This is a genomic window from Brevundimonas bacteroides DSM 4726 (assembly GCF_000701445.1).
Taxonomy (GTDB): Bacteria; Pseudomonadota; Alphaproteobacteria; order Caulobacterales; family Caulobacteraceae; genus Brevundimonas; species Brevundimonas bacteroides.
The window spans coordinates 1-55343 of the sequence record NZ_JNIX01000009.1; the positions used below are offsets into that span (position 1 = coordinate 1).

Annotated in this window: 55 protein-coding genes and 1 tRNA gene (1 of these 56 running past the window's edge); 32 read left to right on the forward strand and 24 right to left on the reverse strand. The window is 68.5% G+C overall.

Going from position 1 to position 55343, the window contains the following annotated elements:
• Window positions 1–392: 392 nt before the first annotated feature.
• Entirely contained in the window at window positions 393–2300 is a 1908-nt protein-coding gene (locus Q333_RS0107215; RefSeq protein WP_029416078.1) for an ABC-F family ATP-binding cassette domain-containing protein, read from the reverse strand.
• A 148-nt stretch (window positions 2301–2448) separates the two neighbouring features.
• On the opposite strand from Q333_RS0107215, the gene ndk reads away from it, so the two are divergent.
• On the forward strand, window positions 2449–2868 hold the full coding sequence (ndk, locus tag Q333_RS0107220; RefSeq protein ID WP_029416079.1) for a nucleoside-diphosphate kinase: 420 nt from the start codon (window positions 2449–2451) through the stop codon (window positions 2866–2868).
• Between the two features lie 101 nt (window positions 2869–2969).
• Here ndk and Q333_RS0107225 read toward each other — a convergent pair whose 3' ends face one another.
• The 4 genes from Q333_RS0107225 to alr all read right to left on the reverse strand — a co-directional run bounded on the left by Q333_RS0107225 (window position 2970) and on the right by alr (window position 8178).
• Window positions 2970–5030, reverse strand: a complete 2061-nt coding sequence (locus Q333_RS0107225) for a M13 family metallopeptidase (RefSeq protein ID WP_029416080.1) — start codon at window positions 5028–5030, stop codon at window positions 2970–2972.
• Between the two features lie 72 nt (window positions 5031–5102).
• Window positions 5103–5702, reverse strand: a complete 600-nt coding sequence (gene purN, locus Q333_RS0107230) for a phosphoribosylglycinamide formyltransferase (RefSeq protein WP_029416081.1) — start codon at window positions 5700–5702, stop codon at window positions 5103–5105.
• 3 nt (window positions 5703–5705) lie between these two features.
• Entirely contained in the window at window positions 5706–7079 is a 1374-nt protein-coding gene (locus Q333_RS0107235) for a M28 family peptidase (RefSeq protein WP_029416082.1), read from the reverse strand.
• A gap of 64 nt (window positions 7080–7143) precedes the next feature.
• Window positions 7144–8178, reverse strand: a complete 1035-nt coding sequence (gene alr, locus Q333_RS0107240; RefSeq protein ID WP_029416083.1) for an alanine racemase — start codon at window positions 8176–8178, stop codon at window positions 7144–7146.
• 130 nt (window positions 8179–8308) lie between these two features.
• Between alr and gltX the strand changes: the two genes are divergently transcribed.
• Window positions 8309–9658 carry a glutamate--tRNA ligase gene (gene gltX / locus Q333_RS0107245; protein WP_029416084.1) on the forward strand — a complete coding sequence of 450 codons (1350 nt, stop codon included), beginning with the start codon at window positions 8309–8311 and terminating at the stop codon, window positions 9656–9658.
• Between the two features lie 34 nt (window positions 9659–9692).
• Here the strand turns inward: gltX and Q333_RS0107250 are convergent, their stop codons facing one another.
• Both Q333_RS0107250 and Q333_RS0107255 read right to left on the reverse strand, forming a co-directional pair.
• A complete protein-coding gene (locus tag Q333_RS0107250; RefSeq protein WP_029416085.1) occupies window positions 9693–9992 on the reverse strand; it encodes a CC_3452 family protein in 300 nt (99 codons plus the stop codon).
• 124 nt (window positions 9993–10116) lie between these two features.
• Entirely contained in the window at window positions 10117–10722 is a 606-nt protein-coding gene (locus Q333_RS0107255) for an LOG family protein (RefSeq protein ID WP_029416086.1), read from the reverse strand.
• A 79-nt stretch (window positions 10723–10801) separates the two neighbouring features.
• Between Q333_RS0107255 and Q333_RS16930 the strand changes: the two genes are divergently transcribed.
• The 3 genes from Q333_RS16930 to Q333_RS0107270 all read left to right on the forward strand — a co-directional run bounded on the left by Q333_RS16930 (window position 10802) and on the right by Q333_RS0107270 (window position 13512).
• Window positions 10802–11533, forward strand: a complete 732-nt coding sequence (locus Q333_RS16930; RefSeq protein ID WP_051651187.1) for a hypothetical protein — start codon at window positions 10802–10804, stop codon at window positions 11531–11533.
• 116 nt (window positions 11534–11649) lie between these two features.
• The gene (locus tag Q333_RS0107265) at window positions 11650–12690 is read left to right on the forward strand and encodes an enoyl-CoA hydratase/isomerase family protein (protein ID WP_029416088.1); all 1041 of its coding nucleotides are present in this window, start codon (window positions 11650–11652) and stop codon (window positions 12688–12690) included.
• Between the two features lie 57 nt (window positions 12691–12747).
• Window positions 12748–13512: a class I SAM-dependent methyltransferase gene (locus Q333_RS0107270; protein WP_029416089.1), complete on the forward strand. Its 765-nt coding sequence runs from the start codon at window positions 12748–12750 to the stop codon at window positions 13510–13512.
• Here the strand turns inward: Q333_RS0107270 and Q333_RS0107275 are convergent.
• Window positions 13509–13817, reverse strand: a complete 309-nt coding sequence (locus Q333_RS0107275; protein WP_029416090.1) for an EthD family reductase — start codon at window positions 13815–13817, stop codon at window positions 13509–13511. The genes Q333_RS0107270 and Q333_RS0107275 overlap by 4 nt on opposite strands.
• Before the next feature lie 126 nt (window positions 13818–13943).
• On the opposite strand from Q333_RS0107275, the gene Q333_RS0107280 reads away from it, so the two are divergent.
• From Q333_RS0107280 to Q333_RS0107345, 14 genes are all read left to right on the forward strand, one after another.
• Window positions 13944–14711, forward strand: a complete 768-nt coding sequence (locus Q333_RS0107280; RefSeq protein WP_029416091.1) for a class I SAM-dependent methyltransferase — start codon at window positions 13944–13946, stop codon at window positions 14709–14711.
• Window positions 14712–14779: 68 nt separating this feature from the next.
• Window positions 14780–15688, forward strand: a complete 909-nt coding sequence (mmsB, locus tag Q333_RS0107285) for a 3-hydroxyisobutyrate dehydrogenase (RefSeq protein WP_029416092.1) — start codon at window positions 14780–14782, stop codon at window positions 15686–15688.
• 116 nt (window positions 15689–15804) lie between these two features.
• Complete coding sequence (gene hemA, locus Q333_RS0107290; protein WP_029416093.1) at window positions 15805–17031, forward strand: 5-aminolevulinate synthase; 1227 nt, start codon at window positions 15805–15807, stop codon at window positions 17029–17031.
• Window positions 17028–17210 (forward strand): DUF6898 family protein, encoded by a 183-nt coding sequence (locus Q333_RS0107295; protein ID WP_029416094.1) that lies wholly within the window; start codon window positions 17028–17030, stop codon window positions 17208–17210. Before hemA ends, Q333_RS0107295 begins: the two co-directional genes overlap by 4 nt.
• An 88-nt stretch (window positions 17211–17298) precedes the next feature.
• Window positions 17299–18570 carry a serine hydroxymethyltransferase gene (gene glyA, locus Q333_RS0107300; protein ID WP_407059716.1) on the forward strand — a complete coding sequence of 424 codons (1272 nt, stop codon included), beginning with the start codon at window positions 17299–17301 and terminating at the stop codon, window positions 18568–18570.
• 7 nt (window positions 18571–18577) lie between these two features.
• Window positions 18578–19054: a transcriptional regulator NrdR gene (gene nrdR, locus Q333_RS0107305; protein WP_029416096.1), complete on the forward strand. Its 477-nt coding sequence runs from the start codon at window positions 18578–18580 to the stop codon at window positions 19052–19054.
• A complete protein-coding gene (locus tag Q333_RS0107310) occupies window positions 19054–19689 on the forward strand; it encodes a RibD family protein (RefSeq protein ID WP_029416097.1) in 636 nt (211 codons plus the stop codon). Before nrdR ends, Q333_RS0107310 begins: the two co-directional genes overlap by 1 nt.
• A 1-nt stretch (window position 19690) precedes the next feature.
• Entirely contained in the window at window positions 19691–20281 is a 591-nt protein-coding gene (locus tag Q333_RS0107315; RefSeq protein WP_029416098.1) for a riboflavin synthase, read from the forward strand.
• Window positions 20281–21414, forward strand: coding sequence for a 3,4-dihydroxy-2-butanone-4-phosphate synthase (gene ribB, locus Q333_RS0107320; RefSeq protein WP_029416099.1), 1134 nt, complete (start codon window positions 20281–20283; stop codon window positions 21412–21414). Before Q333_RS0107315 ends, ribB begins: the two co-directional genes overlap by 1 nt.
• The gene (ribH, locus tag Q333_RS0107325; protein WP_084175845.1) at window positions 21411–21872 is read left to right on the forward strand and encodes a 6,7-dimethyl-8-ribityllumazine synthase; all 462 of its coding nucleotides are present in this window, start codon (window positions 21411–21413) and stop codon (window positions 21870–21872) included. The genes ribB and ribH overlap by 4 nt, the downstream gene beginning before the upstream one ends.
• Complete coding sequence (gene nusB, locus Q333_RS0107330; protein WP_084175848.1) at window positions 21869–22408, forward strand: transcription antitermination factor NusB; 540 nt, start codon at window positions 21869–21871, stop codon at window positions 22406–22408. The genes ribH and nusB overlap by 4 nt, the downstream gene beginning before the upstream one ends.
• A 4-nt stretch (window positions 22409–22412) precedes the next feature.
• On the forward strand, window positions 22413–23405 hold the full coding sequence (thiL, locus tag Q333_RS0107335; RefSeq protein ID WP_029416102.1) for a thiamine-phosphate kinase: 993 nt from the start codon (window positions 22413–22415) through the stop codon (window positions 23403–23405).
• A gap of 37 nt (window positions 23406–23442) precedes the next feature.
• Window positions 23443–23877, forward strand: coding sequence for a hypothetical protein (locus Q333_RS0107340; protein ID WP_029416103.1), 435 nt, complete (start codon window positions 23443–23445; stop codon window positions 23875–23877).
• A 203-nt stretch (window positions 23878–24080) separates the two neighbouring features.
• Window positions 24081–26228, forward strand: a complete 2148-nt coding sequence (locus Q333_RS0107345; RefSeq protein WP_029416104.1) for a sodium-translocating pyrophosphatase — start codon at window positions 24081–24083, stop codon at window positions 26226–26228.
• Window positions 26229–26305: 77 nt separating this feature from the next.
• Here the strand turns inward: Q333_RS0107345 and Q333_RS0107350 are convergent, their stop codons facing one another.
• Entirely contained in the window at window positions 26306–26782 is a 477-nt protein-coding gene (locus Q333_RS0107350) for an outer membrane protein assembly factor BamE (RefSeq protein ID WP_029416105.1), read from the reverse strand.
• 92 nt (window positions 26783–26874) lie between these two features.
• Between Q333_RS0107350 and Q333_RS0107355 the strand changes: the two genes are divergently transcribed.
• From Q333_RS0107355 to Q333_RS0107385, 7 genes are all read left to right on the forward strand, one after another.
• A complete protein-coding gene (locus Q333_RS0107355) occupies window positions 26875–27402 on the forward strand; it encodes a ubiquinol-cytochrome C chaperone family protein (RefSeq protein WP_029416106.1) in 528 nt (175 codons plus the stop codon).
• Entirely contained in the window at window positions 27399–27917 is a 519-nt protein-coding gene (locus Q333_RS0107360) for a YceD family protein (protein WP_029416107.1), read from the forward strand. Before Q333_RS0107355 ends, Q333_RS0107360 begins: the two co-directional genes overlap by 4 nt.
• A gap of 95 nt (window positions 27918–28012) precedes the next feature.
• Window positions 28013–29089: a phosphate acyltransferase PlsX gene (plsX, locus tag Q333_RS0107365; RefSeq protein ID WP_407059717.1), complete on the forward strand. Its 1077-nt coding sequence runs from the start codon at window positions 28013–28015 to the stop codon at window positions 29087–29089.
• Window positions 29086–30063, forward strand: a complete 978-nt coding sequence (locus tag Q333_RS0107370) for a beta-ketoacyl-ACP synthase III (RefSeq protein WP_029416109.1) — start codon at window positions 29086–29088, stop codon at window positions 30061–30063. The genes plsX and Q333_RS0107370 overlap by 4 nt, the downstream gene beginning before the upstream one ends.
• Window positions 30064–30117: 54 nt before the next feature.
• Window positions 30118–30453, forward strand: a complete 336-nt coding sequence (locus Q333_RS0107375; RefSeq protein ID WP_051651188.1) for an integration host factor subunit alpha — start codon at window positions 30118–30120, stop codon at window positions 30451–30453.
• A gap of 1 nt (window position 30454) precedes the next feature.
• Complete coding sequence (locus Q333_RS0107380; RefSeq protein WP_029416111.1) at window positions 30455–30886, forward strand: MerR family transcriptional regulator; 432 nt, start codon at window positions 30455–30457, stop codon at window positions 30884–30886.
• 71 nt (window positions 30887–30957) lie between these two features.
• A tRNA-Pro gene (locus Q333_RS0107385) sits at window positions 30958–31034 on the forward strand.
• Window positions 31035–31149: 115 nt separating this feature from the next.
• Here Q333_RS0107385 and Q333_RS0107390 read toward each other — a convergent pair.
• The 3 genes from Q333_RS0107390 to Q333_RS0107400 all read right to left on the reverse strand — a co-directional run bounded on the left by Q333_RS0107390 (window position 31150) and on the right by Q333_RS0107400 (window position 32577).
• The gene (locus Q333_RS0107390) at window positions 31150–31980 is read right to left on the reverse strand and encodes a hypothetical protein (protein WP_029416112.1); all 831 of its coding nucleotides are present in this window, start codon (window positions 31978–31980) and stop codon (window positions 31150–31152) included.
• 127 nt (window positions 31981–32107) lie between these two features.
• The gene (locus Q333_RS0107395) at window positions 32108–32326 is read right to left on the reverse strand and encodes a DUF2842 domain-containing protein (protein ID WP_029416113.1); all 219 of its coding nucleotides are present in this window, start codon (window positions 32324–32326) and stop codon (window positions 32108–32110) included.
• Window positions 32326–32577 (reverse strand): hypothetical protein, encoded by a 252-nt coding sequence (locus tag Q333_RS0107400; RefSeq protein ID WP_029416114.1) that lies wholly within the window; start codon window positions 32575–32577, stop codon window positions 32326–32328. Before Q333_RS0107400 ends, Q333_RS0107395 begins: the two co-directional genes overlap by 1 nt.
• A gap of 131 nt (window positions 32578–32708) precedes the next feature.
• On the opposite strand from Q333_RS0107400, the gene Q333_RS0107405 reads away from it, so the two are divergent.
• Window positions 32709–33800, forward strand: a complete 1092-nt coding sequence (locus tag Q333_RS0107405) for a COX15/CtaA family protein (RefSeq protein WP_029416115.1) — start codon at window positions 32709–32711, stop codon at window positions 33798–33800.
• On the opposite strand, the gene Q333_RS0107410 is transcribed toward Q333_RS0107405, so the two are convergent.
• A complete protein-coding gene (locus Q333_RS0107410) occupies window positions 33801–35207 on the reverse strand; it encodes an alkaline phosphatase PhoX (RefSeq protein WP_029416116.1) in 1407 nt (468 codons plus the stop codon).
• Window positions 35208–36134: 927 nt separating this feature from the next.
• A complete protein-coding gene (gene queA, locus Q333_RS0107415; RefSeq protein WP_029416117.1) occupies window positions 36135–37220 on the reverse strand; it encodes a tRNA preQ1(34) S-adenosylmethionine ribosyltransferase-isomerase QueA in 1086 nt (361 codons plus the stop codon).
• A 54-nt stretch (window positions 37221–37274) separates the two neighbouring features.
• Here queA and Q333_RS0107420 point away from each other — a divergent pair, with 54 nt between their 5' ends.
• The gene (locus Q333_RS0107420) at window positions 37275–38945 is read left to right on the forward strand and encodes a lysine--tRNA ligase (RefSeq protein WP_029416118.1); all 1671 of its coding nucleotides are present in this window, start codon (window positions 37275–37277) and stop codon (window positions 38943–38945) included.
• Here the strand turns inward: Q333_RS0107420 and purM are convergent.
• Window positions 38942–39973: a phosphoribosylformylglycinamidine cyclo-ligase gene (gene purM / locus Q333_RS0107425; protein ID WP_029416119.1), complete on the reverse strand. Its 1032-nt coding sequence runs from the start codon at window positions 39971–39973 to the stop codon at window positions 38942–38944. The genes Q333_RS0107420 and purM overlap by 4 nt on opposite strands.
• Window positions 39974–40053: 80 nt before the next feature.
• Between purM and rnd the strand changes: the two genes are divergently transcribed.
• Window positions 40054–41202, forward strand: coding sequence for a ribonuclease D (gene rnd / locus Q333_RS0107430; protein ID WP_029416120.1), 1149 nt, complete (start codon window positions 40054–40056; stop codon window positions 41200–41202).
• 38 nt (window positions 41203–41240) lie between these two features.
• On the opposite strand, the gene Q333_RS0107435 is transcribed toward rnd, so the two are convergent.
• The 3 genes from Q333_RS0107435 to Q333_RS0107445 form a co-directional block, all read right to left on the reverse strand.
• Window positions 41241–42662 (reverse strand): Ppx/GppA phosphatase family protein, encoded by a 1422-nt coding sequence (locus tag Q333_RS0107435; RefSeq protein WP_084175899.1) that lies wholly within the window; start codon window positions 42660–42662, stop codon window positions 41241–41243.
• 62 nt (window positions 42663–42724) lie between these two features.
• On the reverse strand, window positions 42725–44941 hold the full coding sequence (locus tag Q333_RS0107440; RefSeq protein WP_029416122.1) for an RNA degradosome polyphosphate kinase: 2217 nt from the start codon (window positions 44939–44941) through the stop codon (window positions 42725–42727).
• Window positions 44942–44964: 23 nt separating this feature from the next.
• Window positions 44965–45633: a P-loop NTPase family protein gene (locus Q333_RS0107445; RefSeq protein WP_245591507.1), complete on the reverse strand. Its 669-nt coding sequence runs from the start codon at window positions 45631–45633 to the stop codon at window positions 44965–44967.
• 199 nt (window positions 45634–45832) lie between these two features.
• On the opposite strand from Q333_RS0107445, the gene aspS reads away from it, so the two are divergent.
• Window positions 45833–47614 carry an aspartate--tRNA ligase gene (gene aspS, locus Q333_RS0107450; RefSeq protein WP_029416124.1) on the forward strand — a complete coding sequence of 594 codons (1782 nt, stop codon included), beginning with the start codon at window positions 45833–45835 and terminating at the stop codon, window positions 47612–47614.
• A gap of 59 nt (window positions 47615–47673) precedes the next feature.
• Here the strand turns inward: aspS and Q333_RS0107455 are convergent, their stop codons facing one another.
• From Q333_RS0107455 to Q333_RS0107465, 3 genes are all read right to left on the reverse strand, one after another.
• Window positions 47674–48561, reverse strand: a complete 888-nt coding sequence (locus tag Q333_RS0107455; RefSeq protein WP_029416125.1) for a pentapeptide repeat-containing protein — start codon at window positions 48559–48561, stop codon at window positions 47674–47676.
• Window positions 48562–48623: 62 nt separating this feature from the next.
• Window positions 48624–49109, reverse strand: a complete 486-nt coding sequence (locus Q333_RS0107460) for a pentapeptide repeat-containing protein (protein ID WP_029416126.1) — start codon at window positions 49107–49109, stop codon at window positions 48624–48626.
• A 44-nt stretch (window positions 49110–49153) separates the two neighbouring features.
• A complete protein-coding gene (locus tag Q333_RS0107465; protein ID WP_029416127.1) occupies window positions 49154–51880 on the reverse strand; it encodes a TSCPD domain-containing protein in 2727 nt (908 codons plus the stop codon).
• Window positions 51881–52086: 206 nt separating this feature from the next.
• Between Q333_RS0107465 and Q333_RS0107470 the strand changes: the two genes are divergently transcribed.
• Window positions 52087–52479 (forward strand): NADH:ubiquinone oxidoreductase subunit NDUFA12, encoded by a 393-nt coding sequence (locus Q333_RS0107470; RefSeq protein WP_029416128.1) that lies wholly within the window; start codon window positions 52087–52089, stop codon window positions 52477–52479.
• A 5-nt stretch (window positions 52480–52484) separates the two neighbouring features.
• Window positions 52485–53150 carry a DUF2155 domain-containing protein gene (locus Q333_RS0107475; RefSeq protein WP_245591508.1) on the forward strand — a complete coding sequence of 222 codons (666 nt, stop codon included), beginning with the start codon at window positions 52485–52487 and terminating at the stop codon, window positions 53148–53150.
• Here Q333_RS0107475 and aat read toward each other — a convergent pair.
• The 3 genes from aat to accB all read right to left on the reverse strand — a co-directional run.
• A complete protein-coding gene (gene aat / locus Q333_RS0107480; protein ID WP_051651225.1) occupies window positions 53117–53722 on the reverse strand; it encodes a leucyl/phenylalanyl-tRNA--protein transferase in 606 nt (201 codons plus the stop codon). The genes Q333_RS0107475 and aat overlap by 34 nt on opposite strands.
• 77 nt (window positions 53723–53799) lie before the next feature.
• Window positions 53800–55146: an acetyl-CoA carboxylase biotin carboxylase subunit gene (accC, locus tag Q333_RS0107485; protein ID WP_029416131.1), complete on the reverse strand. Its 1347-nt coding sequence runs from the start codon at window positions 55144–55146 to the stop codon at window positions 53800–53802.
• 4 nt (window positions 55147–55150) lie between these two features.
• On the reverse strand, window positions 55151–55343 hold the 3' end of the coding sequence (gene accB / locus Q333_RS0107490) for an acetyl-CoA carboxylase biotin carboxyl carrier protein (protein WP_029416132.1). Its footprint extends 320 nt past the window's final position; the window shows 193 of its 513 coding nt (coding positions 321–513); its start codon lies beyond the right edge, outside the window — the gene reads right to left on this strand; its stop codon occupies window positions 55151–55153.

Sequence of the window (55343 nt, forward strand, 5' to 3'; positions counted from 1 at the left end):
AGCGGTCATTCGGCGTCCGGATCAAGGGGGTGGCGTGGGTTCACTGTCAGGAGCGAGGGTCTCGGGCTCAAGTAGCCTGGAACCGCGTTCCAGGCGGTAGCCCACCAAAAAGGCGGCGAGCAGAAGACTCGCCGCGTTCAGGGGATCGGCTTTCGCAAGCACGCCGACCTTCCCGCCGGAGGCGTCAGTAGCGGCAAGGCTCTAACAGGGCCGTTGGTCCCCGGGCAGTCGCGCGGGAACGACGCGGGGCCGTCCGCTTCCGATCAGACCAATCGCGCGGAGCAGTCGTCTTTCGCCGAAACAACATTCCATACGGTCTCCGGGCGAAGGCCCGGCTGCTCCGCCCGCCCTTCCCACCCGTTCACAGCGGAAGAGCGTCTGCGCGTGTCCGATCACACCAGCTCGGCCAGAGCCTCCTCGGCGTCCAGCCAGGCGGCCTCCGCCGCGTCCAGATCGGCCTGGGCCTTCGCCCGCGCCCGCGTCAGCCCCTCCAGCGCTTTCGGATTCGACACCGCCGCATTCGCCAGGTCGTCGTCCAGCCGGGCGATCTCGGCGGTCAGGGCCGTGACGCGCTCCTCCGCCTTCTTCGCCGCATGACGCAGCGTCGACGGCGACGGACCGGATTTCTTGTTGGCCCTATCGTTCGCGCCGCGGGCGCTCTCTGCTTGAGGGCCGGTTTCGCTGGCCGCTGCCGGTGTTTCGTTCTTCACCTGGCTCGGCCGCACCGCCGCCGCCTTGGCCCGGTCCAGGACGAACCTGGCATAGTCGTCCATGTCGCCCTCGAACGGCTGCACCGTCCCGTCCGCCGCCAGCCACAGCCGGTCCGCCACCAGCTCCATCAGCGACCGGTCGTGAGTGATCAGGATCACTGCGCCCGTATACTCGTTCAGCGCGTCCAGCAGGGCTCGGCGGCTGTCGATGTCCAGGTGATTGGTCGGCTCGTCCAGGATCAGGACGTGCGGCGCATCCATCGCCACCATGTTCAGCAGCAGCCGCGCCCGCTCGCCGCCCGACAGAGCCTCGACCTTGGTCTCCTGCTTCTCGAACGGCAGGCCGAACTGGGCCAGGCGGCTGCGGCTGCTCGACTCCGACGCATCCGGCATGGCTCGGCGGATGATCTCCAGCGGCGTGTCGGTCGGGTCCATCGCCTCGATCTGATGCTGGTGGAACCAGCCGACCTTCATCTTGCGATCCCGGTGCAGCTCGCCCGCCTGAACGTTCAGCGCCCCGGCGATCATCTTGGCGAAGGTCGACTTGCCCGCGCCGTTGACGCCCAAGAGGCCGATCCGGTCGTCCAGGTCCATGCGCAGGTTCAGCCGCCGCAGGATCGGCTTGCCCTCCTCATAGCCGACATTGGCCTGCTCGAGCCGGATAAGGGGCGGGGCCAGCGGCCGGGGCGGGGAGGGCAGGACGAAGGGCGCGACCCGCTCGTCCGGCGGCAGCTCGATCCGCTCCATCTTCTCCAGCTTCTTGACGCGCGACTGGGCCTGGGTGGCCTTGGACGCCTTGGCCTTGAAGCGGTCGATGAACTTCTGCAGGTGCGCCCGCTCGGCCTCCTGCTTGGCCTGTGTCGCCGCCATCAGGCGCAGCTTCTCGGCGCGGGTCTTTTCGAAGGTGTCGTAGTTGCCCGTGTAGAGTGTCAGCTTGCGGTTCGAGAGGTGCAGGATGTGGGTGCAGACCTCGTTCAGCATCTCCCGGTCGTGGGAGATGATCAGCGCCGTCGCCGGATACTTCTTCAGCCGCGCTTCCAGCCACAGCGCCCCTTCCAGGTCGAGGTAGTTGGTCGGCTCGTCCAGCAGCAGCATGTCCGGCTGGGCGAACAGGGCCGCCGCCAAGGCCACGCGCATCCGCCAGCCGCCCGAGAAGTGCGACATCGGCCGCTGCTGATCGTCATGGCTGAAACCGAGGCCCGCCAGGATCTCGGCCGCGCGGCTGGGCGCGCCGTCGGCGTCGATCTCGATCAGCCGGCCCCAGATCTCGCCCATCTCCTCCGGCTCGGCGGTCTCCAGCCGGGTCAGCAGGGCGTGACGTTCGACGTCGGCCTCCAGGATCGTCTCGATGACGCTGACGGGCGTGGCCGGATGCTCCTGATCGACCGAGCCGATGCGGGCGGTCTTGGGCAGGCTGACCTCGTCGCCGTTCCCGGCCAGTTCGCCCAGGATGAGCTTGAACAGCGTCGACTTGCCGATGCCGTTTCGCCCAACCAGCCCGACCTTGGCTCCCGGCGGCAGGCTGACGGAGGCGTCGTCCAGGAACTGGCGGCCCCAGGCGTTGAACGTCAGGTTGGTGATCTGGAGCATGGCGGCAGGAAACTCGGGTCGTCCCTCAAGCAGCGAGCGACCGCGTCGCGAGCGTTAGGGACACTAGGAGAAGGGAGGCTTGGAACGCGGGAGGGCCGCGTCTATAAGCCCGCGACCCTCAAACTCCCAAACAAGAAGACGACCTCCCATGGCCGAACGCACCTTTTCGATCATCAAGCCCGACGCGACCCGCCGCAACCTGACCGGCGCGATCAACGCCGTCATCGAAGGCGCGGGCCTGCGCATCGTCGCCCAACGCCGCGTCAAGCTGACGACCGAGCAGGCGCAGAAGTTCTACGCGGTGCATTCCGAGCGCCCCTTCTACGGCGAGCTGGTCGAGCAGATGACCGCCGAACCGGTCGTCGTCCAGGTGCTGGAAGGCGACAACGCCGTGGCCCGCTACCGCGAAGTCATGGGCGCCACCAACCCGGAACAGGCCGCCGAGGGCACCATCCGCAAGCAATTCGCCCTCTCGATCGGCGAGAATTCGGTCCACGGCTCGGACTCGCTGGACAACGCCAAGATCGAGATCGAGCAGTTCTTCACCGAGGACCAGATCGTCGGCTAAGCCGCGCTGAAGCCGCCCGGCTCCGCGAGCCGAGCGTTAGCGCAAACAAAGAAGGGCCCCGGATCGATCCGGGGCCCTTCCTCGTCCAACGGCCGTCCGCCTCACCAGATGCGGGCGCGGGCCTCCGGCGCGATGTACTGCTCGTCGCCCGGCTGCACGCCAAACGCGGCATACCAGGCGTCGATATTGCGGGGCGTCACGCCCGCCCGATACTGCTCCGGGGCGTGCGGATCGACCGTCACCTGATTGCGCAGGTACTCGTCGCGCGCATTCGAGCGCCACACCTGCGCCCAGCCCAGGAACACCCGCTGCTCGCCCGTGAAGCCGTTCAGCACCGGGGCCGGTTGCCCGTTCAGCGACATTCGGTAAGCGTCCAACGCCAGGAGGAGCCCGCCCAGATCGGCGATGTTCTCGCCCATCGTCAGGTCGCCATTCACGGTCGCGCCCTCGATCGGGCTCAGCGCCGCATACTGCGCCCCCAGCACCGCCGCCCGCTCGGTGAACCGCGCTGCGTCCTCGGCCGTCCACCAGTCGCGCAGCACGCCGTCACCGTCTGTCTTGCGCCCCTGATCGTCGAAGCCGTGCGTGATCTCGTGGCCGATCACCGCGCCGATGCCGCCGTAGTTCACCGCCGGGTCCGCGCGCGGATCGAAGAACGGCGCCTGCAGGATCGCCGCCGGGAAGACGATCTCGTTTCGCGGCGGGTTGTAATAGGCGTTCACCGTCTGGGGCGTCATGTTCCACTCCAGCGGGTTCACCGGGCGGTCCAGCTTGGCGACGTTGTAGGCCCACTCGAAGGCGGTCGAGCGCTCGACGTTGCCGTAGAGATCGCCCGGGACCATCTCCAGCCCGTCATAGCTGCGCCACTCGTCCGGATAGCCGATCTTCACCCCGAACCGGCTCATCTTGTAGAGCGCCTGCTGCTTGGTCTCGTCGCTCATCCAGTCGAGCGCCTCGATCCGCCGGGTCATGGCGGCCCGCAGATTGGCGACCAGCTCCTCCATCTGGGCCTTGGACTCGGCCGGAAAATGCCGCGCGACGTACTCGCGGCCCAAAGCCTCGCCCAGCGACCCGTCGACCAGGGCCACGCCGCGCTTCCAGCGGGGCCGCTGCTCCTCCTGCCCGCTCAAGGCGCGGCCGACGAACTCGAAACGGGCGTCGACAAAGGCGTCCGAAAGATAGGGCGCGGCCTGATGGATCGTGTGGAAGGCCTGCCAGGCCTGCAGCGTCTCGATCGGCGTGTCGGCATAGACCCGCGCCATGCCGGGAAGCGCCGTGTTGTTCATGGCGACGAAGGTCTCGACGTCGCCGACCGACGCGCCCTCGGCCCACCCCGCCCAGTCGAAGCCGGGCGCGTCCGTGGTCAGCTGAGCGACCGTCATCGGATTGTAGATCTTGTCGAGCTGGCGGCTCTCGACCTGGGTCCAGTGCTCCTGGGCGATGCGCGTCTCGAAGGCCAGGATGGCGTCGGCCGACGCGGCGGGATCGTCCCAGCCGCCCAGGGTCAGGGCGCGCTCGATGTACGTCCGGTACGCAGCTTTCTGCGGCGCGAAGCTGTCCTGCAGATAGTAGTCCCGGTTCGGCATGCCCAGCCCGCCCTGGGCGACATAGGCCGACATCTGGCTGGGCGTGCGCAGGTCCTCGAAGATGTTCACGCCAAACAGGCTGACGCCCAAGCCGGCGTGAGTCCGGCCCATCAAGGCGGCCATCTTCTCATGCGTATCGGCGGCGCGAACTTCGGCCAGATCGGCGTCCAGAGGCGAGGCGCCCAGGCGTTCGACGCCCGCCTCGTCCATGAAACTGGCATAGAAGGCGCCGATGCGCGCGGCCTCGGGGCTACGGCTCGGATTGGCGGCGCTCTCCTCAATGATGGCGCGCAGATTGGCCTCGGACCGATCGGCCAGAACGTGGAACTGGCCATAGGAGGCCCGGTCGGCCGGGATCGGCGTATTGGCCAGCCACGTCCCATTGGCGTATCGGTTGAAGTCGGCGCCCGGGCGGACCGTCGTGTCCATGCCGTTCAGATCGAAGCCGAAGACGCCGATCTCGGCCTGATCCTCGGACGGGATCTCGACCGCGAGCGGCTGGGTCTGGGCCAACGCAGGTTGGGCGATGAGGAGCGCGGCTCCGGCGGCGCAGGCGAGAAGGCGAAGTCTGGTCATGGCGAACCCCCGAGTAGATCGGGCGGCACACTGACTCCGGCCTCGACCGATGTCGCTCGGAATTCGGCTGGATTACAAACTTCTAATGCGGGCGCAGAAGGCGTCGAGCGCCTTGGGATAGAGGCCGTGCTCGGCGGCCAGGACCCTCTGCGCGAGCGACGCCGGCGTGTCGTCGGGCAGGATGGGGACGCGGGCCTGGTCGAGGATGGGACCTTCGTCCACGCCTTCGGTGACGAGATGGACCGTACACCCCGCCTCGGCGTCGCCCGCCGCGATGGCGCGCGAATGGGTGTCCAGACCCGGATAGAGCGGCAGCAGGCTGGGGTGGATGTTCAGCATCCGGCCCTCCCAGCGACTGACCAGCCACGGCGTCAGCAGCCGCATGTAGCCGGCCAGAGCCACCACCTCGACCCGGCGCCGCTCCAGCTCGACCTGGACCGCCGCCTCGTGCGCCGTCCGGTCCTTCCCGAACGGCCGATGATCGATGGCGATCGTCTCCACGCCCTGGGCGGCAGCCAGGGCGAGGCCCCCGGCGTCGGGATTGTTCGAGACCACGAGCGCCACGGAGTACGCGCTCTCCGGCCGACGTGCGGCCTCGATCAGCGCGGTCATGTTCGAGCCGGCTCCAGAGATCAGGATGGCCGCGCGCACGCGACCGTCGGCGTCGGACATGGATCAGTTCGCGGCGGGAGCCGGATCTCCGACAGACACGAAGGCGCCCGCCGGACCAGGGAAGACGACCGGGCTCTCGTAGCCGTCCTCGGAAATCGCCGACACGCCGAAAAAGTAGTCGTCGATCGGGATGCCCTCCAGGACCAGGCTGGTCGCAGCGCCGGCCGACCGGCTGTAGGTCCACTGTGGCGACGTGGTCGATCGCCACCAGACCCGATACCCGGCCGCACCGGGGACCGCGGACCAGCGCAGGGTCGTGTCCGGCCGCACGGCGCCCTCGATGGCCACGTCGGCCGGAACCATCGGGGCGTTGCCCAAGGACGCCATAGTCGCGATGTTCAGTCGCGCCACTTGGGTCAGGTAGTCGAAGTCAATCCCCTCGATGGTGTCGCCGTAAGCGCGGCCGTTCTCGGTGCGCAGGTCCTGGTGCTGGCGGTCATAGTGCTCGGCCCCTTCCGAGATGCGGACGGCCGGGAAACCGGCGCGCAGCATCTCGACCTGGTCGCCGCCTCGGCCGAACCGGTCGGTGCGATAGATCATGTCGACGTCGAAGTTGGCCAGATAGCGATCGGCGATCCCGTCGATGTAGCGCGCCAGGTTGCGCGACGAACTGTCGACCTCGCCGCCGTTGTAGCGTCGCCGGGCTTCCTGCTCCTCGGTCTCCACCGTCTTGGTGCCTTCGGAGAAGACGCGGACGCGGGTGGTGTCGCGCACACCCGAAGATCCCTCGGAGTTGCCGACGATGTCGTTGTTCAGATTGGCCTCGACCACCCAGCCCTGGGCGCGGGCGTAGTCCGCCAGGATGCGGCCGCCGAACAGACCCTGCTCCTCTCCCGACAGGACGGCGTAGACCAGAGTGGCGTCGAACCGGTGTTTCGACAGGACACGCGCCGCCTCCAGCACGGCCGCGACACCCGAGGCGTCGTCGTTGGCGCCGGGCGCGTCGTCGGTGAAGTTCATCACGTCGCTGACGCGGCTGTCGATGTGGCCGGAGATGACGACGACCCGGTTCGGATCCGTCGTTCCACGCTGGATAGCGACGACATTGACGATCTCGGTCGGTGTCGGGATGCGCGGCCCCGTCACGGTGTCGGCAGGCAGGGCGATTTCCAGGCAGCCGCCGCACTCGGCCGAGATCCGGCGGAACTCGCGCTCCGTCCAGCGCCGGGCTGCACCGATGCCGCGTGTCTCGGACTGGGTTTCCGACATGGTGTGGCGCGTGCCGAAGCCGACGAGGGCGGTGATGTCGGCGCGCATCCGGTCGGCCTCGACCTGGTCCACCACCTCATGCAGCAGCGGTTGTTCCACCGACGCCGTCTGCGCGGCGGCGACTGCGGGAAGCGTGGCCAAAAGGGCGGCGAGGGCGATCGAACGCATGTGGAACTCCATCCTGAACGCGGCGGACTTTACGGCCGCGTCCCGTCACCGCAAGTGCGCTCGCTCAGCGATACAGTCGCGGGACGCGGGCCGTCACAGACGTCAGCAGCTCGTAGCCGATCGTGCCGGCCGTAGCCGCCGCGTCGTCGAGCAGGCGGTTGGCGCCGAACAGCTCCACAGTGTCGCCGACCGCGATGTCGGCTCCGGTCACATCGACGGCGATGACGTCCATCGAGACCCTGCCCAGCACGGGTCGAAGGGCTCCGGCCGCCCAGACCTGGCCGACCTGGCTCTGACTGCGCAGCACGCCGTCCGCATAGCCCGCCCCGCAGGTGGCGATGTGGCTCGGCGTTTCGGCGACGAAACCGCGCGAATAGCCGACGCTCTCGCCCGCCGGGACATCGCGGATCTGCAGCACCTGAGCCGCGAAGGTGGCGACGGGCCGCAGGCGTTCGTCCGGCCGTCCCTCCGGACCGCCGCCATAGAGGCAGTTGCCGGGCCGCGCCGCGTCGAAGCCGTAGTCCCGGCCTAGGAAGCAGCCTCCCGAGTTCGCAAAGGACCGGGTGACGCCGGGATAGCGCGCAGCGATCGCGGCGAAGGCGTCCCGCTGGCGCGCGTTCATGGCGCTGGCCGGATCGTCCGCGCAGGCCAGGTGGCTCATGACCAACTCGAGGCCGTCGAAGGCCGTGGGCGCGTCCTCTGGACGAAAGCCCAGCCGGTTCATGCCGGTGTCGATCTGCAGCCCACAGGCGCCACCGCCGGAGGATCTCCAGGCGACCAGCTGATCGCCATGGTTCAGCACCGGTCGGAGGTCGGCATCCCGCAGAGCCGACGCGCTGTCGCCAGCGCATCCGTCCAGGACGTAGATGACGGGCGCGACTCCGAGCGCCTGCCGCAGCTTCAAGCCCTCGGCCAGCCGCGCGACGAAGAAGGTCCGCGCGCCCTCGGCCATCAGACGCTGCGCGACGCGGGTCGCGCCCAGGCCATAGGCGTCCGCCTTCACGACCGGGTGGACCGGCACGCCGATGGCGGCCTCGAGCGCATGGAAGTTGTGCGCGAGGGCGTCGAGGTCGATCGTCAGGCTGGCGGTGGCGGTCATCGCCGCCTTATGCCGCAAGATCCTTGCGTTGGAAGCCGAAAAGCAGAGGCGACGCGCGAGAGGCTGCGGCTTGACTTGAGGGGGCGGGGAGACGACCTACGCGCCTCGCTGTCCAAGGTCGCGCCTCCCCATGTCCGTCAAGGTCCGTTTCGCCCCGTCTCCCACCGGCAAGCTCCACGTCGGCAACGTTCGCACGGCGCTGGTCAACTGGCTGTTCGCCAAGGGGCAGGGCGGGCAGTTCGTGCTGCGCATCGACGACACTGACTTGGCCCGTTCCACGCCGGAGTACGAGCGCGGGATCGAGGAGGACCTGACCTGGCTCGGCCTGATTTGGGACGAACGGCACAATCAATCGAAGCGCTTCGACCGCTATCATGCCGCCGCAGAGCGGCTGAAGGCGGCGGGGCGGCTCTACCCGGCCTACGAAACCGCCGAGGAACTGGACCGTCGTCGCAAGGTGCAGCTGTCGCGCGGCCTGCCGCCGATCTATGACCGCGCCGCTCTGGCCCTGACCGATGCCGACCGCGCCGCGCTGGAGGCCGAAGGCCGCAAGCCGCACTGGCGCTTCAAGCTGGACGGCCAGCGTGTGGCCTGGGAGGATCTGGCCAAGGGTCATGTGGAAGTCGACACGGCCTCCATGTCCGACCCGGTCCTGATCCGCGAGGACGGCCTTTACCTCTATACGCTGCCGTCGGTGGTCGACGATCTGGACATGGGCATCACCCACGTCATCCGGGGCGAGGACCACACCACCAACACCGGCGCCCAGATCGAGATCTTCGAGGCGCTGATCGCCGCCGGTCTGGGTTCGGCCACGCCGCGGTTCGCCCACATGCCCTTGTTGGTCGGCGCGGACGGGGCGGCGCTGTCCAAGCGCCTGGGTTCGCTGTCGGTCGCGGAGATGCGCGACCAGGGCTATGAGCCGCTGGCCATCACCAGCCACCTGGGCAAGATCGGAACGTCGGACGCGCTGGAGGTCGCCAAGAGCCTTGAGGCCCTCGGCGCGGGCTTCAGCTTCGACAAGATGGGCCGCTCGCCCGCCCGCTACGACACCGACGACCTGGACAGGCTGAACGCCCAGGCGCTGCACGCCATGCCCTACGCCGTGGCCCGACCCCGGCTGGCGGCGCTCGGATGCGATTTGGGCGAGGCCGTTTGGGATGCCCTGCGGCCGAATCTCAACCGCTTCGGCGACATCGTGGGTCTCAGCCGTATGGTCACCGGGCCGGTGACGCCGATCGTGGAGGATGCGGGCTTCGCGGCGGCCGCGCTGGACGTTCTGCCCGAGACGATCGACGCCGGTGTCTGGGCCGCGTGGACCGAGGCGGTCAAGGCGCACACGGGCGCCAAGGGCAAGGCCCTGTTCATGCCGCTGCGCCACATCCTGACAGGGCAGGAGCGCGGACCGGACATGGCGACGCTTGTTCCCCTGATCGGGCATGAGCGGATCGTGCGCCGTCTCAAGGGCGAGACGGCCTGAGGAGGGCGGACGCGCCGCCCTCCAGAAAATCAGATCAGGCGTTGCAGGCGGCCAGTTGTTCCGCCGTCAGGGCCGTTCCGCGCCAGGTGAACTCGCTGACGGCGCCGAGGCGCGCGACCACGCGGCGGCAGGCGCGAGGCGCGGGCTGGTTGGCGCCGCCCGAGGCCGTGCAGGTCGCGCCTTCACAACGCCAGCTGGCGCCGTCGACGATCACGGAGCGGGTCGGGGCATTGGCCGCGTCGGTCAGCGTCAGGCGCGTGCCGGTCGGCGTCTGGGCGAGAGCCGGAGCGGCGAGGGCGAGGCAGAGGGCGGCGATGGAAAGGACAGAGCGCATGGGGAGACTCCGAAGAGGATGATGGCCAGGTCGGCCGAACGACATAGTGCGTCGCGTTTGAAAACTGTCAAGGCGCGTAGTCAAAAAAGACGGACTAAACCACGCCGTGATGAACGACGATCACTTATCGCTGATCATATTGCAAGGCGGCCGTGCCCGCGCTCACACCCAAGGCTTCGATCGCGCCATCCACCGTGTCGCTGACGACCCAGGCGTTGAGGAAGGCGGCGGGCGTGAAGCCGGTCTCGACGCTGTGCTGCATCAGGGCGAAGAAGGTGTCCCAAAAGCCGCCGATGTTCAGGAAGACGATGGGCTTGCCGTGGAGGTCCAGGCGCTTCCAGCTCAGCAACTCGACCACCTCTTCCAGGGTGCCGATGCCGCCCGGGGCGACGACGAAGGCGTCGGACTGGTCGTACATGATCTGCTTGCGCTCATGCATGGTCTGCACGACCAGGGTCTCGACCTCGTCGAACAGCCGTTCCCGGCTGCGCAGGAACTCGGGCATGACGCCCAGCACGCGCCCGCCGGCCTCATGCGCCGCCCGGGCTGAAGCCCCCATCAGCCCCACGCCACCGCCGCCATAAACCAGCCGCCAACCCGCCTGAGCGGCCGCTCGTCCGAAGTCCCGTGCGGCCCGGGTGTAGATCGGATCAGCGGCGTCCGACGACCCGCAGAACAGACAGACCGACGGGCCGTCGAACGGTTGGATGGAGGGATGGGCGGGCGACATGAAACCTCGGTGCGAAACAGGGGACAGGCGACCGCTGTCGCGCTATCCGGAAGCGGGTCATACAGAGATGGCGCGAGCGATGAAACGATGGATCGGCGCGGTGGTCGCCTTCGGGCTGGCGGCGGCGGCCTGCGGCGAGCACCCCTCGTCGCAACAAGCCGAGGGCTCGATCGAAACCGCCTGGGTCACGCCGCCCGTCATCCAGACGGCCAGCGTGGCGTCTGGATCGCTGACGCTGTCCGGAACGGCGTCTCCGGGAGGTCGCGTCGTCGTCAGCGATCCGAACGGTCAGCAGTTCGCCGTGGCCGCCGATGACCGAGGCGGGTTCCGCCTTGTCATGCCCGACCCGGACCGGCCGACGCTTTATCAGCTTGAGGTTCAAGCGGGACAAGCACGATACCTCGCGCCCGGCCGATTGCTGGTGACGTCCAGCTCCGGCGGACCGATCGCCTTCGTCAGCGCGGGCGCTGCGACGCAGCGCTTCGACCCGGCCCCGCCGCTGGACGCCGTCGATGCCGACGGCCGTGCGATGATCCTGAGCGGACGCGCAGAGGCGGGCGCCTCGGTGCGGATCGAAGCCGGCGTCGCTCGGGACGTCACAGCCGACCGCAGCGGCCGCTGGACCGCAGCGCCCGCGGGATTGCCGGGATCCATCCGGGTCAACGGGCAGGGTTTCGATCCCGCATTATCCGCCGATGGGCCCGACGGCCTGAGCGTGGTGAATGGCGGCTGGCGGCTGGTCTGGACCGCGCCCGACGGCGCGCGTCAGGTCACCTGGTTTCCCGCGGCGGTCCTGGAGACGCCTGGTTAACCAATTCGCTCGACCAAGGGCGTGTTCTCTTCGAGGACACCCACCATCACCGACTTTCGGCCCGGCGTCCGCGCCGGGCTTTTCTTTTCGGCGGGGGGCGGGCTATTCGCCGCGCCATGAGCGAAGCCGAAGTCCTGACCCGCATCGAAGGCCGCGTCGGCCGCATCACCCTGAACCGGCCCAAGGCGCTCCATGCCCTGAACCTCGCCATGTGTCAGGCCATGACCGAGGCCTTGCTGGCCTGGCGCGATGATCCGGCGGTCGAGAGCGTGCTTCTGGACCACGCCGGCGAGCGCGGCTTCTGCGCTGGAGGCGATATCCGCATGATCGCCGAGAGCGGGGCAGGGGATGCCCGCGAAGCCAAGGCCTTCTTCCATGCCGAGTATCGGCTGAACCACCTCATGTTCGTCTATCCCAAGCCCATCACGGCCGTCGTGGACGGCATCGTCATGGGCGGCGGCGTCGGCATCTCGGAGCCGACTGATGTGCGTATCGCCACCGAGCGGACCACCTACGCCATGCCCGAGACCGGCATCGGGCTCTTCCCAGACGTTGGCGGCGGCTGGTTCCTCCCTCGCCTTCCCGGCGAGACGGGGACCTGGCTGGCCCTGACCGGAGCGCGACTGAAAGCGGCCGATACCGTAGCGCTCGGCATCCACACTCACTTCGTTCCGACCGAGCGGGTGGAAGCTCTGAAGGCCGCGGTCTTAGCCGGACAGACTGACGCAGCGAGTCGCCATGCTGGTGAAGCGGGTCCGCCCTCTCTTGCCGCGCACCGGGAGGCAATCGACCGGCTGTTCGCCCACAACTCGGTCGAAGCGATCTTCGACGCCCTCGAAACCGACGGATCGGACTGGGCTCTGCACCAGTTGACGACCCTTCGGACCAAGTCCCCCCAGTCGCTGAATGTCACGTTGCGCCAGCTTCGGGTCGGTCGGCGCATGACGGAGTTCGCCGAGGTCATGGCGATGGAGTACCGGCTGGGCGGGCGGATCGTTCGGACCCACGACTTTCAGGAGGGCGTCCGGGCCGTCATCGTCGACAAGGACAATGCGCCGCAGTGGTCGCCGGCCTCGTTGGAGGACGTGTCGGACGCCGCTGTAGACGCCCTGTTCGCGCCTCTGCCGCCCGATGAGGAATGGTCGCCGCTGATTTGAGGCTTGCGTCCCTGGACGATCGCGGGCGTAGCTGCCGCGTCCATACGGAGACTGCTCATGCTGAAACGAACCGGCCTGGTCGCGCTTGCCCTGGCGCTTATCACGACGGCCGCGGCCTCGACGGCGGTCGTCGCGCTTTCGACCCAGGACGCGGCGGCGCCCCACATCGCAACCGCCGTCGCCGACTCCCGGCGTCCGGCCGAGGATGTGGCCCGCGACGGCCTGCGCAAGCCCGCCGAGATGCTGGCCTTCGGAGAGGTCCAGCCGGGCCAGCGCATCGCCGACATCCGCCCAGAGGAAGGCTATTTCACGAGACTGTTCGCCCCCGCCATCGGCGAGACCGGCCGGGTCTACGCCTTCGTCCCGACGCGCACGGCGACGCGTGAAACCCCGCTGGCCGAAGCCCTCGCGGCCGCCTTCCCGAACGTGACGCCGCTGTCGGGCGCCCTGGACGCCATGACCTTCCCGGAGCCGCTCGACGCGGTCTTCATGGTCCAGGAGTATCACGACTTCCACATCCCCGGCTTCAACACCGACGTCGCCCGCATGAACCGGGCCGTGTTCGACGCGCTCAAGCCCGGCGGCGTCTATGTCGTCATCGACCACTCCGGTCGGGCGGGAACAGGCGCGACCGAGGTTCAGACGCTGCACCGCATCGACGGCGACTTCCTGAAGGCCGAGGTCGAGGCGGCAGGCTTCGTCTTCGAGGCCGAAAGCGACGCTCTGCGCAATCCGGATGACGACCGGACGATCAACGTCTTCGACGAGGCGATACGGGGGCGTACGGACCAATTCGTCTATCGCTTCAGGAAACCCGTCTAAAGCTCGACAGTGTCGAACATCAGCATCGACGCGCCGCCGCTGGCGAAGTTCGGAACGTCTGCGGCCGCCGCCTGACCTTCCGGGCTGGCGAAGGCGGCGGCGATGTCGCCCAGCGTGTCGAAATGCAGGGTGGCGATCATATGGACGTCCGAGGGACCCTCGGGCGTCAGCACTGGCCCGCGCGTCGTCTCGAACCGACGCAGGCCCGGGATCGCGCGTGCCAAGGGAACGTGGATTTCGCTGTAGTGGCGGTCGAACGCCGCCGGTTCGGACGGGACGCCATAGGTGACGACAAGCTGGGCCATTTGAAGCTCCGCTGGAAAGCGGAATGGGTATCATGAAATCGGCGACAGGTTGCTTCTGTTGCGATGACGACAGTGGCGCACGAGCGTAGGCTCGCTGTGCGCCGTGCGGGCGCGGTGGAGGATCCGATGCGTCTCGCGTTCAACCGTTCCCTCGTGGCCGCCGCGTCAGCGGCGGTGTTATTCAGCATGTCGGGCTTCGCCGAACCGGCGCAGGACGCCTCGGCCTATGCTCAGGTGCTGGCCAGCCCGGATCGCCTCGTCGCCGACCGAGCGCGCGACGAGGGCCGCAAGGCGGCGGAGACCTTGGCTTTCGCCCAGGTGGAGCCCGGCCAGAAGATCGCCGACATGATCATCGGCGGGGGCTATTTCACCCGCTTGTTCGCCGCTGCGGTGGGTGACGCCGGTTCTGTCGTCGCCTGGCAGCCGGCCGAATTCATCGCCTTCCAGGCCAGCTATGGCGAGAGCCTGACCACGGTCGACGAGGCGCACGAGAACGTCACCGCCATCCGCTCGCCGATCGGCGCGCCCGACTTCCCGCAAGGACTGGACCTGGTGTTCACGGCCCAGAACTACCACGACCTGCACCTCGCGCCGTTCCCCGACGACACGGCGGCCAAGGTCAATGCTGCGGTGTTCGCGGCGCTGAAGCCGGGCGGTCTCTACGTCATCGTCGACCACTCGGCGCAGCCTGGCGCGGGGCTGGGCGTGGCGGACAGCCTACACCGCATCGACATCGCCGACGTGCGACGCGAGGTCGAGGCGGCCGGCTTCGTGCTGGACGCCCAGAGCGACATCCTGGCGCGTCCCGCCGACCCCCGCACCGCCAACGTCTTCGACGCCGGCATCCGGGGCCAGACCGATCAGTTCATGCTGAGGTTCAGGAAACCCGCCTGACGGGGCTGGCGAGCGCGGAGCCGAGGGTCTAACCGGAGCGAAAATCAGAACACTTCGGGAGACGCCTCATGACCGCTCGCAAGATCGCCTTCATCGGCCTCGGCAACATGGGCGGCGGCATGGCCGCCAACCAGGCCAAGGCGGGTCATCAGGTCTCGGCCTTCGACCTGTCGGAGGCCGCTCTGGAGCGGGCGAGGGCGGCGGGCTGCACGCCGGTGGGCTCGGTGGCGGAAGCGGTCAAGGACGCTGAGGTTGTCATCACCATGCTGCCCGCCGGGCCGCATGTGCTGAAGGTCTATTCGGAGCAAGTGATCGGGGCGGCCCCGACGTCGGCCCTGCTGCTGGACTGCTCCACCATCGACGTGGACACGGCGAGGAAGGTCGCGGGGCTCGCGCGTGACGCGGGCTATGCCTTCGCCGACGCTCCGGTGTCGGGCGGAACGATGGCGGCAGACGCGGGCACCCTGGCCTTCATGGTGGGCTGCGACGAGGGCGATTTCCCGCGCATCCAGGCGGCGCTGGAGCCTATGAGCCGGGCGACCTTCCGGGCGGGCGACCACGGGGCGGGGCAGGCGGCCAAGATCTGCAACAACATGATCCTGGGCATCACCATGCTCGGCACCTGCGAGGCCATCGCTTTGGCGGAAAAGCTGGGGCTCGACCCGGTCAAGATGTTCGACATCGTGGCCAAGTCGTCGGGCCAGAGCTGGAGCGTCACGACCTACTACCCCTGGCCAGGCCCGGTGCCGACCGCGCCGTCGAATCGCGACTATGACGGCGGTTTCGCCACGGCCATGATGCTGAAGGATCTCAAGCTCGCGCAGGACGCGGCGGCCAAAGCCGGCGCCTCGACCCCGCTGGGGGCGCAGACCGAGGCGCTGTTCCAGCTATTCGACCGCCTCGGCTACGGCGGGCGGGACTTCTCGGGCATCCTTCAGATGCTGCGTGGACGCCTCGAAGACCTGCCCAAGGCGTAATGAGAACCGTTATCAATTAAGGTCTTGCGACGTTTTCGCCTTGCCCGGCGTGTGGACTTTCTGGCCTCATCGGCGCAGATACCGGCCACAGTCAGATAAGCAGAAGAAGCGCCGTTTTGTTCGACTATAAGGCCGCCTTTCAGAACGCCGTCGACCAGGTCAGGAACGAAGGCCGCTACCGCGTCTTCGCCGACCTGAAGCGCGTGCGCGGCCAGTTTCCGCGCGCGGTGCGTCGTCGTCCGGACGGGTCCGAGCAGGACGTCGTGATCTGGTGCTCCAACGACTACCTCGGCATGGGTCAGCACCCCGTCGTGGTCGAAGCCATGCAGGCCGAAGTGGCTGAGGCCGGTGCCGGCGCCGGCGGCACGCGCAACATCTCGGGCACGACGCGCTCGGCGGTGGACCTCGAGGCCGAACTGGCCGCCTGGCATCAGAAGGAAGCCAGCCTGTTGTTCACCTCGGGCTATGTGGCCAATGAGGCGACGCTGACGACGCTCCAGCGCATCCTGCCGGGCCTGATCATCTTCTCGGACAGCCTGAACCACGCCTCGATGATCGCCGGCATCCGCAACGGCGGCTGCGAGCGGCACGTCTTCCTGCACAACGACCTGGCGCACCTCGAATCGCTGCTGGCGGCCGCGCCGGCCGATGCGCCCAAGCTGATCGCCTTCGAGAGCGTCTATTCGATGGACGGCGACATCGCCGACCTGAAGGGCACGATCGCTCTGGCCCGCAAGTACGGGGCCATGACGTACCTCGACGAGGTCCACGCCGTGGGCCTGTACGGCGCGACCGGGGCGGGCGTGGCCGAGCGCGACGGCGTGCTGGCCGACATCGACATCATCGAATGCACTCTGGGCAAGGCCATCGGCGTGATGGGCGGCTACATCGCCGCCGACGCCGTGATCGTGGACGCGGTGCGCAGCTGGGCCGCGGGCTTCATCTTCACCACCAGCCTGCCGCCGGCCCTGACGGCCGGGGCCCTGGCGTCGGTGCGGCACCTGAAGGCTCATCCCGAGCTGCGCGAGGCGCATCAGGAGCGGGCGGCGACGCTGAAGCGCCGTTTCGCCGAGGCGGGCATCCCGGTCATGCCGTCCGAGAGCCACATCGTCCCGGTGTTCGTCGGCGATCCGGTCCACACCAAGATGATCTCGGACATGCTGCTGGAAGACCACGGCATCTACGTCCAGCCGATCAACTATCCGACCGTGCCCAAGGGCACCGAGCGCCTGCGCTTCACGCCCTCTCCCGACCACGACGACGGCATGATGGACGCGCTCGTCCAGGCGATGGACAAGCTCTGGACCCACTGCAACGTCGCCCGGATGCCGGCGGCGGCGTGACGGCGGACGACCTCGGCGAGGTCATCCTCGAGGCGACCCGCAACGGCGCCTTCCTCAAGGTCACGGCCATCCATTCGGCCACGGGTCTGGAGGCGTCTGCGGTCGGCCCCGTCCACGAGCCCAAAGCCGTCGAACGCCTCGCCATAGCCAAGCTTCGGCGTCTGGTCGCCGCATCCTGACACAAGATGTTGTGGCGGCGGGGCGTCGGGCCTAGATTGCGCGCCTCCCGCCAGTTCAGCCCGGACGCCGCCCGTGACAGCCCATTTCATCCACGATGCCTATTTTTCGCGCGGTCTGGATCAGGCCGATCCGGACATGGCCGCCGCCATCAAGGGGGAGCTGCACCGCCAGCAGGAGCAGATCGAGCTGATCGCGTCCGAGAACATCGTCTCGCGCGCGGTGCTGGAGGCGCAAGGGTCGGTCCTGACGAACAAATACGCCGAGGGCTATCCGGGCCGGCGCTATTACGGCGGCTGCGAATACGTGGACGTCACCGAGGACCTGGCGCGAGAGCGGGCGAAACAGCTGTTCGGCGCGGCCTTCGCCAATGTGCAACCGCACTCGGGCGCGCAGGCGAACCAGGCGGTGTTCTTCGCCCTGCTGCAGCCCGGCGACACCTTCCTGGGCATGGATCTGGCGGCGGGCGGGCACCTGACGCACGGCAGCCCGGCCAACCAGTCGGGCAAGTGGTTCCGGCCAGTGACCTACAAGGTGCGCGAGGACGATCACCTCATTGACTACGACCACGTCGCCGAGATGGCGCAACAAGAGAAACCCAAGCTGATCGTCGCGGGCGCATCCGCTTACAGTCGACACATCGACTTCAAGCGGTTCCGCGAGATCGCCGACAGCGTGGGCGCCTGGCTCATGGTCGACATGGCCCACTATGCCGGTCTTGTCGCCGGCGGCGTCTATCCGAACCCGGTGCCCCACGCCCACGTCGTGACGACGACGACGCACAAGACCCTGCGCGGTCCGCGCGGCGGGCTGATCCTGTCCAACGACCCGGAGCTGGGCAAGAAGATCAACTCGGCGGTCTTCCCCGGCCTGCAGGGCGGGCCGCTGGAGCACGTCATCGCCGCCAAGGCCGTGGCCTTCGGCGAGGCGCTGAAGCCCGAGTTCAAGGCCTATGCCGGGCAGGTTGTGAAGAACGCCCAGGCCCTGGCGGCCGTGCTGGTCGAGCGCGGGCTGGCCATCGTCTCGGGCGGCACCGACAGCCACCTGATGCTGGTCGACCTGCGGCCCAAGGGCGTGACCGGCAAGGCGACCGAGCTGCAGCTCGAGCACGCCCTGATGACCTGCAACAAGAACGGCGTGCCGTTCGACACCGCGCCCTTCACCGTGACGTCCGGCGTGCGCCTGGGAACGCCGGCGGGCACGACGCGGGGCTTCGGCGTGGCCGAGTTCCAGCAGGTCGGCCACTGGATCGCCGACGTCGTCTCCTCGATGAACGGCGGCGACGAAGCCGATCCGGCGGTGATCGCCGAGGTCGCGGGCAAGGTGCGCGAGCTGACGGCGCGCTTCCCGATCTACGGGTGACCGCTGAATGAAGTGCCCCTTCTGCGGCAACGCGGACAGTCAGGTGAAGGACAGCCGCCCGTCGGACGACGGCGCGGCCATTCGTCGTCGCCGGTCCTGTCCTAACTGCGGCGGGCGCTTCACGACCTTTGAGCGGGTGCAGCTGCGCGAGCTTGTGATCCTGAAGCGGAACGGTCGGCGCACGCCGTTCGACCGCGACAAGCTGGAGCGGTCGCTCGCCATCGCCCTGCGCAAGCGGCCCATTCAGCCCGAACAGGTCGAGCAGATGGTGTCGCGCATCGTGCGCCAGCTTGAGAGCCTGGGCGAGACGGAGATCCCGTCCAGCGTCGTCGGCGACTTCATCATGAAGGCGCTGAAGGGCGTCGATGAGGTGGCCTATGTCCGTTACGCCTCGGTCTACAAGGACTTCCGCGCCACCGGCGACTTCGCCCGCTTCCTTGGCGACGAGGGTTTGGACGACGATCCGGGGGCGTCGCGGGGCTGATGCGGATCACTTGGAAGGTCGCGACGTCGCTGGACGGCCGCATCGGCACGTCCACGGGCGAGAGCCAGTGGATCACGGGGCCGGAGTCACGGGCGCAGGGCCACCGGCTGCGCGCGGCGCACGACGCGGTTCTGGTCGGCGTCGAGACGGTGCTGGCCGACGATCCGCGTCTGACCGTCCGGTTGCCCGAGGAGCCCGAACTGGAGGCGAAGCAGCCGCTGCGGGTCGTGCTGGACAGCAAGCTGAGGACGCCGTCCTTCGCGCGGATCGCAGCGGTGGGGACCTTGATCTTGACCACCCGCGATCCGATGCAGATCGGCCCGGCGGAGGTCGTTCGCGTCTCGGGCGACCAGAACAAGCGGCCCAGCGTCGAAGCCGTGGTCGAGACGCTGGCGGGACGCGGCGTGAAGAGCCTGATGATCGAGGGAGGAGGTCGGGTCGCGGCCTGCTTCGTCTCGGCCGGTCTGGTCGACGCCATCGAGTGGTTCCGGGCGCCGATCCTGCTGGGCGGCGATGGTCGGCCGGGCGTGGCGGCGCTGAACCTCGCACGGCTGGCGCATGCGCCGCAGTATCGCAGACTTGCGGTCGAGGTTCTGGGTGACGACCTGTGGGAACGCTACGAAAGGCGATCCTGAGATGTTCACCGGCATCATCACCGACATCGGCCGCGTCCGCGCGGTCGCTCAGACGGCGCGCGATCGGCGCTATGAGATCGAGACGGCGTGGGATACGTCGGGCATCGAGCTGGGCGCCTCCGTCAGCCATTCCGGCGTCTGCCTGACCGTCGTGGAAAAGGAACCCGGCTGGTTCGCGGTCGAGGTGTCGGGCGAGACCCTGTCGAAGACCACGCTGGGCGCCTGGACGGCCGGGACGAAAGTCAACCTTGAGCGAGCGACGCGAGTTGGGGATGAACTGGGCGGCCACATCGTCTCCGGCCACGTCGACGGCCTGGGGCGGGTGGTCGAGATCACGCCGGAGGGCGGATCGCACCGCATCGTCATCGAGGCGCCCGAGCCGCTGCATCGCTTCATCGCCGCCAAGGGGTCGATCACGGTCGACGGCGTGTCCCTGACGGTCAACAGCGTCGAGGGCCGCCGCTTCGGCCTGAACATCATCCCGCACACCTGGGAGGCCACGACGCTGGGCCAGCTCCAGGTCGGCGACGCGGTCAATCTGGAGATCGACATGCTGGCCAGATACCTCGCCCGGTGGCAGGAGACCGCGTGATGCACCTCGTAGCCAGCCAGACCGACAGTCCGATCAGCCCGATCGAGGACATCCTGGAGGACGCCCGCAACGGTCGCCCCTACATCCTGGTCGACGCCGAGGACCGGGAGAACGAGGGCGACGTCATCATCCCGGCCCAGTTCGCCACGCCCGACCAGATCAACTTCATGGCCCGCCACGCGCGGGGCCTGATCTGCCTGGCCATTACGTCCGAGCGGGCCCGCTCGTTGCGCCTGCCGCCCATGGCCGCCGAGAACCGCACCAGCATGGGCACAGCCTTCACCGTCTCGATCGAGGCGAGGGAAGGGGTCACGACCGGCATCAGCGCGGCGGATCGCGCCCGCACCATCCAGGTCGCGGTCGATCCGATGAAGGGGGCCGACGACATCGTATCGCCGGGCCACGTCTTCCCGCTGGTCGCGCGCGACGGCGGCGTCCTGGTCCGCACCGGCCACACGGAGGCCGCGGTCGACATCAGCCGCATGGCCGGTCTGACGCCCGCCGGCGTGATCTGCGAGATCATGAACGACGACGGCACCATGGCGCGCCTGCCGGACCTGATCGCCTTCGCCCAGCTGCATGGCTTGAAGATCGGCACCATCGCCGATCTGATCGCCTATCGCCGCCGCACCGAGCGGTTCGTCGAGCGCGTGATGGATACCCCGTTCGAGAGCGTCCACGGCGGGCCGTTCCGCCTGATGCTCTATCGGAACACCATCGAGGGGGCCGAGCACGTCGCTCTGATCCACGGCAAGATCGAGCCGGGCAAGCCGACCCTGGTACGCATGCATCAGGTCGATTTCGCCGCCGACCTGCTGGGCCATGTCGAGGCGCGTCAAAGCTACATTCCCAACGCCCTGAAGACGATCACCGATCATGACGGAGCCGGCGTCGTCGTATTCCTGCGCGACCCGACCCTTCAGGGTCTGGCCGAGCGGCTCTCCGGCGCGGACAAGCCCGTGGCCATCGACCGATCCTTGCGAAACTACGGCGTCGGCGCGCAGATCCTTCTGGATCTCGGCGTGCGTGACATGATCGTGATGAGCTCCAGCCGACCCGAGCCTGCCGCGATCGAGGGATACGGCCTCAACATCGTCGGCTGGCGCACCATGGACGGAGAAGACCCATCCTGACCGAAGCTCCCCGCGTCCTCATCGTCGAGGCGCGCTTCTATGACGACCTGGCCGACGCCCTGCTGGAGGGCGCCAAGGACGCGCTGAAGGCGCGCGGGGCGACCTTCGACGTCGTCACCGTGCCGGGCGCGCTGGAGATCCCGCCGGCCATCGCGCTCGCCGAAGAGGCCGGCAAGTTCCCGACCGCGCCGCGCTACGACGGCTATGTCGCGCTGGGCGTCGTCATCCGCGGCGAGACCTATCACTTCGAGATCGTGTCGGATCAGTCGGCGGCCGGCATCATGACGCTGGGCACGCGCGGGCTGATCATCGGCAACGGCGTCCTGACCGTCGAGGACGAGGCCCAGGCCTGGGCTCGTGCGCGGCTTAGCGAGGGCGACAAGGGTGGCGGGGCGGCGCGCGCCTGCATGGACCTGATTGAACTCAAGCGCCGTTTGCGCCTAGGGCTGCACGGATGAGCGAGCCCGCGTCCCCCAACTCCATTGCGTCCGTCCTGGAGCAACTGGCCGAGGCCGAAGCCGCGCGCGCCGAGCCGCAACTGACCAGCCGCCAGCGCCGGGCCCGGACCGTAGCGCGCCTGGCGGCCGTGCAGGCGCTCTACCAGATGGAGCTGGCCGGGGAGGGGGTCGAGACCGTCATCTCAGAGTTCGAGAACCACCGCTTCGACGCCCAGATCGAGGGCGAGATGCTGGCCGAAGCCGACGAGGACTGGTTCGCCGAGATCGTGCGCGGCGTGGTCACCAGCCAGCGCGGCATTGACACTGCGGTGAAGGCGCGTCTGGCGTCGAACTGGCGGCTGGAGCGGCTGGACGCCACGTTGCGCGCGCTTCTGCGCTGCGGGGCCTGGGAGCTGATGGAGCGTCCGAAGGTGCCCAGGGAGATCGTAATCGACGAATACGTCGAGCTGGCAAAGGCCTTCTTCGACGAGGCCGAGGCCAAGTTCGTCAACGCCGCACTGGACGGCGTCGCCCGCGACGTTCGGCCGAAGGACTGACGCCGTGCCCGCCGTCGACGTCGCCGGCGAATTCGAGACCATCGAGCGGCTGCTGAGGCCGCTGGCCCATCCGGACTATGCGCGAAAACTCGCCGACGACGTGGCGGTGCTGCCGTCGCGTCCGGGGTTCGACCTTGTCCTGACCAAGGACGCGATCGTCGAAGGCGTCCATTTCCTGCCGGACGATCCGCTGGACACGGTGGCGCAGAAGCTGATGCGGACCAACCTGTCCGATCTGGCCGCCAAGGGCGCAGAGGCGTTCGGCTATCTGCTGGCGTGCCAATGGTCCGAGCGTTGTGGCTGGCCGGAGCGGGAGGCGTTCGCGGCAGGCTTGGCGGTCGATCAGAAGGCCTTCGGAGTACGCCTGCTGGGCGGCGACACGGCCGTGACGCCCGGCCCAGCGAGTTTTTCAGCGACTTTGCTGGGATGGGTTCCAAAAGGCGGGGCACCCGCGCGATCCGGCGCCCGGCCCGGCGACGCCGTCTATGTCACGGGCACGATCGGCGACGGCTGGCTGGGTCTGCAGGCGGCGCAAGGTCGGCTGTCGCTGGATCCTGAGCGTGTCGCGGCCCTGGCCGAACATTATCGCAGACCCGTTCCGCGCCTGGAGTTCGGCCAGGCGGTCCGGGGGCTGGTCGGAGCCATGATGGACGTGTCCGACGGCCTGGTCGCCGACGCCTGCCACATCGCGCGGGCCAGCGGCGTGGGACTGGAGCTCGATCTCGAGGTCACTCCGTTGTCGGCGGCGGCGCACGCCTGGTTCGACAACCGGATCGACGCCGAGGCGGCGATGGAGAAGCTGGTCACAGGCGGGGACGACTACGAACTGTTGCTGACCGCATCGGAGCGTGAGGAGGCGGCGCTGAGGCGGGAGGCGGACCGGCTGCGGCTGCGGCTGACCCGCATCGGGCGCGTCGTGTCCGGCGCGGGGGTGGAGGCGCGGTATCTGGGCAAGTCGCTGAGGATCGACCACGGCGGCTGGACCCACGGCGGGTAGCAACAGAATCTCAAACCCTCTCTGGCAGTGTGCCGACATGCGCCGCAGAGATCTCTTCGCCCTGGGAACCCTCGCCGTCGCCGCGACCGCGGCGGGCAGCGCCTCTGCGGGCGGCCCGACATCGTCGTCGGGAACAGTCGCGCCGTCGCTGAACATCGCCGGTGTGGGCGTGCCGATCATCGCGGGCGGACGCATCCGCAACTACGTCTTCGTCACCCTGCGCCTGACCCTTGGATCCGGTCAGACGCCGGAGATGATGAGGGCCAAGGAGCCCTACTACCGCGACGCCCTGGTCCGTCAGGCGCACCGGACGCCGTTCGTCCTCGCCGACGACTGGACCCGCGTCGATTCGGAGGCGATCAGCGCCTGGCTGATGCGCGCCGCTCCGGCGATCTCGGGAGCGGGCTCGATCGCCTCGGCCGAGGTCGCCTTGCAGACGCCGCGTCGGCGCACAGGCGTTCGCTCGACCTGACGGTCCCCGGCAAAAACCCCAGCCTGACAGCAAAAGCCCGGTTGCGCCCATCCGCCGCATGCGGCACGGTTTGGCCGCAATTCCCGCTGGGGCGCACTCAGGCGCCCTGACGCGCACGGGGGGACCGGAAGGCGGAAAGAGGCGAACAACGCCCGCCGCGCCAAGGGTCCGCGCGCCCAAATGCATTAGGTATGGAAACGCCAATGACGAACTACTTGTGGCTAGTGATAGCCGCGGGCGCCCTGGGGGTCCTGTACGGGCTCATCCAGACGGCCGCCCTGATGAAGGCCGACACCGGCAACGACAAGATGCGAGAAATCGCCGCCGCCATCCAGGAAGGGGCCTCGGCCTATCTGCGGCGGCAGTACACCACCATCGGCATGGTCGGCGTGGTCATCCTGATCGCGGCCTGGCTGCTGATCGGACCCTACGCCGCCATCGGCTTCGTGATCGGGGCCGTGCTGTCGGGTCTGGCCGGGTTCGCCGGCATGCTGATCTCGGTCCGCGCCAATGTCCGCACGGCGCACGCCGCCTCGATCAGCCTGTCCAAGGGTCTGGACCTGGCGTTCCGCTCGGGCGCCATCACCGGCATGTTCGTGGCGGGCGGCGCGCTCCTCGGCGTCGCGGGCTACTATGGCGTCCTGACCGAGGTGCTGGGGCTGGAATCGACGGGCCGCGAGGTCATCGACGGCCTGGTGGCCCTGGGCTTTGGCGCCTCCCTGATCTCCATCTTCGCGCGTCTGGGCGGCGGCATCTTCACCAAGGGCGCCGACGTGGGCGGCGACATGGTGGGCAAGGTCGAGGCCGGCATCCCCGAGGATGATCCCAGGAACGCCGCCACGATCGCCGACAACGTGGGCGACAACGTCGGCGACTGCGCCGGCATGGCGGCCGACCTGTTCGAGACCTATGCGGTGACGACGGTGGCCACCATGGTGCTGGCGGCCATCTTCTTCCGCGGCCAGCCCTATGTGGACGTGCTGATGCTGCTGCCGCTGGCCATCTGCGGCGTCTGCATCGTCACCTCGATCATCGGCGCCTTCTTCGTGCGCCTCGGCAAGAGCAACAACATCATGGGCGCCCTGTATCAGGGCCTGATCGTCACCGGCGTCCTGTCGGTCGGCGCGGTCTGGTGGGTCATCAATACGATGGTTACCGGTCCGGTCGTGACGACCAGCGGCCTGCAGATCGAGCCCATGGCGCTTTTCTGGTCCGGCCTCGTCGGTCTGATCGTGACCGCCGCCATCGTGGTGATCACCGAATACTACACCGGCTCGAACTTCCGGCCGGTGCGCTCTGTGGCCAACGCCTCGGTCTCGGGGCATGGCACCAACGTGATCCAGGGCCTGGCCGTGTCGCTGGAGGCCACCGCGCTTCCGGCGCTGGTGATCATCGTCGGCATCATCGTGAGCTTCCAGTTGGCCGGCCTGTTCGGCGTGGCCATCGCCACCACGACCATGCTGGGCGTGGCGGGGATGATCGTGGCGCTGGACGCCTTCGGACCCGTGACCGACAACGCCGGCGGCATCGCCGAGATGGCGGGCCTGCCGTCGGAGGTGCGTCATTCGACCGACGCTCTGGACGCCGTGGGCAACACGACCAAGGCTGTGACCAAGGGCTATGCGATCGGTTCGGCGGGTCTCGGCGCGCTGGTGCTGTTCGCGGCCTATACGTCGGACCTGCAGTACTTCGCCTCCAACCCGGCGGAGTATCCCTTCTTCGCCAACATGGGCGTGGTCGCCTTCGACCTGACCAACCCCTACGTCGTAGTCGGCCTGCTGTTCGGGGGGCTTCTGCCTTTCCTGTTCGGCGGCATGTCGATGATGGCCGTGGGCCGGGCGGCCGAATCGGTCGTCGCCGAGGTGCGGCGCCAGTTCCGCGAGAACCCCGGCATCATGACCTATGAGGTCAAACCGGAGTACGGCCGGGCGGTCGACATCCTGACCAGGGCGGCGATCCGCGAAATGATCGTGCCGTCGCTCCTGCCGGTGCTGTCGCCGATCGTGTTGTTCGTCGCGGTCCTGTTCATTTCGGACAAGGCCAACGCCTTCGCCGCGCTGGGCGCCATGCTGATGGGCGTCATCGTCACCGGCCTGTTCGTCGCGGTCTCCATGACCTCGGGCGGCGGCGCCTGGGACAACGCCAAGAAGGTCATCGAGGAAGGCTTCACCGACAAGAACGGCGTCCTCCACGGCAAGGGCTCCGAAGCCCACAAAGCCGCGGTGACGGGCGATACGGTCGGCGATCCCTACAAGGATACGTCCGGTCCGGCGGTGAACCCGATGATCAAGATCACCAACATCGTGGCGCTCCTGCTGCTGGCGGTGCTGGCGAGCGGGACCATCGGCTGACGTCACGGCCCGCCGGAACGAAAGACGCCCCGGAGAGCGATCTCCGGGGCGCTCTTCTTTTTGGATCGCTACCGGGATCAGTCCGGCCGGCGCTGGCCGGGGACATCCTCGTCCGTGCGGGGCAGCTGGCCGCGGCCGACGTTGCCCAGCAGCTGTTCGATGACGGTCAGCTCGCGGCCCCGCGTCGGGGTCTCGCGGCCGTTCATGGCGACCTGGTGGCCATCCTCGAGGCCCAGAGTGCGGACTTCGGCGACCTTGTCGTCGGCGGCGAAGGTGATGGCGGTCACGGAGCGCTGCGACACCTGAGGGCGGTTGTAGGTGTACCGCTCGGTCGTCTGGCTGATGTAGTACCAGATGTTCTCTTCGAAGGTGGACGTGGCCGAGGGCGAGCCCAGCTGGGCCAGAACGGTCGACTTGGTGTCCTCGCCGACCTTGATCTCGGCCGGGGCGACTTCGACGATCTGGAAGCCGTGGGTGCCGACCACGGGGGCGCAAGCCGAAGCGGCGGCGCCGAGGGCGGTCACGAGAGCCAGGGTGGCGGCGGCTTTGTTCATGGATCGGAGCGCCTGCGACAAAACAAGGTCTTTGACCTAGACGGACCCGCGTCCTAGTTCAACGGCGCGGCGGAAAAGGGGCCGCAATACCCATGCTCCAGAAACTGTTCCGCGTCCGGCCCAACGATCGCATCGGCCTAGACCTGTATGCCAAGACGGTCGAGCAGGCCCGCGATCCGGCGTTCTTCACCGATCTTGGGGTAGCCGATGAGATCGACGCGCGCTTCGAGCTCTATACGCTTCATATCCTGCTGCTGATCCTGCGTCTGCGCGACGAGGGCGAGGCCGGGGCCGAGATCGCCCAGGACCTGTTCGACGTCTACGTGTCGGCGCTCGACAACGCATTGCGCGAACTGGGCGTGCATGACGTCACGGTCGGCAAGAAGATGCGCAAGCTGGGCGAGGCGCTTTACGGACGGATGACCGCCTACGAGGGGCCGGTCCGGGCAGCGGACAAGGCGGCGCTCGCCGAAGCCCTGTCGCGCAACGTCTATTCCGGAGCCGCCGGCGAGACCGGCGAGCGGCTGGCCGACTACGCCCTGCGAGCGCGGGTGGGGCTGGCCGGCCAATCTCTGAAGCAGGTGCTGGCCCGACCGGCCTGGGCGGAGGTCGCGGCGTGAACCCGGATCATCGATTGCCCTTCAGCGAGATCCTGCGCGTCAACGAGATCGGCGCGGGCGTGACCCGGCGGCTGGTCCCGGACGAGGCGGTGCGGGGCCGGATCATCAAGGCGCTGGACCTGGCATCGCTCAAGAGCCTCGAAAGCGAAATCACGGTCACCCCGGCCCATATCGGCTGGACCCTGTCCGGCTGGGTCCGGGCGGAGGCTGAACAAGTCTGCGGAATCACGCTGGAGCCGCTTCCGGTCAGCGTCGACGAGCGATTCTCCGTCGATCTGGTCGAGGAAGCCGATGCGGCCTCCGAGGTCGAGGTCACGCTGGAAGACGATTCGCCCGACGTGATCGAGGAAGGTCGCATCGATCTGGGCCAATACGCGGTTGAGCAGTTCGCCCTGGCGCTCGATCCCTTCCCGAGGAAACCCGGCGCGGAGTTTGTCCAGCCGGAGGAGCCGGCGGAAATCTCGCCCTTCGCTGTGCTGAAGCAGCTTCGCGCGGCCCAAGACGGAAAAAGCTGACGCAACGTCGGCCCCGATTGCATCCGTCCGGCGGGGCGGTATCCTTGGCGACACAAGACCGCGCCCGTGAAGGCGCGCCGGAGCGTCCGACCCCCTTGCCAGCCCAGACCGCTATCTCGCTCGACGCCATGGGCGGCGACCATGGCCCGCCCGTCGTCGTGGCGGGCGTGCGCGACTACATCCGTCGGCACGGCGGCGAGGGCGTCCGGTTCCTGCTGCATGGCGACGAGGCGGCCATCGTCGCCGAGATGGCGCGGCACGATCTGACGGCCGAGGTCTGCGACATCCGCCACACCGACAAGGTCGTGGCCATGGACGAGAAGCCCGCCCAGGCCATGCGTCGCGGCAAGGGCTCCAGCCTGTGGAACGCCATCGATGCGGTGAAGGCGGGCGAGGCGGGCGCCTCGGTCTCGGCCGGCAATACCGGCGCCCTGATGGCTATTTCCAAGCTGATCCTGCGCATGTCGGCGCAGGGTCTGGAGCGGCCGGCGATCGTCGCCAGCTGGCCGACTCTGAGAGGCGTGACGGCGGTGCTGGACGTGGGCGCGAACGTCGAGAGCGACGCCGAGCAGCTGGTCGAGTTCGCCATCATGGGCGAGGCCTTCATGACAGCAGTGCATGGCATCTCCCGGCCGACCATCGGCGTCCTGAACGTCGGCTCCGAGGACATGAAGGGCCACGAGGCCGTGCGCGAGGCGTCGAGAATCCTGCGCGAGGGCGGGCTGGGGCTGAACTATCATGGCTTTGTCGAAGGCGACGACATCGCCAAGGGCACGGTCGACGTGGTCGTCACCGACGGCTTCACCGGCAACATCGCGCTCAAGACCGCCGAGGGCGTGGCGCGCTTCATCTCGGCGCTGCTGAGAGAGGCGCTGACGTCCAGCCTGCAGGCCAAGGCGGGCGCTTTCATCGCCATGCCCGCTCTCAAGGCGATGGGTCAGAAGATCGACCCCAGCGCCATCAATGGCGGGCCTCTGCTCGGCCTGAACGGCATCGTGGTGAAGAGCCACGGCGGGGCCGACGCCAAAGGTTTCGGCAACGCCATCCGCGTCGCCGTCGAACTGGCCCGCAGCGACTATCTGGCCACCGTGGGCGCCAACCTGAGTCGCCTGGACCGCATCATGCACGCGGACGTTCCCGCGACCGCCCCCCGAGAAGAGACCGTTTCGTGAGCGTCATCCGCAGCGCCGTCACCGGCGTGGGTTCCTATCTGCCCGAACAGATCGTCACCAATGACGACCTGTCGAAGATCGTCGACACGTCGGACGAATGGATCATCGAGCGCACCGGCATCCGCCAGCGCCACAAGGCCCGCGACGATCAGCCGACCAGCGACCTGGCGACCGAGGCCGCGCGCCGTGCGCTTGTCGACGCGGGCCGCGACCCGTCCGAGGTCGATCTGATCGTCGTGGCCACGACGACGCCCGACATGACGTTCCCCGCCACCGCCTCGATCGTGCAGCGCAAGCTCGGCGCCCCCACCTGCATCGCGTTCGACGTTCAGGCCGTGTGTTCGGGCTTCGTCTATGCGCTCAGCGTCGCCGACGGCTTCGTGGCGCGGGGGCACGCCAAATGCGCCCTGGTCATCGGCGCTGAGGAGATGACCCGGCTGATGGACTGGACCGACCGGACGACCTGCGTCCTGTTCGGCGATGGGGCCGGCGCCTTCGTGGTCGAGCCGCGCGAGGGGCAGGGGACGACGGCGGATCAGGGCGTGCTGGGCTTCGCCCTGCGTTCTGACGGGACCAAGACCGATCTGCTGTATGTCGACGGCGGTCCGTCCAGCACGGGGACGGTCGGCCATCTGCGCATGGCCGGCAATCAGGTCTTCCGCCACGCCGTGGTAAACATCGCCGAGGCCATCACGGCGGCCTGCGACAAGGCTGGGGTCAGCGTGCCCGAGGTCGACTGGTTCGTGCCGCATCAGGCCAACCAGCGCATCATCAAGGGCGTCGGCGACCGGCTGGGGCTGGATGAGGAGAAGGTTATCTCGACCGTTTCGATGCATGCGAATACCTCGGCCGCCTCGATCCCCCTGGCGATGGACGCGGCCATCCAGGACGGGCGCATCAAGCGCGGCGATCTGATCCTGCTGGAGGCCATGGGCGGCGGCCTGACCTGGGGCGCGTGCGCCTTCCGGTTCTGAAGCGGCGGGCTTTAAGCACGCCCACGCTTTGACTTGGCGGCGTTTTCCCCTTTTATGGGAAGGCTGGACCTTGGGGGACGATCCGTGGGCGAACTACAGACACTGACCCGAGCCGATCTCTGTGAGGCCGTCCACGAGGAGGTCGGCCTGTCGCGCCAGGAGTGCGCGAGTCTGGTCGAACGCACGCTGGACCTGATCGTCGAGGCCCTGGAGAAGGGCGAAACCGTCAAGCTGTCGGGGTTCGGCGTGTTCCAGGTGAGGGAGAAGCGGGCGCGGATGGGGCGCAATCCCAAGACCGGCGAACCGGCCGCGATCAATCCGCGCCGCGTCATCAGCTTCCGCGCCAGCCAGATCATGAAGGCCCGGGTCCACGGGGCCAACGGGGCCTGAGATGGCCAAGTCCGCCCAGGCCTTCCGCACCATCTCGGAAGCCGCCGAGGCGGTCGGCGCGCCGCAGCACGTGCTGCGGTTCTGGGAGACCAAGTTCGCCTTCGTGACGCCGGTGAAGCGGGCGGGTGGACGGCGGTTCTATCGGCCTCAGGACGTCGTCATCCTGAAGGCGATCAAGAAGCTGCTCCACGAGGACGGCCTGACCATCAAGGGCGTGCAGAAGCTGCACAAGGAACAGGGTCTGGCGGCGCTGGCGGCCCACGGGGGGGCCGATGCGACGATGAGCTTCGCGGGGCCGGACGTCTCCGCGACCGCACCCGGAGCGGCCGAATCGAGCCGGGCCGTGGCGGGCTCCTCCGCGGCGCGGCTGCGCGCCGTGCTCGCCGATCTGGAGGCGGCCAAGGCCCGCCTGGACGCGGTTCTGGCGGCCTGAGCGGCAATCGACGCCGTCGCCGCTTTTAGGGTTTGCGGCGGCGCGGCCCCGCCGCTATACGACCGGCCTCTCGGAGCGTGGCGCAGCCTGGTAGCGCACTTGACTGGGGGTCAAGGGGTCGCAGGTTCGAATCCTGTCGCTCCGACCATCTTCCCTTGACCCATGATGCTTGGCCCTAACGCTTGCCGCGCGACGGCTCGCTGCTTGAGGGCGGGCTTTTCTGCGCCCTAACGCTCGCGACGCGGTCGTTTCCTCCTTGACGGCTAGAACCCCTTCACCAGCTGGATGATCCAGCGCTGGTCATAGGGCTCGTCGTCGCTGATGGGGAACTCGACGCCAGTCAGAAGGAACAGGCTGTCGACCAGCCGGGTCCGGAGCGCGGGCGTCAGGCTGACGACGCCGTCGCCGTCGTCCGGCTCGAACCAGTTCAGCGCCATCGAATAGGTGAACTGGCCGAGCGGCGCGGCCTCAGCGGGCGTCACGGTCTGACCGAGCGCCAGGCTGAGCCCGAAGCCGTCGGCGCCGCCTTCGTCGCGGGCCGAATAGGCTAGGCGGCCCCGGAAGGACACGCCGGCCCCCAGATCGGTCCAGAGATTGACCTGGGGTGTCACGCCGAAGACCTCGCCCGCGCCGACCGAATCGTCGCCGGTGGGCAGTTCGAAGCCGACCCCCGCGTTCAACGACAGGTCCCGGGTCTCGGCCAGCATGACCTGACCGGTCACGCCGATGTCGCCGAAGCCTGAGCCCCCGCCGTCCAGCTCCTGATAGACCGGAACCTCGACGCCCACCCAGAAGCGGCGGGACAGGGGATAGTTGAAGCGGGTCGTGATCCGGTGGGCGTCACCCAGGTCGGTCTCGGTCCAGTCGTAGGCGAGGTGGACCTCGCGGGTGAAGAAGCCGTCCGGCGCGCCCAGCCAGCCCTGACGCGGGGCGCCGCTGGAGCCGTCGGGAACGGGAATCCAGCTCTGGGTCAACTCCTCAGCGAACCGCTCGCTCTCCAGCGGGGTCCAGGTCTGGGCGAGGGCCGATGAGGCGCCACAGGCAAGGACGGCGGTCGTCAGCAGGGCGGCGAGGCGGCGAACGGATGCGGACATGGTCGATCCTCGGGACGCGGAAAGTCGCGCCGTGCGAACAGCCCCCGGGCCGCCGCGGGGATCAGTAAGGCCCGGCCGACCGCGTCGATCTTTTCGGCGATTGGCTTTCGCTTGTGCGGGGTTGCCCTTAGCCGCCGCGCTTGCGCAGGAACGGCTTGCCTTCCGCCCAGCTGAGGAGCGGGAACAGCGGGACGCCCCACAGGGTGCCGACCAAAGCGTAGTAGGCGAGTTGGGCCAGCGGACTGGCGGGCACGCGCTCGCCGATCACCGTGGCGGCCCAGATGTAGAAGGCGAGAAAGGCGAGAATGCCGAAGGCCGCGATCAGGCGGCGGGTTCTGAGGCCCATCAGCGCGTGTTCCGGAACAGGTAGAAGGTGAAAAGGCTGAGGATCGAGCCCGCGCCCGTCCAGGCTGTCCAGCCCAACTCGTCCATCGTCGATGCGCCAAAGACGCGCACGGCCAGGAACCAGCCGCATACGGCGCCCGTGGCCGAGACCAGGCTGGCCCCGAACAGGCCCCGGCGGCCGGTCATCAGATCGGCGATCCAGGCCAGGGCCATGACGGCCCCGGCGGCGATGGCGATGTCGGCGTACTGCACCTTGAAGCGTCTCCCTGCGCGCCGCTGCGACCTCGCGTCCCGACGGCGACTTTGATCTTGCCGCGATCGGCGGGCATACCGCCTCTCGTCGCGTTTGGCGGCACTGTATCGGGCGGAGCGTCAGGCGTCGAATGAACCGTTTCGGAAAGGTCGAACAGTCGCGGGCGGTGGCGATCTGGCTGTTCTTCACCGCGGCCATGGTGTTCGCCATGGTGGTGATCGGCGGGATCACCCGCCTGACCGGATCGGGCCTGTCGATCACCGAGTGGCAGCCGATCATGGGGGCGCTGCCGCCCCTGAACGAGGCCGACTGGAACGAGGCCTTCGAGAAGTACAAGGCGATCCCGCAGTACGCCCTCGTCAACGCCGGTATGAGCCTGGACGAGTTCAAATACATCTTCTGGTGGGAGTGGTTCCATCGGCTGTTCGGGCGGCTGATCGGGGTGGTGTTCGCGGTTCCGTTCTTCGCCTTCCTGGCGTTCCGGTTGTTGCCGGAGCGGTCGTTCCTGGGGCGCTTCGCCCTGCCGGACCGGCTGGTGTGGCGGTGTGCCCTGCTGCTGGCGATGGGCGGGATGCAGGGCTTTATCGGCTGGTGGATGGTGTCCTCAGGCCTGTCGGAACGGGTGGATGTGGCGCCGGAACGGTTGACGGTTCACCTGGGGCTGGCATTCCTGATCTTCGCAGGCCTGATCTGGACCGGGCTTGAGGCCTGGAACGGGCCGGAGACGTCGCGGTCGCCGGAAGGGTGGAGCCGGGGCGCGGCGGTGCTTTGGGGCGCGGTCTTCTTTCAGTGCCTGCTGGGCGGCCTGGTGGCAGGGGCCAAGGCGGGGTTCATCTATACGGACTGGCCGCTGATGAATGGGGCGATCCTGGCTCCGGTCGATTGGGGGCAGGGGGCGCTGGCGTTCCTGCATGACCAGGCCCTGGTGCAGTTCAATCACCGGATCTGGGGCTATCTGCTGGTGATCGGGGCGACGGTGTATGCGGTTCAGGCGTGGCGGTGGAGACTGGCGGAAGGGCTGGGCTTTGCGGCGGTCGTGGTGGCGGCATCCCTGTGGTTGCAGGCGGCGCTGGGCGTCGTGACGCTGGTGAACGTCGTGCCGATCTGGCTGGGCGGGCTGCACCAGGCGGGCGCGGCGCTGGTGCTGGCCCTGGCGACGGGGAACCTGTGGCTGGTGCGACGGTCCCAGCCCCGGCTGTTTGTGTCAGCCCCGCGCCGCTGATCAGGCGCGGACGCTGTCCCAGGGGCCAGTGATGGCGACCGTGATGCCCGGAAACATGATGTTGACGAACAGGGTCGAGCCGTCCGGTGAGAAGACGGCCCCGGCCAGCTCGGCGTTCCCCCGGAACACGTTGCGGGCGATTGTGTAGACCTTGCCGTCGGGCGTGACGCCTTTGAGGTGGTTGCGCGTGGTGTCGGAGTAGTTGTCCTCGCACAGGATCAGGTGGCCGTTCGGCGCGATCGCCAGGTTGTCGGCCATGTTCAGTGTCTTCTCGTTCGTGCTCTCGACGAACAGCTGAAGGCGGCCTGGCTGAGCCGCCTCGCCGTCCGTGCCTTCGGCCTGAGAGGGGACGTAGCGCAGGACCTGGCCGCGCTGGATCGGACCGCCCGAAGTGGCCGTCATGTAGAGCTCGTTGTCACCCCAGAAAATGCCCTCGCCGCGCGCGACCAGAGCCGCGCCGGCCGCGTGTCCGCGCTGCCGCAGGTCGCTATTGGGGCTCTCGACGTCGGTCATGTCGATCCACTCGACCTCGACCCAGTCGCCGACGTTCCAGAAGCGATCAGTGTGGTTGGTGGTGGAGGCACCCGGCCGTCCCTTGATCGCCAGAGCCTGGAGGCGGCCGCCCTCGGCCAGCTTGCCGGGCGTGGTCGGGATGAAGCGGTAGAACAGGCCGTCGACCTTGTCCTCGGTCTCATAGACGATGCCGGTGCGGGGATCGACGCAGACGGCCTCGTGGTCGAAACGGCCCAGCGCCTTGAGCGGCACGGGGTCGACCAGGCCGGTCGCGTTGGCCGGGACCTCGAAGACGTAGCCATGGGCCTTTTCAACGTCGGCAGTGTCGGGCGTCTCTTCCGTCTCCTCGCAGGTCAGCCAGGAGCCCCAGGGGGTGTGGCCGCCGCAGCAGTTGGTGGAGGTGCCGGCCAGCGACAGGTGCTGGCTGACGACCTCGCCGGTCGCCATATCGTAGACGAGCGTCGTCGTCCCGCCGGGCAGGGGACGGCCGTCCTTGTAGGTGTCATAGGCCTTCTCGACCGGCAGGCGGCCGATCAGGGCCTGGTCCTGACCGCCGGGACCCCAGTTGCGGTGATTGGCGTTTCGGCCCTTGAGCTCGTGATTGCGGACCAGGGCGACGCGGGTACCCTCAAGCGCGAAACAGCCCATGCCGTCGAACTGGCCGGGGACGACGAGGCCGTCCGACATCGTCTCGCCGCTCTGGGACAGGATGCGGTAGGAGAAGCCCTGGGGCAGGTCGAGCATGCCGTTCGGGTCGGCGACCAGCGGGCCGTAGCCTTCGACCTCGTTGAGGTAGGTCTCGGACGCCTCCTGGGCGACGACGCTGCGGGCCAGCCCGCCGAAGGCGAGGGCAGCGGCACCGGTGGAAAAGAGACTGCGGCGGTCGAAGTGCATGGAGAGGCTCCGGAAGTCGATCGATGTTTATGACAGCCGGGGCGTTGGGGTCATCATGGTTCTGTGACGCGGGATGCCACGCAGTCATGCGTCATCGCTCTTCCGCTGTGAACGGGTGGGAAGGGCGGGCGGAGCGCTCGGGCCTTCGCCCGGTGACCGTATGGATATGTGTTTCGGCAAAGACTGAACGCTCCGCGCGGCTGGTCTGCTCGGAAGCGGACGGCCCCGCGTCGTTCCCGCGCGACTGACCGGGGACCAACGGCCCTGTTAGAGCCTTGCCGCTACTGACGCCTCCGGCGGGAAGGTCGGCGTGCTTGCGAAAGCCGATCCCCTGAACGCGGCGAGTCTTCTGCTCGCCGCCTTATCGGTGGGCTACCGCTCGACGCGCGGCGTCTCGCTGCTTGAGCCAGACGCTTTGCGTTTGGCGGGCTACCGCCTGGAACGCGGTTCCGGGCTGCTTGAGCCCGGGACCCTCATTCCGAACGGCAACGTTGCCCACGCCACCCCCTTGATCCGGACGCCGGACGACCGCTCTTCACGGCCTCCGGTCGTTGGACCTCGGGAGCCCCCGCTCCAACCGCTCCCGCCGCGACAAGCTCGCAAGGCCTTGCGCCCTTCCCAGGCGACGGAACCGGGGCTGATTGTAAGGCAGGTTTCAATGAGGGCGCGTTCGCGACGTCTCGAACGCGACGGGCGCTGGATTCATTGGAGGAATCCGGGCGTCGTTGGATGACTGAGAAAAACAGCGCGAGTGCTTCCCCCTCCCAGCGGGAGAGGCGTGAGCGCCCGAGAGCCCACCTGTCGATCGGACTTGCGCGACCCGAAGGGCGGCGCGAAGCAGCCAAAGGGTGAGGGGTTACGGTGCGAACCGGTGAGGTCTGATCCCCTCACCCTTTCAGCTGAACGCATCGCTTCGCTCTGCGAGCCTCAAGCCCTCTCCCTATGGGAGAGGGAGGCCGGGGCGCGAAACAGCAGCGACCCGTCGCCGTAGGAGTAGAAGCGGTACCCCGTCTCGATGGCGTGGGCGTAGGCGGTTTTCATGGTTTCCAGACCAGCGAAGGCGCTGACCAGCATGAAGAGGGTCGACTTCGGCAGGTGGAAGTTGGTCATCAGGACGTCGGCCGCACGGAAGGCGTAGCCGGGGGTGATGAAAATGGCCGTGTCGCCGTGAAAGGGCTGGATCATGCCCTCCGGGGTGGCGGCGGATTCCACCAGGCGCAGGGAGGTGGTGCCGACGCAGACGATGCGGCCGCCGGACGCGCGGACGGCGTTCAGGGCGGCGGCGGTGTCTTCCGACACGGTGCCCCATTCGCTGTGCATGCGGTGATCGGCGGTGTCCTCGGCCTTGACCGGCAGGAAGGTGCCGGCGCCGACGTGGAGCGTCACGGCGTGGGTGGAGACGCCGCGGGCGCGGAGCGCGTCCAGCAGGGCCGGGGTGAAGTGCAGGCCCGCCGTGGGGGCGGCGACGGAGCCGTCATGGGCGGCATAGACGGTCTGGTAGTCCGAGCGGTCGCGGTCGTCCTCGGCCCGCTTTGCGGCGATGTAGGGGGGAAGCGGCATGACGCCGATCGTGCGGATGGCGTCGTCCAGCGCCGGGCCGGAGCGGTCGAAGCGCAGGGTGACGAGGCCGTCCTCACCCTTGGCCTCGATGACGGCGGTCAGGTCGGAGAAGGCGATGCGGTCGCCGGGCTTCAGCCGCTTGCCGGGCTTCATGAAGGCCGACCAGACATCGGGCGCGTCGCGGTGATGCAGGGTGGCCTCGACGTCCACGGTCAGGGGATCGCCGTCGGGACCGGGTCGGGTGCGGACGCCCGACATGCGGGCGGGGATGACGCGGGTGTCGTTGAAGACGAGCGCATCGCCGGGCTGAAGCAGGTCGGGCAGGTCGCGGACGATGCGGTCGTCGAGCCCGCCGTTCCGGACGACCAGCAGGCGGGCGCAGTCGCGCGGCTCGACGGGACGGAGCGCGATGCGGTCCTCGGGCAGGTCGAAGTCGAAGTCGGCGGTCTTCATGGGCCAAGCGCCTAGACGTTGACGGTGCGGGCGCCAACCGCCAAACCCGCGCCCATGCTGACCGATCTCGTCCCCCTGGCCCGCGAGGCCAAGTCCTGGCCGTTCGAACAGGCACGCGCCCTGCTGAATCACGTCCTGAAGAAGCGGCTGTCTGACGCCGAGCGGGACTCGGCGAGGCTGCTGATCGATGCGGGCAAGGCCGACGAAGCCCTGGCGACCTTCGAGGCGCTGAACCGGCCGGTGCTGCTGGAGACCGGCTATGGGCCGTCGGGTCTGCCGCACATGGGCACCTTCGGCGAGGTGGCGCGCACGACGATGGTGAGGAACGCCTTTCGGGCGCTGACGGGGGACTGCTGGGCGACGCGGCTGGTGGCGTTCTCGGACGACATGGATGGGCTGCGGAAGGTTCCGGAGGGCGTGCCGAATCCGGAGATGCTGAAGGAGGATCTGCATCTGCCGCTGACGAAGGTGCGGGACCCCTTCGGGACGCACGACAGTTTCGGGGCGCACAACAACGCGCGTTTGCGGGCGTTCCTGGACAGCTTCGGCTTCGACTATGAGTTCATGAGCTCGACCGAGACCTATCGGTCCGGGCGGTTCGACGCGACGCTGCTGACGCTGCTGAAGCGGTTCGACGCCGTCATGGCGATCATGCTGCCGACGCTGGGCGAGGAGCGGCGGGCGACCTATTCGCCCTTCCTGCCGATCAGCCCGGTGACGGGGCATGTGCTGCAGGTGCCGACGCTGGAGCGGAATGTCGACAAGGGCACGATCGTGTTCGACGACCCGGCCGGCGGGCGCACCGAGGTTCCCGTCACCGGCGGCCATGTGAAGCTGCAGTGGAAGCCGGACTGGGCCATGCGCTGGACTGCGCTGGACGTCGATTACGAGATGAGTGGCAAGGACCTGATCGAGAGCGTGCGCGAGAGCGGCAAGATCTGTCGCGCGCTGGGCGGGGTGCCGCCGGAGGGGTTCAACTACGAGCTCTTCCTCGACATCGAGGGCAAGAAGATCTCCAAGTCCAAGGGCAACGGCCTGACGATGGAGCAGTGGCTGCGCTACGGCACGCCCGAGAGCCTGAGCTGGTACATGTTCCAGAGCCCGAAGTCGGCCAAGAGCCTGCACTTCAACGTCATTCCGCGCGCCATCGACGACTATCTGAGCTTCATCGAGCAGTACCGGACCCAGGAGCCGGCCAAGCGGATCGACAACGCCGTGTGGTCGATCCACGCGGGCGATCCGCCGGAGGTCGCCAGCCCGGTATCGTTCGCCCTGCTACTGAACCTGGTCGGCGTGGCCAATGCGTCGAACAAGGACCAGCTGTGGGCCTATATGGCGAAGTATCTGCCGGAGGCGACGCCGGCGAACGAGCCGGTGCTCGATCAACTGATGGACCGGGCGCTGAACTACTACGAGGACTTCGTGCGGCCGACGAAGGCGTATCGGGCCCCGACGGAGGGCGAGGCGACGGCCCTGCTGGATCTGGCGGGGCGGCTGAAGGCGCTGCCGGCGGACACGACGGACGGCGAGACGATCCAGAACGAGGTCTATGCGGTGGGCAAGGCGCACGCCTTCGAGCCGCTGAGGGCCTGGTTCCAGGCGCTGTACGAGGTGCTGCTGGGCGCGTCGCAGGGGCCGCGGTTCGGATCGTTCGCGGCGATCTATGGTCTACCGCAGACGATCGAACTGATCGAGGCGGGGGCCAGGGGCGAGCTGGCGCGCTAGACCAGCTGGCCGCATACGAAGGCGGTCTCGCCAGCTTCCAGCAGTGCGGCCAGCACGTCCTCGGCGTTCTCGGGCGCGACGATCAGGATGAAGCCGACGCCGCAGTTGAAGGTGCGGCGCATCTCGTGGTCGCTGATCCCGCCGGTCTCGGCCAGCCAGCGGAACACGGGCGGCATCGGCCAGGCGTCCCAGTCGAACGAGGCGGTCAGGTGATCGGCCAGGCAGCGGGGCGGGTTCTCGATCAGGCCGCCGCCGGTGATGTGGGCCGCGCCCTTGATCTTGCCGGCCTTCATCAGGGGCAGGACCGACTTCACATAGATGCGGGTCGGCTCCATCAGGGCCTGGGCCAGCGACCGGTCCGGCGCGAAAGGCGCGTCCGAGCCCCAGGACAGGCCCGAGCGCTGCACCACCTTGCGGATCAGGGAGTAGCCGTTGGAGTGCGGGCCGGACGAGGCCAGGCCTATGATCAGGTCGCCTGTGTTCTGCAGGTCGAGCCGGGGGAGCGCATGGCCGCGTTCCAGCGCGCCCAGCGAAAAGCCCGCAAGGTCGTAGTCGCCGCCGGAATACATGCCGGGCATCTCGGCCGTCTCGCCGCCGACCAGCGCGCAGCCGGCCTGGCGGCAGCCTTCGGCGATGCCGGAGACGACGCGGCGCGCGGCGTCGATCTCGAGCTTGCCGGTGGCATAGTAGTCGAGGAACAGCAGGGGCTCCGCGCCTTGCGCCAACAGGTCGTTGACGCACATGGCGACCAGATCGATTCCGACGCCGTCGTGGCGGCCGGTCTCGATGGCGATCTTCAGCTTCGTGCCGACGCCGTCGGTGGTGGTGACGATCAGGGGATCGATGAAGCCGGCCGCCTTCAGGTCGAACAGGGCCCCGAAACCGCCGAGCGAGGGCTCGGAACCGGGGCGGGCGGTGGATTTCGCCAAGGGCTTGATGTGCTCCACCAGCATGTCGCCGGCGTCGATGTCCACGCCCGCGTCGGCGTAGGTCAGGCCGTTCTGGATGGAATCAGAGATGTCGCTCATCGCTCACGGGCCTGAAAGGAGTGCGGAAAAAAGGCCGGGGCTCTTGCCACGACGCGGTCGCGGGGGGCTATAGCATTTCAATGACGCCGATCACCACCAATGACGCGCTGGCCCAGTTCTGTTCGGCGGTTCGCGACGCTCCCTTCATCGCGGTCGACACCGAGTTCATGCGGGAGACGACCTATTGGCCCAAGCTGTGCCTGATCCAGGCCGCGACGGCCGATCATGAGGCGATCATCGACCCGCAGGCCGACGGTCTGGACCTGGAGCCGTTCCTCGACATCCTGCGCGATCCGGCGATCGTGAAGGTCTTCCACGCCGCGCGTCAGGACACGGAAATCTTCGTCAAGCTGGGGGCCATGCCGGTGCCCATGTTCGACACCCAGGTGGCGGCGATGGCGGCGGGGTTCGGCGATCAGGTCGCCTATGATTCGCTGGTCCGGCAGATGCTGAAGATCGACCTGGACAAGGGCAGCCGCTTCACCGACTGGTCGCGGCGGCCGCTGTCGGACGCCCAGCTGCACTATGCGATGGGCGACGTGACCCATCTGGCGGCGCTGTATCCCAAGCTGCGCGACCGGCTGAAGAAGGACGGGCGGCTGGACTGGGTCATGTCGGAGATGGAGGATCTGGTCGATCCGGAGCTCTACGACACCGATCCGGAGAAGGCCTGGAAGCGGCTGAAGCCCAAGAAGTATTCGGCGAAATACCTCGCTGCGTTCAAGGCGACGGCGGTGTGGCGCGAGCGGGCGGCGCAGGAGCGCGACCAGCCGCGCGGCCGCATCCTGAAGGACGAGGCGATCGACGAGATCGCGACGCAGGCGCCGACGGATGTCGAGGCGTTCAACCGGTTGCGGTCCGTGCCCAAGGGCTTCGGCGGATCGCGGCTGGGGCTGGAACTGATCGAGGTGCTCAAGCGCGTGCTGGCCGACCCGGAGGCGCACGCGCCCAAGATGGACCGGCCTGCGCACAACCAGCCCGCGCCGCCCAGCGTGGTCGAACTGCTGAAGGTGCTACTGAAGGCCAAGAGCGACAATGCGGGCGTGGCGTCCAAGCTGATCGCCAATGTCGCGGATCTCGAGAAGATCGCCCTGTCGGACGGCGCCGATGTTGAGGCTCTGAAAGGCTGGCGGCGGCAGCTGTTCGGCGAGGATGCGCTGAAGCTGAAGAAGGGCGAGATCGCGCTGGTGCTGAACGGGCCGCGCGTCGAGGTGGTCGAGATCGAATAGGCCGTCTGCCTTCCCATGAAGGGGAGGGAGAGTGTCGATCAAATCTCCAGCCTCAGCCCCAGCGCCTCCGCCAGCGCCTTGGCCCGGCGTCTGGTCTGTTCGCCCAGCAGAACGTCGGCATAGCCGGGCGCTGCCGTCAGCCGGAGCACGCCCGAACGCGCGGTAATAGCGGCGTTGGCAAACAGTTGGGGCGAACGTCCCGACAGATCGCAGCCGAGGCGCAGAGCCAGTCCCATGGCGCGTGCGCCGGTGCGAGCCTCTTCGCTCAGCAGGCGCTCGACCGTTCCGGGTTCGGGCGTGCCGGAGCCACCGCCGTAGCGGGCGTTGAGCGCCGTGGCGAGCCAGACGCGTTCGGCGTGGGTCTGACCTGGAATCGGAGCGCGAAGGACCTGGTCGAAGACGAGCTCCACCCGGTGGTCGGGATGCAGCCTTGCTCCGAGGTCGGCGAGGCGGCAGGCGGCGGCCGCGAGCACAGGGTCGCGATCCGGCCCGAACGACTCTGGCAGGGCGGCGATGACCTCGGACAGCCAGGCGTGGAGGGCGGCGGGCAGGCCCGGCGATATGCCCTGGCGCGCGCCCAGCGCCGCGCAGCCCGCGATCAGAGGATCCACCGGATGTTCGTCCCGGTCCAATGTCTCGTAGAGCAGACCTTCGCGCACGCCCCAGGCGGAGAAGACCACGGTCTTGAGGTCCAGCGCCTCGATCAGGCCGTCCAGCACCAGGGCGGCGTAGGGCAGGGTCTCTGCGCGGCGCTTGGTGACGCCGGGCAGGCGATCGAGCGAGGCGCGCGACTGCTGGGCGGCGAAGCGGGCGACATCCCGCGCCTCGGTCGCTGACATGACGTACTGATGGACGATGCGCAGAGGGTAGCTGCTGATCTCCATGTGCAGCTGTGCCAGGGAGCGCCAGCCGCCGCCGACGGCGTGGAGTTCGTCCGAAGAGAAGCGGCCGACCACGGGCTTTAGGCGTTGGGCGATGATGGCGCGCAGCCGCTCAGCGTCAAATCCCTTGGGATCGGCCAGGCTGAACGGGCCGAGCGGCAGGGTGACGCCGGCCTCAGGGCGGTCGAGGCCGATGCGTATCAATTCCAGGCTCGATCCGCCCATGTCGGCGGCGAGGCCCCGCGCCCTGGGATCGCCGGCGGTGACGCCGAGCGCGGCGTAGCGGGCCTCTTCCTCGCCGGTCAGGACGCGGACCTTCAGCCCCGTCTCGGCCGCGACGCGGTCGCAGAAGGAGGGACCGTCCTTGGCCTCGCGCACGGCGGCGGTGGCGGCGACGAAGACATAGGCGGGCTTGACCCCGTCCAGCACGGCGGCGAACCGGCGAAGCGCCGTCATGGCGAGCGCCACGCCGGGCTCGGACAGGCGCCCGGTGGCGGGCAGGTCGCGGCCCAGCCCCGCCTGAACCTTCTCGTTGAACACAGTCCAGATGGCGCGGCCCTCGAGCCGGTAAAGCACCATGCGGACGGAGTTGGAGCCGATGTCGATGACCGCTGCCTCGCGCGGCGCGGCGTAGGGCTCGCTCACTTTTTCGGCCGGTCGTAGCGGAGGCGGCCGGGCAGGGTCTTCACGCCGCGGCCGCGCCCGGACAGGCTGGGGTTGGTCATGAAGTACTGGTGGGCCGAGAAGGGACGGGCGCCCTCGGCGCAGGCGACGCGGGTGTAGTCGCCGTCCGGGCCGAGCGTCCAGCTCTGGGCGTCGTCCTTCAGGTTGGCGACCATGATCTGGTCCAGGACCTGGTCGTGCACCGTGGCGTTGGTCACGGGCGTCATGACCTCGACGCGGCGGTTCAGGTTGCGCGTCATCCAGTCGGCCGAGGAAATATAGACCTTGGCCCGGTCGTGCGGCAGATCGCGGCCATTGGCGAAGCAGATGATGCGGCTGTGCTCCAGGAAACGGCCCACGATCGACTTGACACGGATGTTTTCAGACAGGCCGGGAACGCCCGGGCGCAGGCAACAGATGCCGCGCACGACCAGTTCGATGCGCACGCCCCACTGGCTGGCGCGATAAAGGGCGTCGATGACCTCCGGGTCGACCAGCGCGTTGAGCTTTACCCAGATCGCTGCGGGCTTGCCCTTGGCGGCGGCGGCCATCTCCTTGCCGATCAGGTCGATCAGCGTCGACTTCATGTTCAGCGGAGAGACGACCAGGGCCTCGAGCTCTTCCGGCTGGGCATAGCCGGTGATGTAGTTGAAGACGCGAGATGCATCGCGCGCCAGCACGGGATCGCAGCTGAACAGGCTGAGGTCGGTATAAACCCGGGCCGTGATCGGGTGATAGTTGCCGGTGCCGAAGTGGCAGTAGGTCTTGAGCCCGTCGCCCTCGCGCCGCACGACGACGCTGAGTTTGGCGTGGGTCTTGTATTCGACGAAGCCGAAGACGACGTGGACGCCCGCCCGCTCCATGGCGCGGGCCCAGCGCAGATTGGCTTCCTCGTCGAAGCGGGCCTTGATCTCGACGAGCGCGACGACGTTCTTGCCGTTCTCGGCCGCCTCGATCAGGGCGGCGACGATCGGGCTGTCCTTGGAGGTGCGGTACAGCGTCTGCTTTATCGCGATGACGTTGGGGTCTCGCGCAGCCTGGCGCAGGAACTGGACCACCACGTCGAAGCTCTCGAACGGGTGATGGATCAGGATGTCCTTCTCGCGCACCGCGGCGAAGACGTCGCCGCCCTGGTCGCGCACCCTTTCCGGATAACGAGGTTCGTAGCCGGGGAACTTCAGATCCGGATGGCCGGGCGGTATCAGCTCCGACAATTGGGCAAGTCCCAGCATGCCGTCGATCATGACGACATCCTGCGGCTCGGCCTCCAGTTCGCCGATGATGAAGTCGCGCAGGTCGTCGGGCATGGAGGCCTCAATCTTGACGCGCACGACCGAACCGAGGCGCCGCTGCTTCAGCGCCTCTTCGAACTCCAGGACCAGGTCCTCAGCCTCTTCTTCGATCTCGATGTCGCTGTCACGAATCAGGCGGAGCACGCCCTTCTCCAGCACCTCGTGGCCGGGGAAGAGGTGCTCGATGAAGAGGAGGAGCACCGTCTCCAGCGTGACGAACCGGCGGCGACCCTTCACCGAGCGGCCGTCGCCCGGCAGCTCCCAGAAGCGGCGCACCTGGGTCGGGACGGGCACGAGGGCGTAGAGGGTCTTGTTGTCCCGGTTCCGGCGCAGTTTCAGCGCCAGGGAGAAGCCGAGGTTCGGCAGGAAGGGGAAGGGGTGCGCCGGATCGATGGCGAGCGGCGTCAGCACGGCGAACAGCTGGCTGAGGAACTCCGGCTCCAGCCGGTCGCGGTCGGTCTTGGTGATCTTGGCGGAGCGGACCACCTCGATGCCGGCGGCGGTCAGCTCGTTGCGGAGTTGGCGCCAGCGCTTCTGCTGCTCGGCCATCAGCTCGCCAGCGGCGACGTTGACGCGCTCCAGCTGTTCGGCGGCGGTCAGGCCGTCGGCGGACAGGGTGCGCACCCGCTCGCGCACCTGACCCTTCAGGCCCGCGACCCGGGTCATGAAGAACTCATCCAGATTGTTGGCCGAGATGGACAGGAACCGCAGACGCTCCAGCAGCGGGTGGGCCGGGTTGGCGGCTTCCTCGAGCACGCGCGCGTTGAACTTCAGCCAGCTGATCTCGCGATTGAAGAAGCGCTCGGGCGAGGCCATCAGCGCCTCGTCCAGATGTAGCTGGGGTGCGCGGGAAGAGGGGACCTCTTCTCCGCTCGTGGTGTCGGCGATGGCGGCGTCGGACATGGGCCGGTTGTGGGGCCGCAATGTTACGGCTGCAACCCTTCCGGCGGCTCTTCGAACAGATCGGCGCTGGCGCCCAGCACCTGGCGGGCGAGCGAGCGGGTGACGGGCCGGTGTTCGGCGTCCAGGCGCTCGACAACGGCAGCGGCGGCTGCGGCCGAGCGATCGATGCGCAGCACCAGGTACTCGATGACGCCGTCGCCCGGCGTGATGCTTCGCTCGGCGAAGCGGGCGGCGAGGATGGCCGACAGGACCGCGTCGTCCGGGGCCTCCATGGCGGCCACGCGGACGGCGTCGAGGCGGCTGCGCAGGTCGGGCACCTCGACGTGCCAGCGCCGGGGGGAAGGGCGCGACACCATCAGAAGGGCTCCGCCGTCCTGCTGGGCCAGGTTGATGAGGTGGAACAGGGTCTCGTCGTCGGCGTCTTGGGCGATGTCGAGCAGGACCGGGCGGCCCTCCAGCTCCAGCGGGTCGGCCAACGCGGCCTCGGAGCCGTTCAGCGGGACCGCGCCGACGCGCTCGGCCCAGAGGGCGGCGAGGTGGCTCTTGCCGCAGCCGGCGGGGCCGCAGAGCGCCATCACGCGGCCGGTCTCGTTGGGCCAGGCGGCCAGCGCGTCATGGGCGAAGGCGTTCGACCCCGACCGCACGAAGGCGGCGGCGCTGGGGACCACGTCCCGGGTGAGCGGAAGGCGCAACTGGTCTGACGGAGATCGCCGGGCGGACATGGGGGCCAGCATAGCAGATCGGCGTGACTGTCCGGACACGGTTCCAATTGTCATGGTGGACAGACGATCAGGGCTGTGGACGGCGAATCCTTGACTTTCGCAGGCGTGGATGCGCCTTACGCCGCTTCCCATTCCGCTGTCTCACAGCCGTTTTCAGACGAACCCGACCATGCACGCCTATCGCTCCCACACCTGCGGCGCCCTTCGAGCTTCGGACGCCGGATCGAACGTGCGGCTGTCGGGGTGGGTGCACAGGAAGCGCGACCACGGCGGCCTGCTGTTCATCGACCTGCGCGACCACTACGGCCTGACGCAGCTGGTGCTGCACCCCGAGACGCCGGGTTTCGAGATCGTCGAGCGGGTGCGGGCCGAGAGCGTCATTCGCGTCGACGGCGAGGTCGTCCTGCGCGAGGCCGGCACCGTCAACGCCAACCTGCCGACTGGCGAGATCGAGGTGCGGGTCAAGGCGGTGGAAGTGCTGTCGGAAGCCGCCGAACTGCCGCTGCCCGTCTTTGGCGAGCCGGAGTATCCGGAGGAGATCCGGCTGAAGCACCGCTATCTCGATCTGCGCCGCGAGACGCTGCACCGGAACATTGTGTTGAGATCGAAGGTGATTTCCTCGATCCGTCGGCGGATGGTCGATCAGGGCTTCCTGGAGTACCAGACCCCGATCCTGACGGCGTCATCGCCGGAGGGCGCGCGAGACTTCCTGGTGCCCAGCCGTCTGCATCCCGGCAAGTTCTATGCGCTGCCGCAGGCCCCGCAGCAGTTCAAGCAGCTGCTGATGGTGTCGGGCTTCGACCGCTACTTCCAGATCGCGCCCTGCTTCCGCGACGAGGACCTGCGCGCTGACCGGTCGCTGGAGTTCTATCAGCTCGACGTCGAGATGAGCTTCGTCACGCAAGAGGATGTTTTCGCGGCGATTGAGCCCGTCATGCACGGTGTGTTCGAGGAGTTCGCCGACGGCAAGGCGGTCGACCTTTATCCCTTCGTGCGGATTCCCTATCGGGAGGCAATCGCCAAGTATGGCACCGACAAGCCGGACCTGCGCAACCCCATCGAGATGCAGGACGTGTCCGAGCACTTCCGCGACGGCGGGTTCGGCCTGTTCAACAAGATCCTGGCCGCTGACGCGAAGAATGCGGTCTGGGCCATTCCGGGGCCGAAGGGCGGCAGCCGCGCCTTCTGCGACCGGATGAACAGCTGGGCGCAGGGCGAGGGCCAGCCGGGACTGGGCTACATCTTCTGGTCCGACGACCAGGGCGGCTGGGGCGGGCCCATCGCCAAGAACCTGGGCGCGGAGGCGACCGACGCCCTGATGAAGGCCGTCGGCCTGGGCCAGGGCGACGCCTGCTTCTTCGCCGCGGGCGACCCGGCCGTGTTCCACAAGTTCGCGGGCAATGCCCGGACCAAGCTGGGCCAGGACCTGGGCCTGATCTCGGAGGACGTGTTCCGGTTCTGCTGGATCGTCGACTTCCCGATGTTCGAGTGGTCGGAAGAAGAGAAGAAGGTCGATTTCAGCCACAACCCCTTCTCCATGCCGCAAGGCGAGCTGGAGGCGCTGAACACCAAGGACCCGCTGGACGTCCTGGCCTATCAGTACGACATCGTCTGCAACGGCTATGAGCTGTGCTCGGGCGCGATCCGGAACCACAAGGCCGAGATCATGCTGAAGGCGTTCGAGATCGCGGGCTATGACGCCTCGGTGGTCGAGGAGCAGTTCGGCGGCATGCTGAACGCCTTCCGCTTTGGCGCGCCGCCGCACGGGGGGCTGGCGCCCGGCATCGACCGCATCGTCATGCTGCTGGCCGGCCAGACGGCGATCCGCGAGGTCATCGCCTTCCCGCTGAACCAGCAGGGCGAGGACCTGCTGATGAACGCGCCGACGGAGGCGCAGGAGCGTCAGCTGAAGGACGTCCACATCCGCACGGCCTTGCCGATCAAGGTCTGAGGTCGGCAGGTCCGGAAACGAAGAGGCCCGGGGCGGGGACGCTCCGGGCCTTTTGCTTGTCAGTTCGCGTCGGCGATGACGATATTGCGGCGCGGCTGAGGCGGAGCCGGGGGTGCCGGCGCGCGCGGTGCGCGGACGACGACGCGGGTGCAGGTCCGCGCCGTCAGGCTGCGGGGCAGGCGGGTGGTGGAGTCGCCGCACGCCGTCGAAATCTGCGCCTGGGTCAGGCCGGTGGCGCGCGACAGGTCGGCCCCGCGGATGTCAGCCCGGTTCAGCGAGGCGCCGGAGAAGTTGGCGCGGGCGAAGCTGGCGCCCGACAGGCGAGCCCCATCCAGCTCGGCGTTGGCGAAGCTGGCCGATCCGAAGTCGCCGTTGGCCATATTGGCGGCGTTCAGCTGGGCCTCGGCAAAGTTGGCGCTGCGGGCGTTGACGTTGGCGAGGGTGGTGCCGAAGAGCTCGGCGCCCGACAGGTTGGCCCGAACGAGGACGGCGCCGTTCATGTTGGCTCCCACCAGTTCGGCACCCGACAGATTGGCCCCGGTCAGGTCGGCGCGCGAGAAAACCGACCCTTGCGCCTCGGCTCCGTTCAGCACGGCACCGCTGAAGACGCCAGACGTGAAGTTCGAGCCGGTCAGTTCGGCCCCATGCAGGTCCGCGCGGCTGAAATCGGAGGAGGAGAAATTCGACCCGACCAGCTCGGCTCCGCGCAGATTGGTGCCGACAAGGGTCGCGGAGACGAAGGAGGCCCCGGTGAAGGTGGCGCCGGACAGGTTCCGGCCCGACAGTTCGCAGCGGTTGCAGGAGCCACCCAGCGAGACCATGCGGGCCACGTCGCGATCCTGCCATTGCAGCTGCATTTCGGCGGAAGCCGAACCGGCGGCGAGCAGGGCACCGATCGAAGCGGCGGTGGCGAAGAGGCGACGAAGCGTGGTCTGGGTCTGGGTCACGATGCCTAGATGACCCCGATCGCGCCGGAATCCCACTTAAATCGCGGTAAGGTCAGGGATTGTCAGCAGGACGGGATGGTCAGGCGGCCGGGCAGGGTGGTCGAGGCGTCGCCGCAGGCCATATTCAGCTGGCGCTGGGTCAGGCCCGTCGCGCGGTCCAGCTGGGCGCCGGAGAAGTTGGCGCCCGACAGCGTCGCGCCGGAGAAGCTGGAGCCCTCCAGGTAGGCGCCGACCCAGCTGGAGTTGGTCAGGTTGGCCCCTGAGAAGTTCGACGACGAGAAGACGCCGCCGTAGGCCTCGACGTCGCGCAGGTCGGCGTTGGTGAAACGCGTGCGGTTCATGGTGGCCAGGCTGAGGTCGGCCTGGCGTATGCGGGCTCCGGACAGGTTCAGCCCCCGCGCATCCACGCCCGACAGGTCGGCCTGGAACAGGTTGCAGCCGGGGCAGGAGGCACCGGCCCGGACGCGGGCGATCTGACTGGCGTCTTGGGCCTGGGCGGGCAGGGCGACGGCCAGGACGACGACGGCGAGCAGGGCAAGGGACTTCATGGGAGGCTCCGGACTTTCCGTTTGCCCAGCAAGATTCGGGCCGTTCAGCCCTGCATCGAAGGCGCGATGCCGCAGGCATCGCAGACCCATGAACCGCCACGTCGCTGGAGGCTGAAGTCGCCGCAGGCCGGGCAGGCGTCGGCGTCGTGGGTCAGGGCGGGGGGCGGCTCGGGCTCGGTCCGGCGGCCAAACGGCAGGACGACGAGATTGTCGGGCGCCGCGCCCCGGGCGAAGCCGCGCGAGATGAAATGAGAGGCCGGCACCAGTTCGTCGGCCTTGCCACCGCCCAGGCCGTCGGCGTCCAGCGGTTCGGCGTCGGCGTTGGCCAGCTCGTGGCGGCCCAGATAGGACACGCCCAGCTCGCGGAAGATGTAGTCGAGGATCGAGGTCGCCGAGCCGATGGAGTCGTTGCCCGTGACCCGTCCGGCGGGCTCGAACCGGGTGAAGACGAAGGCGTCCACGAACTCGTCCAGCGGCACGCCGTATTGCAGTCCGATCGAGATGGCGATCGCGAAGTTGTTCATCAGGCTGCGGAAGGCGGCGCCTTCCTTGTGCATGTCGATGAAGATCTCACCGAGCTCGCCGTCGTCATATTCGCCGGTGTGAATGTAGACCTTGTGACCGCCGACGGCGGCTTTCTGAATGTAGCCCTTGCGACGGTCCGGCAGCTTGCGGCGCGTGCGGTCGCGTTCGACCACGCGTTCGACAATGGTCTCGATCGTAGAGGCCGCCGGTTCGGGCGCGCGGCGGGCCTCGGGCTCATGCAGGACAAGCGAGGGTTGGGCAGGCGCAGGCGTCGGAACCAGGCGGATCGGCTGCGCTGCGGCGGCGGCTTCCCGGATGAGGGCTTCGACGGTGTTCAGGGTCGCGGTCCAGGGCAGGACATGCTCGGCAACGACGGGGAGGTCTCCGAACGCGGCCAACGATCGGTCGAGCGCCGCGCCAAAGGCGGCCGGATCAGCACAGAGATCGGCCAGGTCCTCGGGCGTGCCGGTCCAACCCGACAGGTCGTCGCGTCCGAAGACGTAGACCCGCGCGGCTGCCAGGGCGTCTGCGGGGGCCAGAGCGGCCAACAGCGCGACCGGCGTGGTCGCCTCCGGATCGAGCCCCAGCACGTCGCGGATGAAGCCCGCGTCCAGCACCGGCGGAGCGAAGGCGTCCTCCAGCGTCTCGATCGAGGCGAGGGCGCGCTCGACCGCCTCAAGCTCTGCATCCGTGAAGCCGAGGCTGCGCAGGTGATCGTGATCCAGCCCCGGCGCGCCGACGAGCGTGCGTCGGCCCAGCACCCAGCGTTCCGCCTCTTCTGGATCTCCGCCCGAGGCCGCGATGGCGGCGTGGAAGGCAGGGTGAAGGCGGCGCAGAGTCTCGCCCCAGTCGGTTTGCACCGTCTGGGCGGAGGTCAGGGCGCCCAAGCCGAGGCGCAGGGCGGTCTCCGGGTCGGGCGACGCCAGGGCGATCAGGGTGTTGCGGCGTCCCGAGGCGCGTAGTGCGGACAAGGCAGCGTCGAGAGTGGCCCTAGCCCGGGCCGACAGAGTGCCCTCGGCCAGACGGTCACGGCGAGCCGTCACCTCGGCCTCGACCCGCGAGGCGATCCCGGGCCAAGCGCTGGCGGGTGTCAGGGCGGCGGCCAGCTCGCTTGAGGTCAGGGAGGCTTGGGCGGAGACGAGAGCGGCCAGCGCGAACATGTCGGCCTGGGCGTTCGCGCCCCGACCGGCCAGCAGGAAGCCCTCCAGCACACCGTCCAGCCACAGTCTGATGGGGCGGTGGGCGTGGCGCAGATGGCTGGTGGCGCCGTCCTCGCAGAACCCGGCCGCCGTTTCGATCTCCAGCGCCGTGGTCCACAGCCGGACAAGCGCCTCCAGCGAGCCGAGGACGTCGCCGCCGAATGCGCAGAGGGCGGGCCAGGACAGGACGGCGGATGGAGCGTCGGCGGCGAGGGACAGACGGTCCGCTTCGTCCGGATTGAACGCGAGAGTGAGCGGGCCCGCGAGGGCCGCGCGGGCGGCGGCGGCGACCGCTTCATCCGAAGGTTCGCTCCACAGCAGCGCCAGTCTTTCTTGCGCGGCAGACGCAGGGTCGGGCGCGAGGAAGATCTCTCCGGCGATGGCGCGAAGGATGGCGGCGTCGTCGGCTCCGGCCTGTCTCGCGGCCCAGGCGGCGCGGGCGAGCGCCGGGTTGGCTGCCGGATCGGCGCAGTCGGCGGCGGGGCCTTCGCAGCGCGCGACCGCGTCGGCGACACCGTTCAGGGCGGCACAGACCCGGCCGAGCGAGATGGCGGCCATGGCTTCGCCCTGACGGCGGCGGGTCTCTGCATCGAAGGCGGTGCGCGCCGTCGCATCCTCGGGGCGCGCGACGGGCGGAGAGGCCGTCTCGCCCTGGGGGTCGTCGGCCACGGGGTGGACGCGCGCCCCGTCGAACCTGGACGCGCCCGGAGCCGCAAGCCCGAGGACCACCGAGGCGGCGAGGTCGTCGGCGAAAGCGCGGGCATCCTTATTCGAGGCGAACACCCCCAACGCGCGGCCCCAGGCCGCGAGCCGGCCGGCCCAGCGATCGATGGCTCCGCCGAGCACCGGAGACGGTGAGGCGGCGATGTCGCTGAGCCTCGGCCGGTCGGTCGGCAGGGCGTCGGCCCAGTCCAGCCAGGCCTCGACGCGTGCGTCGGTCCAGCCGGAGGGGGTCACGGCATCGACGACGCCGTTCGCCCGTTCCACCGCGCGTCGTTCCAGCCGCAGCTCTCGGGTCAGGGCGTGGAAGCGGGGCGTGAAGCGCATGGGCGGGGCCTTTGACGGCGGACACCACAATTCTAGGCCTCGCTATACGCCGCTCGCAATAGATATGGCGGGCGAGGACCCGGTTACCCCCAAGATGTTGAGTTTGGTGATTGTGTTGTCGTGCTGGACGCGACGCGGCGCGGTTTCTATGATCGTAGCCTGTTGGACCGGCCTCCCCGCCGGCGTGATTTCGGACTGGACCGCCCGTGCTCGGCAAGATTTTCGGTTGGACTTCGGGCGCGACGCTCGGGACCCTGTTCACCATCGCCAAGCGCGGCGAACTGGTCGGCACCGACGAGTTCGGCAACCGCTACTACCAGTCGAGGGACAACGTCAGCTATGACGGGCGTCGCCGCCGCTGGGTGGTCTACAACGGCTATGCCGAGGCCTCGAAGGTGACGCCGGACTGGCACGGTTGGCTGCACTACACCTTCGACGAGCCGCCGACGCAGGCGCCCCTGCCGCGTCGTCGGTGGGAACTGGATCACAGACCCAACCTGACCGGTACGCCGATGGCGTGGCGTCCGCCGGGCTCGCTGGCGGCCGAGGCGACCCGTCCGGCCGCCACGGGGGACTATGAGGCCTGGAAGCCCGAATGAACCGGATGCGTCTGCTCACCGTCGGCGCTGCGGCACTGACCCTGGCGGTCGGCGGTGGCGTGGTCGCGGGCGGAATGCAGGACGCGCCACCCCAGGACGCGACGCCCGCCGCCGATCCCGTTGCCGAGGAAATCCGTCGGCAGTTGAACCAGGAACAGGCGCCCGCCGCCGATCCCGCGCCCGCCAATCCGATCGCTATCGTCCCGCCTGCGCCCGCCGTCGAGACCGCTGCTCTCGAAGATGAGGCGGTTCCTTCCGACGAGGAGAAAGAGGCGACCGACGAGGACGAGGAAGAGGGCGAGACCGACGAGGAAAAGGCCGAGCGCCTGACTCCCGACACACCCACGCCGCGCCAGCGTCGCCGCGTCGCCATCGTCGAGGCGATCGACAAGATCACGGCCGAGAGCATGCGCTTCGAGGTCGAGGTCGGCGGGCGTCCCGTGCGCTTCAACCAGGCCCTGATCTTCACCGCCCGCGCCTGCGAGGTGTCCGCGGAGAACGAGCCCGTGGCGGATTCGATCGCCTATCTGGAGGTGACGCTTCAACCGCGCGGAACGGTGCGCAATGAGCCGCGCCAGATCTTCCGGGGCTGGATGTATGCCTCGACGCCCGCGCTCAGCGGGTTGCAGCACCCGATCTACGACGCCTGGGTGGTCGGCTGTAAGGAGTAGGCGATCGCTTCTACCCCGGTCAGGGGGCGGATCAGGACCGCCGCGTCGGGCTGGACTGTCAGAGCCCGCTCCAGCATCTCCAGATAAACGAACTGCGGCGTCTCGATCAGGCCGAACTGGTCCAGGTGCGGCGTGCGGAACTGGGCGTCGAGCAGTCGCCAGCCGCCGCGTTTCAGCCGGGCCACGAGGTGAACGAGCGCGACCTTGGAGGCGTCGGTCGCGCGGCTGAACATGCTCTCGCCGAAGAAGGCGCCGCCGAGCGTCACGCCATAGAGGCCGCCGACGAGGGCTTCGTCCCGCCAGCACTCGATGGAATGGGCCCGGCCGAGCGCGTGGAGCTCCAGATAGAGCCGCCGGATGGGCGCATTGATCCAGGTGTCCTCGCGGCCGGGGGCCGAAGCGGCGCAAGCGTCGATGACCGCGCCGAAGGCGGTGTCGCCGCGGACCTCGAACGGCTCGGAGCGGACGGTGCGGCGCAGGCGGGTCGGGATGTGGAAGCCGTCCAGCGGAATGACGCCGCGCATCTCCGGTTCGACGAGGAAAACGCGCGGGTCGTCTCGCGCCTCGCCCATCGGGAAGACGCCGCGCGCGTAGCAGCGGAGCAGGTCCTGGGCGGTGAAGGTATCCACCCGTTACCGCCGCGCCGAGCCTATTGCGCCCGCTTCTTGGCCCACTGTTCCAGCCAGTGGATGTCGTAGTCGCCGCTGAGGATGTCCGGCTCCTGCAGCAGGCGCTGGAACAGGGGAATGGTGGTGTCGATGCCGCCGACGACCATCTCGTTCAGGCTGCGCTTCAGGCGGGCGACGCACTCGGCGCGGTCGCGGCCGTGGACGATCAGCTTGCCGATCAGGCTGTCGTAGTAGGGCGGGATCGAATAGCCGGCGTAGATGGCGCTGTCCAAACGCACGCCCAGGCCGCCCGGGGCGTGGAAGTCGGTGACCATGCCCGGCGACGGCGCGAAGGTCTCGGAGTTCTCGGCGTTGATTCGCACCTCGATGGCGTGGCCCTCGAAGTGGATGTCCTCCTGGGTGAAGGACAGGGGCAGGCCGGCGGCGATGCGGATCTGTTCGCGCACCAGGTCGACGCCGGTGATGGCCTCGGTGACCGGGTGCTCGACCTGCAGGCGAGTGTTCATCTCGATGAAGAAGAACTCGCCGTCCTCCCACAGGAACTCGATGGTGCCGACGCCGAGGTAGCCGATCTTGCCGATGGCCTTGTTGACCGTCTCGCCGATCTTGACCCGTTCGGCGGCTGTCAGGGCAGGCGAGGGGGCCTCTTCCAGCACCTTCTGGTGACGGCGCTGGAGCGAGCAGTCGCGTTCGCCCAGGTGGACGACGTTGCCGTGGCTGTCGGCTACGACCTGGATCTCGATGTGGCGAGGCTTCTGGAGGTATCGCTCCATGTAGACCGCGCCGTTGCCAAAGGCGGCCTTGGCCTCGGTCTGGGCGGTCTGGACGGCCTCGACGAGGTCGTTCTCCGTCAGGGCCACCTTCATGCCGCGCCCGCCGCCGCCGGCCGCCGCCTTGACGATCAGGGGAAAGCCGATGGTCTTGGAAGCCTCGATCGCGGCCTCGACCGTCTCCACCTCGCCGGGCGAGCCGGGCACGCAGGGTATCCCTGCCTCGAGCGCGGTCTGTTTGGCCGTGATCTTGTCGCCCATGATCCGGATGTGTTCGGGGCGCGGGCCGATGAAGGTCATGCCGTGGGCTTCGACGATCTCGGCGAAGCGGGCGTTCTCGGACAGGAAGCCATAGCCGGGGTGGATGGCCTGGGCCCCGGTGATCTCGGCCGCGGCGATGATCGAGGGGATGTTCAGATAGGATTTGGCGGCCGGAGCCGGGCCGATGCAGACGCTTTCGTCGGCCAGCCGCACCCACATGGCGCCGCGGTCGGCCTCGGAGTGAACGGCGACGGTGGAGATACCCATCTCCTTGCACGCCCGGTGGACGCGCAACGCGATCTCGCCGCGGTTGGCGATCAGGACTTTTGTGAACACCGGCTCAGGCCTCGAGCAGGACGAGGGGTTCGCCGAACTCGACGGGCTGGGCGTCGCCGACCAGCACCTCGGCGACGACGCCGTCGCGGGGCGCCGTAATCGGGTTCATGGTCTTCATGGCCTCGACGATCAGCAGGGTCTGGCCCTTCTTCACCTTGTCGCCCGGCTGGACGAAGGGATCGGCCTCGGGCGAGGGC

Excerpts from the sequence above, each read along its gene's own strand:
- Q333_RS0107215 (WP_029416078.1), bottom strand. The coding sequence starts at position 2,300 with ATGCTCCAGATCACCAACCTGACGTTCAACGCCTGGGGCCGCCAGTTC.
- ndk (WP_029416079.1), top strand. The coding sequence starts at position 2,449 with ATGGCCGAACGCACCTTTTCGATCATCAAGCCCGACGCGACCCGCCGC.
- Q333_RS0107225 (WP_029416080.1), bottom strand. The coding sequence starts at position 5,030 with ATGACCAGACTTCGCCTTCTCGCCTGCGCCGCCGGAGCCGCGCTCCTC.
- purN (WP_029416081.1), bottom strand. The coding sequence starts at position 5,702 with ATGTCCGACGCCGACGGTCGCGTGCGCGCGGCCATCCTGATCTCTGGA.
- Q333_RS0107235 (WP_029416082.1), bottom strand. The coding sequence starts at position 7,079 with ATGCGTTCGATCGCCCTCGCCGCCCTTTTGGCCACGCTTCCCGCAGTC.
- alr (WP_029416083.1), bottom strand. The coding sequence starts at position 8,178 with ATGACCGCCACCGCCAGCCTGACGATCGACCTCGACGCCCTCGCGCAC.
- gltX (WP_029416084.1), top strand. The coding sequence starts at position 8,309 with ATGTCCGTCAAGGTCCGTTTCGCCCCGTCTCCCACCGGCAAGCTCCAC.
- Q333_RS0107250 (WP_029416085.1), bottom strand. The coding sequence starts at position 9,992 with ATGCGCTCTGTCCTTTCCATCGCCGCCCTCTGCCTCGCCCTCGCCGCT.
- Q333_RS0107255 (WP_029416086.1), bottom strand. The coding sequence starts at position 10,722 with ATGTCGCCCGCCCATCCCTCCATCCAACCGTTCGACGGCCCGTCGGTC.
- Q333_RS16930 (WP_051651187.1), top strand. The coding sequence starts at position 10,802 with ATGAAACGATGGATCGGCGCGGTGGTCGCCTTCGGGCTGGCGGCGGCG.
- Q333_RS0107265 (WP_029416088.1), top strand. The coding sequence starts at position 11,650 with ATGAGCGAAGCCGAAGTCCTGACCCGCATCGAAGGCCGCGTCGGCCGC.
- Q333_RS0107270 (WP_029416089.1), top strand. The coding sequence starts at position 12,748 with ATGCTGAAACGAACCGGCCTGGTCGCGCTTGCCCTGGCGCTTATCACG.
- Q333_RS0107275 (WP_029416090.1), bottom strand. The coding sequence starts at position 13,817 with ATGGCCCAGCTTGTCGTCACCTATGGCGTCCCGTCCGAACCGGCGGCG.
- Q333_RS0107280 (WP_029416091.1), top strand. The coding sequence starts at position 13,944 with ATGCGTCTCGCGTTCAACCGTTCCCTCGTGGCCGCCGCGTCAGCGGCG.
- mmsB (WP_029416092.1), top strand. The coding sequence starts at position 14,780 with ATGACCGCTCGCAAGATCGCCTTCATCGGCCTCGGCAACATGGGCGGC.
- nrdR (WP_029416096.1), top strand. The coding sequence starts at position 18,578 with ATGAAGTGCCCCTTCTGCGGCAACGCGGACAGTCAGGTGAAGGACAGC.
- Q333_RS0107310 (WP_029416097.1), top strand. The coding sequence starts at position 19,054 with ATGCGGATCACTTGGAAGGTCGCGACGTCGCTGGACGGCCGCATCGGC.
- Q333_RS0107315 (WP_029416098.1), top strand. The coding sequence starts at position 19,691 with ATGTTCACCGGCATCATCACCGACATCGGCCGCGTCCGCGCGGTCGCT.
- ribB (WP_029416099.1), top strand. The coding sequence starts at position 20,281 with ATGCACCTCGTAGCCAGCCAGACCGACAGTCCGATCAGCCCGATCGAG.
- nusB (WP_084175848.1), top strand. The coding sequence starts at position 21,869 with ATGAGCGAGCCCGCGTCCCCCAACTCCATTGCGTCCGTCCTGGAGCAA.
- Q333_RS0107340 (WP_029416103.1), top strand. The coding sequence starts at position 23,443 with ATGCGCCGCAGAGATCTCTTCGCCCTGGGAACCCTCGCCGTCGCCGCG.
- Q333_RS0107345 (WP_029416104.1), top strand. The coding sequence starts at position 24,081 with ATGACGAACTACTTGTGGCTAGTGATAGCCGCGGGCGCCCTGGGGGTC.
- Q333_RS0107350 (WP_029416105.1), bottom strand. The coding sequence starts at position 26,782 with ATGAACAAAGCCGCCGCCACCCTGGCTCTCGTGACCGCCCTCGGCGCC.
- Q333_RS0107355 (WP_029416106.1), top strand. The coding sequence starts at position 26,875 with ATGCTCCAGAAACTGTTCCGCGTCCGGCCCAACGATCGCATCGGCCTA.
- Q333_RS0107375 (WP_051651188.1), top strand. The coding sequence starts at position 30,118 with ATGGGAAGGCTGGACCTTGGGGGACGATCCGTGGGCGAACTACAGACA.
- Q333_RS0107380 (WP_029416111.1), top strand. The coding sequence starts at position 30,455 with ATGGCCAAGTCCGCCCAGGCCTTCCGCACCATCTCGGAAGCCGCCGAG.
- Q333_RS0107390 (WP_029416112.1), bottom strand. The coding sequence starts at position 31,980 with ATGTCCGCATCCGTTCGCCGCCTCGCCGCCCTGCTGACGACCGCCGTC.
- Q333_RS0107395 (WP_029416113.1), bottom strand. The coding sequence starts at position 32,326 with ATGGGCCTCAGAACCCGCCGCCTGATCGCGGCCTTCGGCATTCTCGCC.
- Q333_RS0107405 (WP_029416115.1), top strand. The coding sequence starts at position 32,709 with ATGAACCGTTTCGGAAAGGTCGAACAGTCGCGGGCGGTGGCGATCTGG.
- Q333_RS0107410 (WP_029416116.1), bottom strand. The coding sequence starts at position 35,207 with ATGCACTTCGACCGCCGCAGTCTCTTTTCCACCGGTGCCGCTGCCCTC.
- queA (WP_029416117.1), bottom strand. The coding sequence starts at position 37,220 with ATGAAGACCGCCGACTTCGACTTCGACCTGCCCGAGGACCGCATCGCG.
- Q333_RS0107420 (WP_029416118.1), top strand. The coding sequence starts at position 37,275 with ATGCTGACCGATCTCGTCCCCCTGGCCCGCGAGGCCAAGTCCTGGCCG.
- purM (WP_029416119.1), bottom strand. The coding sequence starts at position 39,973 with ATGAGCGACATCTCTGATTCCATCCAGAACGGCCTGACCTACGCCGAC.
- rnd (WP_029416120.1), top strand. The coding sequence starts at position 40,054 with ATGACGCCGATCACCACCAATGACGCGCTGGCCCAGTTCTGTTCGGCG.
- Q333_RS0107435 (WP_084175899.1), bottom strand. The coding sequence starts at position 42,662 with ATGGTGCTTTACCGGCTCGAGGGCCGCGCCATCTGGACTGTGTTCAAC.
- Q333_RS0107440 (WP_029416122.1), bottom strand. The coding sequence starts at position 44,941 with ATGTCCGACGCCGCCATCGCCGACACCACGAGCGGAGAAGAGGTCCCC.
- aspS (WP_029416124.1), top strand. The coding sequence starts at position 45,833 with ATGCACGCCTATCGCTCCCACACCTGCGGCGCCCTTCGAGCTTCGGAC.
- Q333_RS0107460 (WP_029416126.1), bottom strand. The coding sequence starts at position 49,109 with ATGAAGTCCCTTGCCCTGCTCGCCGTCGTCGTCCTGGCCGTCGCCCTG.
- Q333_RS0107465 (WP_029416127.1), bottom strand. The coding sequence starts at position 51,880 with ATGCGCTTCACGCCCCGCTTCCACGCCCTGACCCGAGAGCTGCGGCTG.
- Q333_RS0107475 (WP_245591508.1), top strand. The coding sequence starts at position 52,485 with ATGCGTCTGCTCACCGTCGGCGCTGCGGCACTGACCCTGGCGGTCGGC.
- aat (WP_051651225.1), bottom strand. The coding sequence starts at position 53,722 with ATGGGCGAGGCGCGAGACGACCCGCGCGTTTTCCTCGTCGAACCGGAG.